Source organism: Pantoea sp. C1E2, assembly GCF_056491465.1.
Genome location: NZ_JBSZHT010000001.1, coordinates 1 through 57,671 on the forward strand (window position 1 = coordinate 1; position 57,671 = coordinate 57,671).

Here is a 57,671-nt window from a genome sequence, read left to right on the forward strand (position 1 = left end):
GCTTACCGTTCAGGATGAAAAGTTTTTTGTTACCGGAAAGCTACCACAGCTACAGACTTTGTGTGATTACAATTGTGTAATGTTGGAACGCACTGTTTATAAATTACATTTCTGTCATTTTTCGCCGTAACGTTTTTTCTTCTGTACGATGAACATCACTAAGGCCACAGGTAAACCCGGCCGGTAATTGTTTATTCTTATTTTACATTCAACGTTAAGGACTGCCACCATGAAAAAAGTAAAGCTTATCCCTCTTGTGATCCTGATTTCCGCTTCGTCCGCATGGGCACAGCAGCATCCTGAAACAGTACTAGATAACACTGATAACCGTGTTTCTGTCTCTGCGATGAATGAGCATGAACGTGCCATTCTTGCGCATGAGAGCATGGATAATGCAAACTCAGCTGCGCATCAGAGCATTATCGATATGCACCGTAAAATGATGCTGGAAGAGAAATAACGGATAGTATGTGGACAGAAAATTCGCCCGGAGTTTTCTGTTCTTCCTTGCCACTGCATCCGGGATGTGTTGTGTATTACCCTCATCATTAATGTATTTCCGGTAAATCTTCTTTCAGGCTGATTTCAGCCGGCCCGCTGACTGTGGCGGGCTACATTTTTATATTTTAAACATTCTTTTTACCGCAGCCCCCGGTTTACTCAACGTGCAGTAAGGTGTAACTGTATTTCCCTTTTCTCACCCGGTTCAGGTCTTGTCTGCCAGCTAATCGCCCTAACCTGCACTGCAATCTGCGATTTATCTTCAGGTTAAGCCTGAAAGGCCTCATGTTGAAACGGTAGAAAGCATCAAAATGAATATACAACCGCTTACAGGATATCATCAGAGCCTATAGATTTTGTAAGTCAGTTTTTTACATTTCATGTCGTATACGCCGCTATTATGCATAATGAAAAACTCTAAACCGTTCAGAAAGGTGTGCTCTTGCTTCAGCCGTGAATATTTAAAATAATTGCCAGAGGAATTGATTAATGTGATTTGGCATCACTCAAAAAACAAGCGACATTAAGCAAATTATTTATTGAGAAACATCACACTCAGCCATGTAAAAAAACTAAGCTGATTGAAACAGCTTCAACAGAACTCCTCGCCATTAGTTCAAAGCGATAACATCTTCAATTGCAGCAGGAAAATAAAAATTAAATCTTATAAAAAAGATGTTTATTTTTTGTAAGCGTTGCAAAAAAGCCCCATATAGGGGCTAATTTGAATAAAGGGATCGTATCTTTAAGGTAAGAATATCTACATCTGCAAAAACATTAAGGACTGATATAGCAACCCGCTTCCGTCAGTTTTACTTCATACCGCGATGTATTGCAGCCATTGACTGGTGTGCTTCTGACTGGCCGTTACTCATATTTTCGTGGGCAACGGCGGCCCTTTCATGTTCATCCATTTCTGCAAAAGATGGCGCGGTACTTGATTTCATGCCGGCCATATCATCTGACATTTTCTGATGGTTCTTCGCCATTTTCTGATGGGCATCAGAAGCACCATTTTTCATGGAATTATGAACATTAAGGGCCTGTTCATGCTGATCCATACTCTTCATTTGTAATACTTCCCCCCTGACAGATTCAGGAACGGATGAAAACTGTTGCTGATGCGCTGCCGCCTGGGCATTATTAACATGCTCATGAATGTTGATATTTCCATCCGCCCAGGCTGAAGGAATTAAGCTAAGTCCGACAGAGGAAGCGAAGATTAAACTTTTCATAATAAGTTTCCCGTTGATAATGGAATAAATAACGGACTGTCAAAGATGTCATCAACTAAAGAACTTACAAGCCAGACTGATTTCATCTTAAAAAAAGATAATATGCGTAACTCAGTGCCTGTATTCCGTTGATATTGATCCATAAAGACTGTTCCGCCTGCTTAGTGAGGACGATTCTACCTGCTTAATTCTGTTGAAGGCATGACAGCTTAATGACATCTCTGTAATATATTTATTATTCATCGAAAAAACTGGAGACATTCGGGACACTATGCAGCCATTCTGGGTAATAGCAATATGAATCGTGTCGAAACTGTATCTGATTCGACCCACAGTTTCCCGTGATGAGCGTTTACGATTGACTTTACAATCGCCAGACCAATCCCACTGCCTTCTCCCTTTCTTTGCCGCGATGGATCGACGCGATAAAACCGATCAAACAAACGTGGCAGGTGTTCTGCAGGTATCGGTTTCCCTGGATTTTCAACTATAAGCTGAACACTATTCTCATTCCCCGCAATGGTTACAGTCACTGTCTTCCCTGACTGCGTATAACGCAGAGCGTTAGACAGAAGATTATTTAATGCCCTTCGGTACATAAGTGGGTCTCCTTTAATAAGGCAGCACGACCCGTTTAACTGCAGAGAAACATTGAGTTCTTCTGCCCAGGCTTCGAAAAAATCAAACACCTTGACCACTTCTGTGCGGAGATCAAACATTATCCGTTCGGGGATCAATTGATTATTATCAGCCTGTGCCAGAAAAAGCATATCGCTGACCATTTTTGTCATTCTGTTATACTCTTCAAGGCTGGAATACAACACATCCTCCAGCTCTTTCTGCGTTCTGTGCTGACTTAGCGCGATTTCAGTCTGTGTAACCAGATTGGTTATGGGCGTTCTGATTTCATGGGCGATATCAGCAGAGAAATTTGCCTGTCGCGTAAATACATCCTCAATCTTTTCAATCATATGGTTAAACGATATCACCAGTTGCTCCAGCTCGATGGGAACTTTGGACGGTTCCAGTCTCACATCCAGGTTCTCCGAGGTAATATTTTTAATGGCCTTGCTGACGTTGCGGAGAGGAAGATGACCCTGGCGAACCGCTATGCGGATAATGAAAATTATCAACAGGCTGATTACGAAGGCAATGGCAATTAAATTCTTTTTTAGTGCTTCAAGGTAATGAAGATGAAAGTCAATCGAGAGCCCAATTATCATCTGATACGTCTGTGGTTTTCCGTTAAGCGTTGCTTTGCCTGAAGATGCAACGATTCTGTAAGTCTCCATTTTCATGTCAGAGCCGTTGCGCATAAGTAAAGTTGGCTCTTTTACTGTCCAGAGGAATATTTCCCTGGCCCGACTATGCGCTGTAAAGTTTGATGCATTGACCACAGAACGTAACGTCGCTCCTTGTGGTGAACTGAACAACACGTCACCCCCATCAGTCAAAATAAGAACAGCGACGTTGCGGTAATCTGATATGGATTCTTTGATTTTACTTATTTTTTTTTGGTCCGGAGCTACAGGTGTCTGCAGTATTCTGTTCATCGCGATACTGATTTGTTTCAGATCCCGCACATCCTGCTCTGCAAAGTGTTTTTCAACGGAATGCAGCATAAACCAGGTAAAAGCAAAAAACGCAATTATGGTGGACAGGCTGATAAAGAAGGTTAGTCTCAGTGCGAGAGAGTAAGGGCGCCCTGAGAAATTAAAACGCATCCGGAACCTCCAGGATATATCCCACGCCGCGGACCGTCTGGATCAGCTTAGGCTCATAATCGTTGTCTATCTTTGCCCTGAGGCGTTTTACTGCCACGTCTATAGCATTAGTATCGCTGTCAAAGTTCATATCCCAGACCTGCGATGCAATCAGCGAACGGGGCAGCACCTCTCCCTGATGACGAATGAAGAATTCCAGTAGAGAGAACTCCTTACTCGTCAGCAAGATACGTTTCCCTGCGCGGCTAACCTTTCTTGAAACAAGGTCTACCATCAGATCAGCCACCTTAAACTGGCTTTCCGTGATGACTGTGTTACCCCGTCGTAAAAGTGTCCTGACTCGGGCAAGAAGCTCAGCAAACGCAAATGGTTTAATCAGGTAATCGTCCGCGCCCAGCTCAAGTCCTTTAACCCGGTGCTCAATGGTGCCGAGAGCCGTAAGCAGCAAAACAGGCATACCTTTACCTGCGGCACGAAGCATACGAATAATATCCCAGCCGTTTACATCCGGGAGCATGATATCCAGAATCAGTAAATCATATTCGGCTGTTATGGCGAGATGATATCCGGTCAGACCATTATCGGCGTGATCAACTACAAATCCCGCTTCAGTAAGCCCTTTACTGAGGTACTCACCAGTTTTTACTTCATCTTCAACGATCAGTATTTTCATCTTGCTCCCCTGGCTGACTACCCGTGCCATTCATTCTATTTAGCCTAAGCATGTAATCAACGGCTTACGTTAAAAATGACAGCATTGTCATTATCCAGTCACCTGGCAAACAGAGAGCATTCTGTAACATCCCCCTATCAATACTCTGGACTTCATTTGAACCATTTACCAGGCCTGCCTGGAAGAGAAGCGTTATGTTCAAATTAAAACTATTAAGCATCAGCATGATTTTTATACTGGCTGGCTGCGTTTCGCTGGCACCTGACTATCAGCGGCCGGCAGCGCCAGTACCACAGCAGTTTTCTTTGTCACGCAACAGCCTGACGCCAGCGGTAAATGGCTATCAGGATACGGGCTGGCGTATTTTTTTTGTCGATCCCCAGGTTACCCGGCTGATCGATGAAGCCCTGACAAACAACCGTGATTTGAGAATGGCCGCCCTGAAGGTTGAAGAGGCCCGGGCCCAGTTCAACGTCACGGATGCAGACCGTTATCCCCAGTTGAATGCCTCATCCGGGATCACCTACCGCGTTGGTCTGAAAGATGACAAGCCGACCGCACAGGAGTACGACGCGGGTCTGGAGCTCAGCTATGAACTCGATTTTTTCGGCAAGCTTAAGAACATGAGTGAAGCTGACCGCCAGAACTATTTTGCCAGCGAAGAAGCCCGTCGGGCCGTACACATCCTGCTGGTATCCAACGTTTCACAGAGCTATTTCAGCCAGCAACTGGCGTACGAACAACTCCGTATTGCGCGGGAAACGCTGAAAAATTATCAACAGTCTTATGCTTTCGTTGAGCAACAGCTGGTGACCGGGAGTACGAACGTTCTGGCGCTTGAACAGGCCAGGGGACAAATCGAAAGTACCCGCGCTGAGATAGCCAAACGAGAAGGCGATCTGGCGCAGGCAAACAATGCTCTGCGACTGCTGGTGGGAACCTACCGCGCACTTCCGTCAGAAAAAACGATGAAAGGTGGTGAGATCGCACCAGTAAAACTGCCACCAAACCTGTCGTCACAAATTTTACTGCAGCGCCCGGATATCATGGAAGCGGAATACCAGCTCAAAGCAGCTGATGCCAATATTGGCGCAGCGCGAGCGGCGTTTTTCCCATCTATTACCCTGACCAGTAGTCTTTCCGCAAGCAGTACGGAGCTGTCCAGCCTCTTTACGCCAGGAAGCGGAATGTGGAATTTTATTCCCAAAATTGAAATTCCTGTTTTTAATGCCGGCAGGAACAAAGCCAATTTGAAATTGGCCGAAATTCGCCAGCAACAGTCGGTGGTTAACTACGAACAAAAAATTCAGTCCGCCTTTAAGGATGTATCCGATACGCTTGCGCTGCGGGACAGCCTTAACCAGCAACTTGAGGCACAGCAGCGTTATCTCGATTCACTTCAGATAACCCTCCAGCGTGCCAGAGGATTATATTCAAGTGGTGCTGTCAGCTACATTGAAGTGCTGGACGCAGAACGCTCCCTGTTCACGACACAGCAAACCATTCTCGATCTTACATATTCCCGGCAGGTTAACGAAATCAATCTATTCACCGCACTGGGTGGCGGTTGGGTACAGTAAATTTATTTAATTAATCAGGAAATAAAAAATGCGTAATTCACTTAAAGCCGTTTTATTGGGCGCCTTCTCTGTCATGTTTTCTGCCGGTCTTCATGCTGAAATACATCACCATGGCGATATGAATGCTGCCAGTGATGCTTCGTCACAGCAAATTATTAATAGCAACGGTGTCGTTAAAGACATTGATATGAACAGTAAAAAAATCACCATTTCGCACGAAGCTATCCCTGAGGTGGGCTGGCCTGCAATGACCATGCGCTTCACCTTTATGAATGCAGACGACACCATTAATGCGCTGAAAACCGGTAACCACGTTGATTTCTCGTTTATTCAGCAGGGAAATATCTCCTTACTCAAAAGCATTAACGTTACGCAATCCTGACTGTCAGCCCGGAGCGAATACATCCAGTGTGCCTGAACATTTAAAAAGAGATTTCTGTGAATTAATGATCAGGCGCATATGTCAGGTGTTTTGATTTTTCAGCGAGAAATTGTATGGCTTCTTTAAAGATAAAATATGCTGCAATAATTATCAGCAGCCTGATAGCAGGAGGGCTGATATCGGTTACTGCCTTGCAGTATGTAAACCCGGAACAAAAAACAGTACAAACGGAACTAAAGGCACCGGAGCGAAAGATACTTTTCTGGTATGACCCGATGAAACCGGATACGAAATTTGATAAACCCGGAAAATCACCCTTTATGGACATGGACCTGGTGCCAAAATATGCAGATGAAAGCGGCGAGAAAATCAGCGATGGGATCCGTATTGATCCAACGCTGGTTCAGAACCTGGGATTAAAAACGCAAAAAGTCACACGCGGAATGCTGAATTATTCTCAGACAATACCGGCCAATGTTAGTTACAACGAGTATCAGTTTGTCATTGTGCAGGCTCGCTCTGACGGTTTCGTCGAAAAAGTGTATCCCCTGACGATTGGCGATCATGTGAAGGAAGGTACACCGCTTATCGATATTACCATTCCGGAATGGGTGGAAGCACAAAGTGAGTTTCTACTGTTATCTGGCACCGGAGGGACACCAACGCAAATTAAAGGTGTGCTTGAACGACTTCGTCTGGCCGGAATGCCGGAAAAGGATATCCAGAAACTGCGGTCAACCCGGAGTATTCAGACCCGGTTTACCATTAAGGCACCGATAGATGGTGTCATTACGGCGTTTGACCTGCGCACTGGTATGAATATCTCAAAAGATAAAGTGGTGGCACAGATTCAGGGGATGGATCCGGTCTGGATCAGTGCGGCAGTACCCGAATCCATCGCCTATCTCCTGAAAGACACCTCTCAATTTGAAATTTCAGTACCGGCCTATCCGGATAAATCGTTCCATGTAGAAAAATGGAACATTCTTCCCAGCGTCGATCAAACCACCCGGACCCTGCAGGTACGTCTGCAGGTATCAAACAAGGACGAACGTCTTAAACCGGGCATGAATGCCTATCTGAAACTGAATACCCGGAGCCAGGAAATGTTGCTGATCCCGTCGCAGGCCGTTATTGACACCGGTAAAGAACAGCGCGTGATCACTGTCGATGCAGAAGGTCGGTTTGTGCCAAAAAAGGTCCACGTTCTCCACGAATCTCAGCAACAGTCCGGTATCGGCACCGGCCTCAATGAAGGCGATATGGTGGTAGTCAGCGGCATGTTCCTGATTGACTCCGAAGCCAACATTACGGGCGCACTGGAACGTATGCGTCATCCGGAAACAACGGACGGCACAATGCCGCCAATGTCCGCTCCGTCTGCAAATACACATTCCGGTCATTGAGGAGACGATGATGATTGAATGGATTATACGGCGATCGGTTGCCAACCGTTTCCTCGTTATGATGGCCGCTCTGTTTCTTAGTGTCTGGGGCACCTGGACTATCATCAACACCCCTGTGGATGCGCTACCCGATCTGTCCGATGTACAGGTAATTATCAAGACCAGCTATCCTGGTCAGGCTCCGCAGATTGTTGAAAACCAGGTTACATATCCGCTCACGACCACCATGCTGTCGGTACCCGGTGCCAAGACCGTGCGCGGTTTTTCCCAGTTCGGCGATTCCTATGTGTATGTCATTTTTGAGGACGGGACCGATCTGTACTGGGCCCGCTCACGTGTGCTGGAATACCTTAATCAGGTTCAGCGGAAACTGCCTGCCGGTGTAAGCTCGGAAATCGGGCCTGATGCCACAGGTGTGGGTTGGATATTTGAATATGCTCTGGTTGATCACAGCGGAAAACATGACCTTTCCGAACTGCGCTCCCTGCAGGACTGGTTCCTGAAATTTGAACTGAAAACTATCCCTAACGTCGCGGAAGTTGCATCAGTAGGCGGCGTGGTCAAGCAGTACCAAATTCAGGTTAACCCGGAGAAACAGACCCAGTACGGCATCAGCCTGCCTGAAGTAAAACAGGCCCTTGAGTCATCTAACCAGGAAGCCGGTGGCTCATCCGTTGAAATCGCCGAAGCGGAGTACATGGTCCGGGCCAGCGGTTACCTCCAGTCCATAGACGATTTCAATAACATCGTCCTGAAAACCGGAGAAAACGGTGTACCGATTTATCTGCGGGACGTGGCCCGCGTGCAGACCGGGCCTGAAATGCGGCGTGGTATAGCAGAGCTTAACGGTCAGGGAGAAGTCGCCGGCGGCGTCGTGATCCTGCGGTCGGGTAAAAATGCGCGCGACGTTATCACTGCAGTGAAAGATAAACTGGAGACCCTGAAGGCAAGTTTGCCTGAGGGCGTTGATATTGTGACTACCTACGATCGCAGCCAGTTAATTGACCGGGCCATTGACAACCTCAGCTACAAACTCCTGGAAGAGTTTATCGTGGTAGCCATCGTCTGCGCCCTGTTTCTGTGGCATGTTCGTTCTGCCCTGGTGGCGATTATTTCTCTGCCCCTTGGTCTGTGTATCGCCTTTATTGTCATGCATTTCCAGGGGCTGAACGCCAATATAATGTCGCTGGGAGGGATCGCCATTGCGGTAGGGGCGATGGTGGATGCCGCCATCGTGATGATTGAAAATGCGCATAAACGGCTGGAAGAGTGGGATCATCAGCATCCGGATGAGCAGATTGACAACGCAACCCGCTGGAAGGTTATCACCGATGCCTCCGTTGAAGTGGGGCCTGCGCTGTTTATCAGTCTGCTGATCATTACCCTGTCCTTTATTCCTATTTTTACCCTGGAAGGACAGGAAGGTCGTCTCTTTGGTCCACTGGCCTTTACGAAAACCTACTCCATGGCGGGCGCGGCCGCGCTGGCCATCATCGTCATCCCGATTCTGATGGGATTCTGGATCCGGGGGAAGATTCCTGCCGAGACCAGCAATCCTCTGAACCGGCTGCTGATTAAAGCGTATCATCCTTTGCTGCTGCGGGTACTTCACTGGCCAAAAACAACCCTGCTGGTTGCGACCTTATCCATCTTCACGGTTATCTGGCCCCTGAGTCAGGTGGGCGGCGAGTTTCTGCCGAAGATAAACGAGGGCGACCTGTTGTATATGCCCTCAACATTGCCGGGCGTATCGCCGGCAGAGGCCGCTGCGATCTTACAGACCACGGATAAGCTCATCAAAACCGTACCTGAAGTAGCTTCTGTTTTTGGCAAGACCGGGAAGGCCGAGACCGCGACGGATTCCGCGCCGCTCGAAATGATGGAAACCACGATCCAGCTCAAACCAGAGGATCAGTGGCGGCCCGGCATGACGATTGACAAGATTATTGACGAACTCGATAAAACGGTCCGTTTACCCGGACTGGCTAACCTCTGGGTGCCCCCCATCCGTAACCGTATTGATATGCTCTCAACCGGGATCAAAAGTCCGATAGGTATCAAGGTGTCAGGTACTGTTCTGTCCGATATCGATGCAACGGCGCAGAGCATTGAGGCGGTAGCCAAAACCGTGCCGGGCGTGGTATCTGCTCTGGCTGAGCGACTGGAGGGTGGGCGCTACATTGGCATCGATATTAACCGTGAAAAAGCCTCCCGCTACGGGATGACGGTGGGTGATGTCCAGCTGTTCGTCTCCTCAGCCATCGGCGGCGCGACGGTGGGGGAAACGGTTGAGGGCGTGGCCCGGTATCCGATTAATATCCGTTACCCGCAGGATTACCGGAACAGTCCGCAGGCGCTGAAACAGATGCCGATTCTGACACCGATGAAGCAGCAAATCACGCTGGGGGATGTAACTGACGTTAGGGTCGTTTCCGGACCAACCATGCTGAAAACAGAAAATGCCCGGCCTGCCAGCTGGATTTATATTGATGCGCGCGGCAGGGATATGGTTTCGGTGGTAAACGATATTAAGACGGCCATCAGCAAGAAAGTGAAACTTAGACCGGGTACCAGTGTGTCATTCTCCGGTCAATTTGAGTTACTTGAGCACGCCAACAAGAAACTGAAACTGATGGTACCGATGACGGTGATGATCATTTTCATTCTGTTATACCTCGCCTTCCGCCGGGCTGATGAAGCCCTGCTGATCCTGATGAGTCTTCCGTTTGCCCTGGTCGGGGGAATATGGTTCCTCTACTGGCAGGACTTCCACATGTCTGTGGCGACCGGAACCGGATTTATCGCCCTGGCTGGGGTGGCGGCAGAATTTGGAGTGGTCATGCTGATGTATCTGCGTCATGCCATTGAAGCACACCCGGAATTGTCCCACCGAGAGACATTCACATCTGAAAGTCTTGATGAAGCCCTCTACCATGGTGCAGTTCTGCGTGTCCGGCCAAAAGCCATGACCGTGGCAGTGATCATTGCGGGTCTGCTACCCATTCTCTGGGGAACGGGAGCAGGCTCAGAAGTCATGAGTCGGATTGCAGCACCCATGATTGGGGGGATGATCACAGCTCCGCTTCTATCACTGTTCATTATTCCTGCTGCCTACAAATTAATCTGGCTGCGTAGGCATAAAGCAAGGATATTATGATATCAAAAGGCCCTCTGTCAGAGAGGGCCTTTATATCAGGATAGGTATCAAAACTGCACTATAGCCATTATGAAAAGAGCGGTGTCAGTGATGCTGTCCCTCTCTTTTTCAGAGCCTACCTTGGTAGCATAACGCAGACAATATAAGCCAACTACATCTCCTGTAACTGCCCGCCCTAATCCGATAGGCAGCAGCCCTGCTAATTACGCAACAGGCGCAGACCGTTTGCCACGACAAGCAGGCTTGCCCCCACATCCGCGAATACGGCCATCCACATGGTCCCCATACCGGCAATGGTCAGGGCCAGGAATACTGCCTTGATCCCAATAGCCATAACGATATTCTGAACCAGAATGTTATACGTCTGCCGGGAGAGTCGGACAAAAGCCGGAACTTTACGCAAATCGTCATCCATGAGGGCCACATCGGCCGTCTCGATGGCGGTATCCGTGCCCATTGCACCCATGGCAAAGCCGATATCGGCGCGGGCCAGCGCCGGTGCATCATTGATGCCGTCGCCTACCATGCCGGTCGTGCCCTGCGCCGTAAATGTTTCTACAGCACGCAGTTTATCTTCCGGCAGTTGATCCCCCCGCGCCTCATCAATACCAACCTGACCGGCAATGGCCTGCGCCGTGTGCGCATTGTCTCCGGTCAACATGAGCGTTTTGACGCCCAGACTATGCAACTGACTTATCGCCTCGCGGCTGCTTTCCTTCACCGTATCAGCCACCGCAAACAGCCCAAGCACCTGATGAGTGTCACAGAGCATGATGACCGTTTTACCGACGTTCTCCAGTTCCATTAATGCAGCCCTGACCGCTTCCGGGCAGCGCACCGTTTCTTCAGCCAGCCTCAGATTGCCCAGACTGTAGGTTTCACCGTTGATGACGCCACGCACGCCGCGGCCTGGCAGCGCCTCAAAGTTTTCCACTTCATAACGCCGAATGCCATCTGATGCCGCCGATACAGCCTGCGAAACCGGATGATCGGAGTAACCTGCCAGGCTCACAGCCAGCTTGCGCCCCTCCTCTTCTGCCACCCCGGTATAGATAATCGCATCCGTCTGTACCGGCTTACCGTGCGTCAGGGTGCCGGTCTTGTCGAGCGCCAGCCACTTCAGCTTTCGGCCCTCTTCAAGATAAACGCCGCCCTTGATAAATATCCCCCGGCGAGCTGCTGCCGTCAGGCCGCTGACAATGGTCACTGGCGTGGAAATGACGAGCGCACAAGGGCAGGCAATAACCAGCATAACCAGCGCCTTGTAAATCCACTCCTGCCAGCTTTCACCTGCAATCAGTGGCGGGAGAACGGCAACTGCGACGGCAATAGCAAACACCAAAGGGGTATAAATTTGTGCAAAGCGGTCAACAAAGCGCTGCGTAGGGGCTTTTGCCCCCTGCGCTTCCTCCACGGCATGAATGATACGCGCCAGCGTGGTATTTCCGGCAGCGGCCGTTACCCGGTACTCAAAGCCACCGGAGCCGTTGACCGTCCCGGCGAAGACCGGGTCACCTTCCCCTTTATCCACCGGCAGACTTTCGCCGGTAATAGGTGCCTGATTAATGGCAGTCCTGCCCCGGACCACCGTGCCGTCGAGGGCGATACGCTCGCCCGGCTTTACCCTGACCACGCTGTTAAGGGATACAGACCTGGCCTCAGTTTCTTTCCAGGAGCCGTCTGGTTGCTGAACCGTGGCGGTTTCAGGCGTCAGCTTCATCAGAGAGCCAATGGCATTGCGGGCGCGATCAAGAGACTTCGCTTCAATCAGTTCCGCAACCGTGAACAGTACCATTACCATGGCGGCTTCAGGCCACTGTCCGAGCGCCAGCGCCCCGGTGACGGCAATACTCATCAGGGCGTTGATGTTCAGGTTGCCGTTGCGAAGAGCAATCCAGCCTTTTTTGTACGTGGACAGGCCACAGGCCGCAACGGCAGCAAGAGCAAGAGCCGCTTCCAGCCATTCCGGCATGCCCGCCCAATGCATGGCTTCGGCGGCGATTGCCGCCACACCGGCAAACGCGAGCGGCCACCAGGGTTTTTTCTTTTCCTCAGTAACCGCGTGACGGCCATTGCTGTCAGGAAGTTCAGGTTCAAAGCCCAGCGAACGAATGGCGGCCAGAACAGGCTCCAGCGCATTCGGTGCGTGAACTACCGTCAGTACGCGCTGCATAAGATTGAAATCCAGCTCCTTGACGACTGACATGCCGTCCAGCTTTTTGCGAATCATGCCCTCTTCAACCGGGCAGTCCATCTGCATGATCCTGATACTGGTACGCACCCCTTCAGCGGTCACCTGCTGGGTCTGCAGCTCACCGAATGTGACAGGGGCAGGCGCGCAGCAAGAACCGCCGGTACTTTCCGCCTCACGGGCTGAACAGCAGTTGCCTTCAGGCTGCATTGCTTTATCAATCGGTTCCGGGTCAAAACCCAGCGAGCGCACCGCCTGCAGAACCGGTTCCAGCGCCTGCGGCGTATGGGTCACGGTGAGCACCCTCTGAATCAGATTGAATTCAAGATTGCTGACGGCAGGTAGTTTTGCCAGTTTTTTTCGGAGGAGCGCCTCCTCCGTCGGACAGTCCATCTGCATGATGCGCAGACGCGTCTGAACGTCATCGTTGCGGGGATGCTCTGCAACCAGTTCGGACACCTGGCTCAGGCCGTCCGTTGAGCAGCAGCTCCCGGTGCTGCAACAAGCCGGTGTGGTCTCAGTCGTTTTTGGTGGCATCTTCCCGGAAGCCTCAGTCGGGGCAGTTGCGGTATTTTTAACAGACGCCTCCTCTACGGTTGCGGCTGATCCACATTTTTTATTACTGCAGCAGTCACTCATTTTTTTATCCCGTTCATAACGTATACTGGCATTAAAGACCCTGATGTAACTACAGGGTCAAGCTCAGAAGAGGTGTGATATGAAAATTGGTGAACTGGCCCGCCAGGCGGGATGTCCTGTAGAGACGGTACGTTATTATGAGCGAGAGGGGCTTTTGCAGGCCGCATTGCGGGACCAGACTAATAACTACCGCCATTACGACAGCGCACATCTCGAAAGGCTTATGTTTATCCGGCGCTGTCGGGCGCTGGATATGACCCATGAAGAAATCCGGGTGCTGCTGCAGGCGCGAAGCCAGCCTGACGCAGACTGCGGTAAGGTTAATGCCCTGATAAATGAACATCTGAACCACGTTCAGGCCCGTATTCGTGAACTGAATATGCTGGAAAAGCAACTGTTTGAGCTCCGGAGCCACTGCAATGCCAACCGGGCAACACGGGACTGCGGTATTCTGCGCGAACTGGAGCAGGCAGAAGAGCCTGAGGATATCGTGCCGGTTATCACTGCAGGTCATCTGGCCGGAAGCCACTCTTGCTGATGCTGCTTTCTGCTGTAAGTAGAACGGTTCACTAAAGCAACAGGCTTTTTTTGTGATGTTACTTCGTCATGCCCGGCCATTCAGGTTGCTGAAAGTATGCTGCCGTTAAAATCTGTGTGACATCGTTTAACCGCTATTCCCTCATTAAGCTGTACAGAAAAGCCTGTAAGCACGTCACAACATATATGAATTTATCAATATAAAATTGACCTTTCGTCTGCAGAAGACGAGACTTGTTGCTGTCCGCCACGAAGGAGAAATTATGCCGTCACTTCTGCCCCTGCAACTTTTTAAGAATCTTTCTGACGAAACCCGGCTCAGCCTGGTGCTGTTGTTGCGCGAAAAAGGGGAGCTCTGCGTCTGCGAGCTTGTATCTATCCTGAAAGAAACACAGCCAAAAATATCGCGGCACCTGGCCCTGCTCAGAGAGAGTGGACTGCTTATCGACAGGCGCGACGGCAAGTGGATCCATTACCGGTTATCGCCACACATGCCTGCGTGGGCAGCAGCGGTCATTGAGCAGGCATATCTGTGTCAGCGGGATGAAATTCTTCATCTCAGTCAGCAGGCTGAGCGTGATAACGCAACCACCAACGGCAAAGCTGTCTGCATGTAAAAATTTTATCTAAACACATTCGATTAAACGAATATATTTACAGGGTACACTTAGCAGCCCGCTTTAACGGGCAGGTATAATTAAGAAGGAGAGAGTATGTTTCTGGCGGGTGCGATTTTTATCCTGACCCTGATACTGGTGATCTGGCAGCCGAAAGGGCTCAGCATTGGCTGGAGTGCCGTTATCGGCGCCGCACTGGCGCTGCTGACCGGCGTGGTACACATCGGGGACATTCCTGTAGTCTGGCAGATTGTCTGGAACGCCACGGCCACGTTTATTGCGGTCATCATTATCAGCCTGCTGCTTGATGAGTCCGGCTTTTTTGAGTGGGCCGCGCTGCACGTTTCACGCTGGGGCGGCGGCAGGGGCCGGCTGCTGTTCACGTATATCGTTCTGCTGGGTGCGGCGGTAGCCGCCCTGTTCGCCAATGACGGGGCAGCGCTTATTCTGACGCCGATCGTTATCGCCATGCTGCTGGCGCTGGGCTTCAGCCCGGGCGCCACGCTGGCGTTTGTGATGGCGGCAGGCTTCATCGCTGATACCTCCAGCCTGCCGCTCATCGTGTCGAACCTGGTGAACATTGTCACGGCAGACTTCTTTAAACTGGGTTTCAGCGAGTATGCCTCGGTGATGGTGCCGGTGAATATCGCGTCCGTGGCCGCCACGCTGGTGATGCTGCACCTGTTTTTCCGCAGGGACATCCCGGCCACTTACGACCTGGCGAAGCTGAAGGCGCCGCGTGAGGCCATTCGCGATGCGCGTACCTTTAAAACCGGCTGGATTGTTCTCATCCTGCTGCTGATCGGCTTCTTTGCCCTCGAACCACTCGGCGTGCCGGTCAGCCTTGTGGCCGCGGTGGCGGCGTTTATTCTCTGGCTGGTAGCCCGGAAAGGCAATGTGATTGATACCGGAAAGGTACTGAAAGGTGCGCCCTGGCAGATCGTTATCTTCTCGCTGGGCATGTACCTGGTGGTATACGGACTACGCAATGCCGGGCTAACTGATTACCTTTCTGCCGCCCTGAACCGGTTTGCAGAGCATGGTGTCTGGGGCGCAACGCTCGGCACCGGCTTTCTGACGGCGGCGCTTTCATCAGTCATGAACAACATGCCTACCGTGCTGGTTGGTGCGCTTTCGATTGACGGCAGCACCGCACAGGGCGTGGTGAAGGAAGCGATGATTTACGCCAACATCATCGGCTGCGACCTCGGCCCGAAGATCACCCCCATCGGCAGCCTCGCTACCCTGCTGTGGCTGCACGTACTGGCGCAAAAAAACATTACTGTCAGCTGGAGCTACTACTTCCGCGTGGGCATCGTGATGACCCTGCCGGTACTTTTTGTGACGCTGACCGCGCTGGCCCTGCGCCTGTCTGTTTAACCTTAACCCCGGAGCTGTGCCTGTGCAGCGCCTTTACGGAGTACCGCTTATGACTGACATCACCATTTATCACAACCCGGCGTGCGGGACGTCCCGCAACACCCTGGCGCTTATCCGCAACAGCGGCACCGAACCCAAGGTTATTCTGTATCTGGAAACACCGCCGTCACGCGACGAGCTGAAGAAGCTGATTGCGGACATGGGCATCAGCTTACGCGCCCTGCTGCGCAAGAATACCGAACCGTACGAGCAGCTCGGCCTTGCAGAAGACCGCTTCAGCGATAACGAACTGCTCGATGCCATGCTGGCTCATCCGATCCTTATTAATCGCCCGGTGGTGGTGACGCCGCTCGGAACGAAGCTCTGCCGTCCGTCCGAAGCGGTTCTCGACATTCTGCCAGATCCGCAGCAGGGAGCGTTTACCAAAGAGGATGGCGAAGTGGTCATTGATGAGCACGGTCACCGCGTCAGCCACTGATTTTTCACCAGGCTGCAGACATAACGAGTGTGAAAAAAGCCGGCATCTGCCGGCTTTTTTATATGCTGCGCTGGTTGACCCGCTCTGAGAGCTGAGCGGCACTCTCTTTCCTTTCACTGTAGCGGTCGGTCAGGCAGTTGCTTCGCCCGCGCGTCAGCAGGGTGAACTTCATCAGTTCCTCCATGACGTCCACGATGCGGTCGTAATACGAAGAAGGCTTCATGCGGCCGTCCTCATCAAACTCGGCCCAGGCTTTCGCCACGGATGACTGGTTCGGGATAGTGATCATGCGCATCCAGCGCCCGAGAATGCGCATCTGATTTACGGCGTTGAAGGACTGTGAGCCGCCGCTGACCTGCATCACTGCAAGGGTTTTTCCCTGTGACGGCCGGACCGCACCGGACGTCAGCGGTATCCAGTCAATCTGCGTCTTCATGATGCCGGTCATGGCACCGTGACGCTCCGGCGAGCACCAGACCATGCCTTCTGACCAGAGTACCAGCTCGCGGAGCTCTGCAACCTTCGGGTGCGTCTCCGGGGCGTCATCCGGCAGCGGCAGGCCGGACGGATTGAATATTTTAACTTCCGCGCCCATGGCCATCAGCAGCCGGGCGGCCTCCTCCGTGGCGAGACGGCTGTAAGAGCGCTCACGCAGCGAGCCGTAGAGCATCAGGATGCGGGGCGGGTGTGCCACCTCTGCTGCCTTCAGCTTTTCTTCCGTCAGCGGTGCATCCAGGAGCGTCGGATCGATATTGTTCAGGGCATCATTCACGTTATTCACAATGGAGTCTCTTTAAGGGTAATAGCGGTGAACAGGCTGCAGTCGCTGCCGCCGGCGCAGCACTCTTCAGTCAGAAAAGCCATCAGCTGCTCAAGCTGCGAATAACAGGGCCTGCAGAACAGGGTTCGGCTCTGACGTTCCTGACTTATGAGGCCAGCGGACATCAGCGCAGAAAGATGATGGCTGAGCGTGGAGGCAGGAATAGCCAGTCTTTTCTGGATGTCACCCACGGGCAGTCCTTCAGGCCCGGCTTTCACCAGTTCACGGTAAACTCCCAGTCGCGTCACGTGTCCCAGTTCCCTGAGAGCATTAGCAGCATTTTGTATGTCCATGCCATCACCAAATCTATATTTCCAGAATAATGGAAATATAATTTAAAGCTTACTGAATGGTCAAGCCTCTTATTGCCATAAAAGGGCTGCACTCAAAAGGAAAGCCTTTTATACCCTGTTGACCCGGCTGCAGTGGCAGCGCATATAAAAAGGCCATAGCTCAGAATTTCGGTAAAATTTCAGCGATCTGACAACAGCTTTAGCCATAACCGTTTCGCTTCCTCTTGCCAGAAATTTCAGGCTCAATAATACTGTTCATATAAACAGTATAATTTAAAGGAGGATTTTTATGCGCTTTACATTTTTTTTCTTAATCCGTACTCGGCAGCACGTCCGGGACGCCGCGTTATGAAAGCGGTCAGTTGCGCTCAGGGCCTGACGCTGTTATGGCCGCCGATTTTTACCCCAACGGTAAAGGTGCCGCTGTACGCAGATCCCTGCTCAGCTGGTTTTCCCTCCCCTGCTCAGGATTATGTAGAGAAAGAGCTGGACCTGAATGAGCTCTGTATTCGCAGACGGGCGTCCACATTCTTCGTACGGGCCAGTGGCAACAGCATGCAGGAGCTGGGGCTTTATGACGGTGATGTTATGGTGGTCGATCGCGCAGAGCCACCCACGCACGGCGACATCGTCATCGCCGAGGTTGGAGGTGAGTTCACAGTTAAGCGCCTGCAGCTGATCCCACGGGTGGCACTGCTGCCCATGAACCCTGCTTACGCCGCCATCTATCCGGAAGAGCTCCAGCTGCTCGGCGTTGTCACCTGGTTCTTTAACAGTACACGTGCACGTCGGAGATAATTATGCCCATGTTCGGACTGGCTGACGTCAATTCTTTCTATGCCAGCTGTGAGACGCTTTTCCGCCCGGACCTGCGTGGCAGGCCAGTAGTCGTACTTAGTAATAACGATGGCTGCGTTATTGCGCGCTCTGATGGCGCAAAAGCACTGGGCATAAAAATGGGTGCACCGTGGTTCCAGATAAAAACACAGCACTATCCGGAAAAGGTACACGTGTTCAGCTCAAACTATGCGCTTTATCACAGTCTCAGCCAGAGAGTAATGACCGCGCTTGAGGACATAACACCACGCGTCGAACAGTACAGCATCGATGAGATGTTTCTGGATCTTACCGGTATTAACGGCTGTGAGGACTTCGAAGCTTTTGGTCGTCGCCTGCGCGCGCATGTATTTACCACAACGGGTCTTACCGTCGGTGTCGGCATGGGGCCCACTAAAACGCTGGCAAAATCGGCCCAGTGGGCGAGTAAGGAGTGGAAGCAGTTTCGCGGCGTGCTGGCGCTGACGCCGGGTAATCCGAAACGTACCGAAACTCTGCTAGCTAACCAGCCCGTTGAGGAAATATGGGGTGTGGGACGGCGAATCGGTAAGCGACTCAGCCTGATGGGCATCGAAACCGCCCTGCAGCTGTCACGCGCGCGTCCAAAGTTCATTCGCGATAACTTTTCCGTGGTACTGGAACGCACCGTACGCGAGCTGAACGGTGAGTCATGTATTCCGCTGGAAGAACTGCCGCCGGCAAAACAGCAGATAGTCTGCAGTCGCAGCTTCGGGGAGCGCATTACAACAAAAACAGCCATGCAGCAGGCGCTGTGTCAGTACGCTGCACGCGCAGCGGAAAAGCTGCGAGGGGAACGTCAGTACTGCCGCAACATCGGCGTGTTTATCCGGACGTCGCCACACGCCAGCGGTGAGGTGTTTTACGGAAACAGCGCCGGAGAGAAGCTGACACTACCAACACAGGATACGCGGGACATCATTGAGTCTGCGATGCGGTCGCTCGATTGTATCTGGCTTGAGGGTCGCAGATACATGAAAGCAGGCATCATGCTTGATAACTTTACGCCGAACGGCGTAAGCCAGCTAAATCTGTTTGACGATAATCGGCCACGGGCTAACAGCGCACAGCTGATGAAGGTATTGGACGGCATTAACCAGTCAGGACTGGGAAATGTGTGGTTTGCCGGACAGGGGATTAGCATGGAATGGAAAATGAAGCGTGAAATGCTTAGCCCTGCCTGGACCACGCGCTGGTCAGACATTCCTAAAGCACGTGTGCTCTGAGACGGTTATTAATTAAGCTGTTGAATCTGTATTCCACATAAACCATTCAATGAGCACCAGAGTGATGTCATGTATTGAAGAAGTGGTCCCTCGTCTGGAAGTGTATTCAGTGGATGAAGGGTTCTGTGACTGCACCGGTATGGAGATGACAATGCCCTATGAAGATTTTGGCCACATGGTCCGGATGCACGTAAAATCTTGCACCGGATTGACAGTTAGCGTTGGGCTCGGTCCAACCAAAACCCTGGCAAAATCGGCCCAGTGGGCAAGTAAGGAATGGCCACAGTTTCGCGGCGTGCTGGCTTTAACGCCCAATAACCCCGGGCGCATAGAGGCGATGCTTTTCAGACAGCCGGTTGAAGAAGTCTGGGGTGTTGGCTCCAGGATTAGCAAGCGACTTAATCTTCTGGGTATCAAAACCGCGCTCGACCTCTCTCGTGCCTCCCCCACTTTCATCCGTAAAAACTTCAGCGTCGTGCTGGAGCGTACCGTACGGGAGCTCAACGGCGAAGCCTGCATTGAGATGGAGGATGCTCCTCCGCCAAAGCAGCAAATCGTTGTCAGCTGAGTTTCGGAGAACGTATTACAACCTATGATGCGATGCGCCAGGCCATTTGTACCTACGCCGAACGCGTTGGCGAAAAGCTGCGTGCTGATCGGCAGTTCTGCCATCACGTGTCGGTTTTTATCCGCACGTCACCCTTTGATACCGGTCAGCCAGGTTACGGCAGCACTGCGTATGTCAGGCTGCAGGTCGGCACGCAGGACACCCGTGACATTATTGAAGCCGCCGTAAAGTCGCTCGATACTATCTGGCGGCCCGGCTTCCGTTACGCAAAAGCCGGCATCATGCTTGATGAGCTGAGACCAAACGGCATTGCACAACTCAATCTGTTTGATGATGAAACGCCCCGTCCCGGCAGTGAGGCGCTGATGAATCTGATGGATAAAATGAACAGGTCAGGACGATACAACATTGGGTTTGCCGGAAAGGGGATCCAGCCAGAGTGGAGGATGAAGCGGGAGATGCTCAGTCATGCATGGACAACAAACTGGAAGCAGATCCCGGTGGCAAAAGTCTGTTAGGTAGCAAGCCTCCTGACGAATCGAGTAACCAATGTCACCGTGCTCTGTTAACTGGGACTGCAGTCCCAGTTGCTTTTCAAATGAAGTACAGCCTGAAAATATTCGTCCAGCAAGTTCGCCTGGGACCAGGGCAAACCTTAGGTGCCGGGACGATTCAGCATACATTCCTCCAGAATTGATGAACTGGAGAACGGCATCCGGATATGAGACCGGTGTTTATCTATCTGGGACCGCGCTCCCGGTTACCATACGAGTAAGAAAGCGCAGCGAATGTCAGCCGGTTAAGGATGCGTGTGGATACAAGCACTGTATTCATGAATGCGGCCTGCCCACTTGCTGGGACCGCGGTCCCAGCAAGCGGACCGTTGCATACAGCAGCCGCGTTCAGCAACAGCGCAGGCTCTGTCACCGGCTGACTGACGGCGTAACTATCTGTCGTGCGTTGTGTCGTAGGCCAATGGCAAAAGGTGATGGCTGTTCCTTTTTTGTAAATCGTTCCCCGCCCATGACCGGCATTCAGGCTAAATGGTATATCCCGATAATCCGCGAGAGGAAACTCGGACACAGTTGCCGGAGCGGGGAACAGCTGTATCTCAAACCCTCTGCAAGAAAACCTCATTTAAATAGCCGGAAAGATTTACTGTGAAGCCTGACTGCGCACCGGGACCACGGTCCCAGGCAGAATCAAACATGACTGACATGCTGATGCCGCAGTGATGATTCGGGCATAATCCAGACGTTAAGATAATTACTCTTATTGATAATTACTCTTATCGGGGGTGAGCCGGGTATTCATCCACAGCAGAAAAATGCACGGTACCTGGCTGGGACCGCGGTCCCGGACAGGCACCGATCACGACCCGGTGTTAACAAAGAAGGTCAGATAACCTGGTCCAGAGTCACGGTGACCTGAACAATAACGTGTTGTGCTCAGCGGCAGGAACATAAAAATGAAAGTCTGAAGCGGGTGCAGGGGGATGAGAAGGGCGGCCGGAATGCAAATCGGGACCGTGGTCCCAGGAAAGGGAGAGGTATGCCGGCACTGACTGAACGGATCCGAATGTTACCCGGTACAGTGGATCGATTGCTTAAAGGAAGCTGGGACCACGGTCCCAGGTGTAAACGACGTCCCTTTGCTGGGACCGTGGTCCCAGCTAAATCATCAGTGCTGCAGTTGCGTCAACAGTTCTTCGAACCGGGCAATAAGTGACTCAGGGACCCTGGTTTTATCAAGACTGAATACCACCTTATTGCCCTTATACTGGGCCGAGGCACCAGGCGCAAAATCTTTCTTAATGGCAGGCTCCCGGACTGAAAATGCGCTTTTCGTCAGCGCCTTATTCAGTTCCTGCAGGATCTCATCTGCATCATACAGCAGGCCGTTTTTGCGGCCAGCCATCAGGGTCTGCGCCTGTTCATCCAGCAAAGATTCTTTGCCCTCAAATGCCTTAAATAATTGATCACCCGCTCTGGCCGAAAGCTCACCCGGATGTGAGAAGAGCGAGAGCACGTCATGCGGCAGCTTTGATGTGTTGACGCAGCGCGTAATGACTTTACGGGAAATGCCTTCCGCATCGGCGAGTGCCGAGATGTTATTCGCAAACTCTTTTTCCAGCCGCATCGCGTAGCGCCTGCCGCGTTCGTATGCGCTGGTCGGACGGTAATCATTGCCGAGCTTGCACAGTGCGTCCATCTGCTCATCGTCCAGATCGCCCGTCAGCACGCGATATTCAGACGACGTCAGGATGGCCGTCATGCGGCGGCGGCTGCCGTCTGCCACTTCTATCCCGTCCTTCACCTGACGACCAAACGCCGGGTTCTGCTGGCCGTTCAGCAGGAAAGAGGGGATGAGGTCGTCAAGGGCGTCTTCCGTCAGAAACGCCTGCACGCGCTCGTTGCCGCCCCAGACGCGGGTGGACTTTTCGACCTGACCGGCTGGCACGGTTTCCAGCATGAACTTAACATCCCGTCCGCACACGGGCAGGACAATCGAATTCCCTTTGGTCATGCTGCCGACGCGGGCTATTAACGAATCTACCACCGGGGCAGCGTGCGCGGTGGACGGAGCTGCCGCAGAGGAAGAGGGGGATGCTTTAGGAATAATAGGTGCACGTTTCATCAGCGGATCTCCCAGCGTGGCTTGATCAGGCGGTCAAAGATTTCGTTGCAGACGGGCTCCCAGATGGCCAGCGCGTTTCGCCACGCGCCGGTGGAGGAGCGCTGGTCGATGGCCTGCTCAAACACGGTGCGCATCCTTATCTGTCCTTTGCCGACCTCATCGGTTTCGCGAACGACGTTCTTGAGCACCATGCCGCCCCAGGCGTCACGGATCTGCTCTTCCATCCACGGCGACTGCGAGCCGTTGTTGTTACTGTACTTGGTGAGCAGGATCCTGACGTCGGGCTCAAACCCCTGCAGGTCGACGTTTTTCAGCAGGTCGCGGAGCATGTCAAAGAACTGCAGGGCAGAGGTGTAGTCAAAAAGCTCGGCAGGCGTCGGCACGATCAGCACGTCCGCCGCGCACACCACGTTGATGGTCCCGATCCCGAGGTTTGGCGCGCTGTCGATAACGACCACGTCATAGTCCTGCGCCACCGACTCGATGGCGAGCCGGAGCATCATGTGGGGCTCGGTGGGCAGCTTGCCCTCGTCATAGCGCCCCATGAGTTCGGTTTCAATACGGTGCAGCGCCAGGCAGGACGGAATAATATCCAGCCCCGGCCAGCAGGTCGGCCGGACGGCATAGAAGGCGTCATCGCGCTCGCCGAGGTAGAAGGGCAGCAGCGTATCTTCAGCGTGAATGTGCAGGTCGGGCACCCAGCCGTGATACATGGAGGCCGTACCCTGCGGGTCGTTCCCTTCAACCAGCAGCACCCGCAGGCCCTTGAGCGCCAGATCCTGCGCCAGATGAACCGACACGGAGGTTTTGTAGACGCCGCCTTTGTGCGCGGCCACGCCAATCACGGGAGGTATACTTTCATCGGGCCGGCGCAGGCGGGTCCCGAAAACATCCCTCATGTGATTGATCTGTTCGATGGTATAGCCCACGCGCTGCTCCACCCGTCCGCGCATCTCCAGATCGGGGTAGGGCAGCCTTCCGGCCTTTTCGGCGTCGCGGATAGCCTGAGGCGACACGCCAATCAGATCGGCCGCTTCGCCAACGCGCCAGCGGCGCGTGATCTTCCGTGCCTCCGGGCTGTCGTCGTTAAACTGCGCTACGGCAATCGCCCGGGTCATTTCATGTCCGGCGGCGATGCACTGGTCGAGCGTATTCATCAGTCCCACACTAATCTCCTTATTAACTTTGCATCAACACATTAAATCTTGATATTTAATGCAAAGCAACACCAAACTTGCAAATAACGTCATTCAGTGCAAAGTTTCTGAATTCTGCCCCGCAGAGCGGTGCCGTATGTTCGCCTTACCAAGGCGCCGGCGTTGCGCGCAGCAGCTGCAGCGCCGCGCCGGTATCCAGGCTGAACCGCACCTGCTGCCCGGCGGCCACGTCCAGCGCAAACACCTTCGTATACACCTCTGTTGACTCGGACTTCTCGTGGCCAAGCAGCGCCTGGAGCACCTTGGGGTGAACGTGGTTGTAGAGCATGTGCATGGCAAAGCTGTGGCGGAAAGTGTGCGGCGACACCTCGGTGCTGAGCCGGATCCCGCCGCGCGCCGCATCGTCCACCGCCCGGGTCAGCCAGTTACGCACGGTGCGGTCGGACACGGTCCAGACGGGCAGGGCGCGGCGCTCGCCGGTCTCCGCGTCCGCCTCAAACTCCTCCCGGGTACTCGCAAACAGCCGTCTCATCTCGTCAACGTAGGCCGGATCGGAGAGCGGCACCACGCGGTTGGCGCTCTTCCCCCGGCGCGGACGACCGCCGCCGCTGCGCCGCTGCTTGGCGGTGCGGATCACCACGTGAGGTATGGATTCGTTCAGACGGAAGTCGCGGCGGCGCAGCGCCAGCACCTCGTTGATGCGCCCGCCGGTGTTCCACAACGTGTTGATCAGCGCGTGCTGCGTCCAGTCGGGGACGTGGTGAAGCAGGGCGGCGATTTCGGGGGCCAGCAGGTAGCGGGGCAGATCGGCGTAGGCCGACGCCATGGCGCGCAGCGCCAGCGCCCGCCCGAAGTCCGGCAGCGCGGCCACCGGGGACGGGGGAGCGAGATTGCTCTGCAAAGGAAGCGTCATATGACTCCGTGTTTGTCTGGCGACGCTGCGTGAATTCTGCAGGGGAATGGCCCCGAAACTTCTCCAGAATTCACGCAGCGACGTTTCGTCTTATATGGGGCTATTTTCGCCGGTTCCGGCGCCTGAGGCCACGTAAAAAACCCGCGGCGGCCGGGATCGCTTTTTCCGATTTCGGTCAATATACCAGAAAACGGAAACAGATAGTTGGCGGGCGGGCGGGTAAAAGGATCCGCGCGGGATCCTGTTCAGCCTGGATACGGTAGGTCGGGAGTGTGCCGCCTGGCATATGTTGTGGTTTGAGCGCCGGCGGCGGGGCGGGGCGCGCCTTTCCTGAAATAACAGAAAGCGGAAAGGCCGGAAGAACAGAGTGAGCCCTACGCTGGCATTAATCTATTCCTGTTGGCAGGACAGAGCGGCGCGGAATTTTGACATGAAACTTCCCGTTATCCCGAGGTTCGGGTTCCTGAATAAGGCCAGCATCGGACAGTAATGTCAGGAATGCCGCCATACGCACGGGATCAACAGCATCAAACGTCGCCTCGGTTAACTGATTGAAGATTTTTTCCATCCCGGGCTCCGATGTCAGTCGGCTGCACTTGCGCAGCTCTTCTTTACCCTTTAATCCGCCGAGTATGAGAGACCGGAATAAATTATCCTTAAGCTCAGGATTATCAGTGACTTTCAGGAGTTCTATTTTAACATCTTCAGGCATGTCTAAATCACTCAGGGGCAGGGCGGCATAATAAGTCTCACATTCGGAGGCCAGGGCTTGTTTCGTAAATAAACTGAATAGTTCAGAGTTCATAATTTCCGACAGCAGTAGACCGGTAACCCGATCGTCTACGCCGCGCAAAATATAACGAGCAGAGTTAATCAGGAACTCATCGGAAAAGAGGCTGAACCAGGAAATAAACAGCGAAATATCTTTATCAAAATTAATTACGGGCAGTTCAGAAACATGCTTGAAATTATCCGTACTGAGCGCGATCTTTTTGTTGTCAATAAGCCGCTTCAGGTTGGTTGCACTAATCCGCGCGTCCAGATGGTGCTCATTGATCTCGATATTTGAGATGAGTTTAAGATAGGTATGTTCATCAAGGCCATCATTGCACACCACTTTCATATGTAGCAGGTCGTATTTGTCTCCGTCAACCACGCCTGGCCCCCCTGATGACAGGGCGTCAGCGTGACGGGAGAGGTATCCCGTCAGAATATCCATATCGCAGAGCTCGCAGATGTAGTCCATCAGCGAAGCCCAGTCAGGCTCAATCCGGTCGCAGAGATAAAACAGATCGTGTAATGAAATCTCTCGCCCCTCATGCGTGGTCTGCGGCTCATCAGGTATTCCGGCAAGCGAACTTAAAGTGAAGGGCATCTCACGAATGATATTCACCTTTACATCGTCACTGAGCCCGCAGAGCAACAGAACTTCGCGCACGGCGTCTCCTTTCTCATCCGACTGGCTGAACACGTGAAGCACAAAGGCATCCGGATGCTGCCTGAAATAGTTCATCATTTCAGGTACAGATTCTCTGGCCAGAGTCCATGGATACGACTGCCCATCCTTGATGGAAACGTTATCCTTATTCAGCAATGCAAAGAGTGCCACACTGACGTTATGCGAGTTCAGCGCATACAGACTTTCCCGACCAATGTATGAGATGCACTCCGACTCAATGCTGGTGAGCGGTATAAAAAGTTCACTGAACTTAACGTCCAGCTCCGCCAGGGTTTTGAGAAAGCCCGGAACCTGTCTTTCCTGGAGTGAAGAAATGATCCTGCTCCCTTCGGCCTCAATAAACTGGCGGAGACGGTCCTCATCTTCAGTTTCGACAGGTGAGACAGATGCCAGGATTTCAGTGAGGATCCCGGTACGGCTGTCGTTGTCGTCAGCCTCATCGAGAATATCGAGCATGTGGCCCAGATAGCCGTTTATTTCCATCGATATACGCAGGAAATTTTTAAATGTTTCAGGCGAGGTGACATGTTTTCTGATTTCGTCAAATACGCTTAGGATTTGCTTCCCGCTCAGGCCAAATAATATGGAAATCATCTCCTGTAAAACAGGTGATTTTTTTTCAAGAAGATGAGAGATTACCTGATAGTGGAACGCGCCAGGTCGGAAAATAAGGTTTAAATCCCTGAGTTCCTCAATAACCAGTTCAACACTATCCAGATTACCGAGTTCGTTGGCTTCAGCAGCACTGATATCCTGAGCAACGTTCCTGATATAACGGTTATCATGAGATGAAATTCCGCCTTCCTGGAAAATAGATCGATAACGCATAAAATCCTGATCGATGTAGCTTTCAGACACCAGAAAATAAAGTGCATCAATGCCACCGTATAGCATTTCATTTTCTAACGCCTGGCGCTGTTCTTTCCCCGTCTGAACATGCTCGCAGGCTTCTTTAATGTATTTCTCAGCAATAACCCCAAACTGTTCGCGTCCGATAGAACGAACTAGCTCGGAGAGGGGAATGGCATTCTTTCTTCTTATTTTTTCTCTTGCATTTCTCAATGATGCCTGAAGAGCGATATACTTTTTATTTTTTTCTTCGCCGATTGTTTTTTTACGTTTCGTGTATTCATTCAGTAACTCTTTTCTCTCTGTCGCTGTGATCTCATTATTATAGTTAGTAATGTTAGCTTTTTGACCAATGACAATTGTGTTAGAGAAATTAAGCAACTCAAGAAATGACTTCTCATCGGCCCTGAGTGATTCAGTGGAATACTGAGTTATATTTTGTCCATATCCGGAGTTAGACATTTTTGCGAAACTGAGATGTACAGAAACGGTTTCCGGAATAAAACGATCAATGATTTCATTGCGAATATCTTCCGGAAAAGCTGCTTTTTCCGCATTGATCGACTTAATTTCTTCCAGAAGTTCCTGTTCTTCCACCTCAAGATAATTGAAGTGATCATAATGCAGGGTTTTATTGATATAGTTTTCAATCAGAGAATACAGAACACCCAGATTTCTGTCTACGAGACTGTAATCGTGAGAGAACGTATTCTTGTAAAATATCATTGCGTATTGCTTGATTGGGACGTTCTGATGCCCTGCATTATTAATGAAAACCTGATATTCATTTGCAATATTTTGGAGACACCGCATATCTCTGATAAAAAGGGCTGTGTATTTAAGGCACTGTCTTCCGTCTGCAATAAGACTTCCCATCTTATCATTGAGCAAAGAGTATGCATTTTTATTATCCATGTAAGGGATGACGGGAAGTATGAAGTCAAAAAACTTTGTCCTGGATTCTGGTTCTGAAAAGACATCGTCCCTGACAGAGTAGACAAACCTTAGCGTGTCGTGCTCATCAAGATTATTGTTAACTATCTTATTAATTTCACGTAGCTTAATGAAAATTTCTGGATTTTTCAAGCGGTCAAGATCTTCAAACACAACGACTCTGTATTCACTCAGTCTGGAGAAGAAATAAACAATTTCATCAAGACAGTTATTCAATAGTGACGATTTTTCAACCTGTGTCCCTTCGACTTCACCACTCAAAAATGCAATTTTGCTTAACTTAATTTTCTTGTCAAAGAACCCGGCTCGCGATGCGGCGTCTGCAATATAGTAAAGACATATCAGGCTCAGTATAAAAACAGCACCTATATTTAAATAATAGAATTTCGCAAGCAGAGCCCCAAAATCAGGGGGTATACTGAATAATTCAGATATTTTTTTATAAAGTATTAATGATACCGCCATGCCTGCAGGTAACAGAAATTTAATGACAGAAATAAATATTCTTTTTATGTGTCTAGAGTTTCTGTTGAGTATCCTGTCAATCCGTGAATCTGGCAGCACATCGCTGTTTTCTTTATAAAGAATCTGTTGAAGTATACTTAGCTCAACCTGCTGATAATTTGCTTCTTTCGTTTTACTCTCCGGCATTTCAAAGCTGGCAAGTGAAACGTTTATAAACTTCCCTTTATACTGTTTTTGCAGATATGAATAAATAACTGTGCTTTTCCCGGCGCCATAGGGGCCAGTAATAGCGATATTTTTTACATCCTTTCTCGAAATCGCATATCTTAGAGCAGTGAAGTATTCCTGCATAGACGCATTGTCAATAATCTTAGCAGTCAGGGTATTATAATTATCTAAATTTATATCACTCTCATCACCCTGTATATTTTGGTTATTTTTATGAAATGCATCTTTAAAAGCAATATTGATATCATTTAGTAATTTTTTTATTCTTTTCATCCAAAGAATGTCCTTTTCTGAAGCAATATGATGATTTTCTGGAATGAGAGCTGTTTGTCAGTTTGATTTTTATACACTGCTGTATTGCGATGGCCTGGGGATAGATAGACTTTAATACTGACAATAGGTCACCGATTAATACGTTGTCCACACCTGTCTGGGAAAATGATCTTCTCCCGAACGGTTATGCTTAGCTCATGTGCCAGCTGGCAACTTATCCACCGAATAGATCAAATAATAAGATCATATTAGGATCAAGTTGAGATCAATAAAGAATAGGATCCGCGCTAAGTCACTGTTTTCGGGGCTCTTAGAGGATCTAGATACACTGTACAGGGGAGCGGATACACTGTACCGGGCAAATGATCCACTGTACAGGGGAAATAGTACACTGTGCCGGGTGGAATTGATCCACTATGACGGGTACTATAAAGATCTTATCCCCACTGGTCACAAATGAAGAATATCTATGGATAACAGTAATTTAGGACTAGTAATCAATGAGGAAGTAAAAGATTCAGGTGAAGTTATACATCTGATCCCTAACCTTCGTCAGACGATCCAGCCAAAAGTCCTGCTTCGCCTTGGTGTCTTTGTACCCACTCTTAAATCCACTGGGAAGGGTGGTCGTAAGAATCACAGCGTAGATGCGACTGACTCGCTGTCCAGATTATCCATTGTAGAGGGTGAGGGATACAATCAGATTCAGATTTATGGTCCGCGACTCGACATGGATACAGATTTCAAGGTCTGGGTTGGCATCGTCTACGCCTTGTCCACGAAGAAGATGGATAAGGATCATCATCTGGAGCTCAATTTCGCGGACTTTGCCAAATACTGTGGGTTTGATACCAAACGCATTGATAAACAGCTTAAAGAGCGTTTTGACGCCTCCCTGACGCGTATCGCGCGTACGAATATAAGCTTTGTTAAGGCGGTCCCCGGTACAGACGATCGTATCACCATAAACATGCACCTTGTTGAGTCGACTTACTACGACAGCAGTACGGGCAAAATCTTCATCAAACCCAACCAGAAGCTCAATACACTGTACCGGGTAGATGGGAAAACCCGACTCTATCTGAAGGCTCTTCAGGTGCTTTCCCGTAAGGAATCGGCACAGGCGTTGTACCTGTATCTGGCCGAATTGCCACCGAACTTTTACCGAATCGGTTTTGACCGATTACGCGAACGCCTGCAGCTGACATCGCATCTGGGCAACCAGAACGCCACGATTAAAAAAGCTCTGCAGCAGCTCAATGACATTGGCTTCCTCGAATACTCCGTTGAAAAAGAGGGCGGCGACTACGTCCTCAACATTCTCAAACGCAACCCCAAACTTTGATTTGCCCGGTATAGTGGATATCCACTGTACCGGGTGCAGTACCCGCTACAGTGGAGCTTTCTTTCCCGGTGCAGTGGATATCCTCCGATACCTTTAACGCAATTCATCCTGCACTTGATTCGTCTGGCATAACTGATAGCGAAGGTGATTTAGTCACAGTGTCACTTATATCCGTGATGGTTACCCTCTACCGTGGATAAGGATCGTTCACTACCCGCTGCAGTGTATGGGTAAACTGAGGCCTTAAACCGATTTAAAAGACGGTAGATGTCCGTCGATTTGCTGGAGGAGGATCTTAAAAAGATCTGAAGTGAAATTTATAATTCTTGAATAATGATAACAAGTTTGTGAGTACTTACATACTCACATTGTAACTATTTCACGGGGTAGACCTTCTATTAAAGATTGCCTTCAATAACAGTTGATCCACTGGACAGGGTAAAGCAAGTACTTCCCAATCCACTATGTAGGGTGATTCTCATCGCAACATATCCACTGTACCGGGTAAGCACTGAACTGTTCTCCGGAAAGACTTCATTGCGTTGATAACCCGGTACAGTGGATACCCTTATCTGGTGGGCTGCATTGAACTAGTGGTGACAACGTCATGAAATCACGCCGGGCCACCATGAAATCTTGCTTAGTGATCCACTGTACCGGGTAACTTCTCTCTGATGATCCACTCTGCCGGGTAGACCCGTAAGGTTGATCCACTGCACAGGGTGGTTGAATGTAATTCTGTGTTCTGCTCATCCACTATATAGGGGGGGGCGTGGCCACTCTGAGCAGGACACCATCTATATTAATGCCTGTAAGAACCTTCGTTGATTAATGACGTCATTAAACTTGTTGCTGTTCTTGGACATCAGTGAGGATCGGTTTCTTCTTCCACTCTGCGCGAGATAATTTTTCCAAGAGATACGGGCTTTAGCGGGGGACGTATAAGGTAAAAGCCCTGCAGGGTGATCTGGCGCTTGTGTTCTGTCGCGATAATGCAGGCAATGGTGTGTTCGCACTGCCTGCCTTTGCTGGGGCCCATACCCGCCCGCGTGAATGCTTTAAGCATGGGACATGCATGGAGAAGCCAGTGTGGCTGCGAACCGAATGTCACTTGCGAAGTTGTTGCATACAATTGTTTCGTCTGATGGCGTTGCCAGGCGGATGTGATACTACCGACCCAGCGCGCGGAATGACCCAACACCACGGACGCGTTAAGTACCGGAAAGTTTTAACTGATTCAGCAACAGCAGTCCTCGGAGAGCGTCCCTCCTTCCCCTGGAACGCCGAACGCAGCCAGAGAAAGGAACGTCACCATTAACCTTGTGCGCAGGTATCGAGCCAACCTTCGAGGGTGTCGGCCCGAATAAGCTCAGCCACGTGGGTTGCTTGCGACTACATCGTTGGGTTTCCGGTATCAGGCAGAAATTAATAAGCAGGATCTGTGCTTTACCTACCGGCATCACGCCAATTAGCGGCCATCCTGAAAAGAGGGGCGGTCTTTCCTTCACGACGGAGAAATACGCGCCGAGCAAGATCAATCTGCCACGACAGAGTATTGAGGCTGATTACCCGGAATTCGGCAGCAGCAGCCCCTGCCTGAGATACGTCTTATTTTCGGATGAAGGGTGAAGATATTCTGGTTAAAATTATCTTAACAGCTTCAGTCTAACTCTTTTGAAAAGCTTAATTTTATATTATTAAACGACTGGAAGTACCAGTGTAGCGGTCAACAAAAACTGGCCACAGCTTTAGAATTTTTCCAGAACAATCGTTCTGATTCATTCGGCGTCAAACCACCATTATATTGATGAGGTCTGAGCTGGCTGTAATATCCTGTGATGTAATTCGTTATTGCCGTGCTGGCTTCGTTAAAATTCGCGTAGCCATTATCCGGTACCCACTCTGTTTTCAGGCTTCTGAAGAATCGTTCCATTGGGCTGTTATCCCAGCAATTTCCCCGGCGACTCAGGCTTTGCTTTATCTGATATCTCCACAGTAACTGCCTGAAATTCCTGCTGGTATAGTGGCTGCTTTGGTCCGAGTGATACAGTAAATTAGCCGGCTTTCCTTGCGCTTCCCAGGCCATGGACAGCGCTTTAGCTGTCAGTGCAGAATCCGGGAAAAATGACATCGCCCAGCCAACCGGTTTACGGGAAAACAAATCGAGTACAACAGCCAGATAAGCCCAGCGTTTTCCCGTCCAGATATAAGTCACATCACCGCACCAGGCCTGATTAGGCTCGGTAACAGCAAACTGGCGATCCAGATAATTAGGGATCTCAATGTGCTCCTTAGACGCCTTCTTATAACGATGGCCAGGTTGCTGACAGCTGATAATATTGAGCGCTTTCATTAGCTTTGTTGCCCGCCAGCGGCTCAGTTTTATACCTTTGGTGGTGACCATCGCGGCAATGCTTCGCGCTCCTGCTGAGCCGTTACTTTCGCGATAAACTTCACGCACAAGGCTCAGTAATGCCACTCTCGTGGCGTCAGGCTTCCTGGGCTGCCGCCAGTATTTATAACTGCTGCGATGAACCCCAAACACGTTGCACACAACGGCAACAGGAAACCGCGCCCTGAGTTTCTCAACTAATGAGAATTGTTCAGGGAGTCTGACATCAAGAGCGCGGTAGCCTTTTTTAATATATCCCTTTCCATTTCAACGCGTTGAAGTCTTTTCTTTAGCTCGCGTATTTCAATCTGCTCAGGTGTCATGGGTGAAGCAGTGGGTGATTTTCCCGCTCGCTCTTCTTTCAGTTGTCGAACCCATTTGTCCATTGTGGATTTGCCGACGTTCATTGCCGTAGCAGCGGCGGCAACGGTGTAATGCTGATCGAGTACAAGCTGGGCAGCTTCGAGGCGAAACTCGGGGCTAAAATTGCGTCTGTTACGTCCGGTCATAATGTCACCTGTTTTGACTATGAGGTGATGATATCACCTCTATTCAGGTGGCCAAATTCACTATGCCACTACAATGTGGAATATCTGTTGGTAGTCAATTTTCCCTCCATCCCTTTCCTTTAGACTTTGCCAATGCTGATATCTCTAAGACTTTCCGACGCTTGGAGCATAAAGGGGAATGCACCACCATTAATCACTACGCTGTTAGTCATTGCCCAGTTAAAGATGAATATCTCTATGCTTACGGGTTCCCGGGAGAGGACGCTTTAGCAGGTTTTGGCCAGCATGAAGTAAAAGGGATGGGTGTGTTTTTGCGTGAAGTTGAATTTGATCCCGCTAATTTCCCCCAAATACCGGTACCAGTTAAAGGTACTCATATTTGTTGTGCATGGAATACAGAGCTGGCCACTCCGTTAGTGGGTACGACCGGAAGCTTATCCCTCCCGAATGGGATGAGTGGTTCTCCATTGTGGAATACGAGGTATATCGAAGTTACCCAAGCGGGAGGGGTATGGACCCCGTCGGAAGCTCGGATCACTGGCATAGTGTGGGGGCATTCAGCAAAAACGAGCCATCTCTTTGCTACGCCGATAAATTCATTTCTACATCTATTTTTTTAAGTAAATTAGCCGGACTTACCATGTAGTGCGAAGGTGAGGCCGGCTGTATCAGATCTATAGAATCAGTAAGATCTAGCTGGGAAAATGCATCATAGCGTCGCAGGCGTTTTCAGGAACAACCAGAGTGACGTTAAGGCGTTATGTGTGATCAGGTCAGTATCATCTAAGCCCAGTTAAAAGTGAAAATCGCGGTGCTTTTGTGTTAATTATGTTATTAATCATAACAATACAAAAGTGCACAAAACATTTATTATGTTAAATGTCGTGTCCCGGGCTCGCTAAAACTCAGCTATACCCTTCTTTCTACCCAAAATCATTTGTAGCTAGACAGGATTTCGAGAGACTACTCCACAATCCAGCGGTTGGATACTTCCAGTTAGCCATTAGCCAGTCATGTTGTAGGCTGCCATCCTTTTCAAAGATCGACTTGCCCTGTGAAAGGGGAAATTTGTAATGGTGTGGTTCATCCTCAGGCCCGACGTATACCGTTGCTTCGATTGCCGCACCGGGACCGTAAACATCGGAGAATCGACTGTTTAACTCAGCAATAAGATATTGCTCTGCAACGGTATAAGGCTCTTCGGGAGTAGCCACAAACACTTCACTGAAAGGAGGCTGATCAAGCAAATCGGCCATACCCGGCAGCTCAATGGCTCTGCTTAACATCACCCATTTTGTCTCACCTGGCGCGATACTGAGGGGTTTATTCGCATTTTTGTCTGAGGAAAGCGAACAGCGCCCATACCAGCCTGCTTTTCCTTCACGCGCAACATGACTGTCAGTGATTTTAATACGCGCAGCCGTCAACATGACTGAAGTGCTGCCGTAATTACGAAGTTCCATTATCAGGAAAGCATCGTCGCGCGCTTCGCGGATATCCGGTCTGAACCGGTATGGTTTCAGTCGTGCTTTGATGACAACGAGACTCTCTTTTTTACTGCTTAGCAGTTGTTTCAGGCTGCTAAACGTGTCGCCAATGTCATTGATATAGCCGCACAACACTGCTAACAAAACCAGCGCGCCGGTGGCTTTAGCTCTATGCGTCAAAAGGATGCGCCATAATTTAGATCTAAAATTCAAAGAATTGCGAAACATATCGACTTTTCAGTGGGATGAGAGTTAATGCATCAATTTACAATATGCACTGCAACCAGCGAAACAGCTATGCCTTGCTTTCTTCATGGCTAATCGTGGACAGATAGTGCAGGAAAGGCGTGTTTGGATCAGGTTTCTGCTTCCAACCGGCGCGTGATAGTAATGTATCAACAGCAGAATTTTCGGCGGTAATGCGAACGGCCACTGCTCGAATCAGACTCCCATCCTCATCGAACCCGGTTTCAAGATCGGCTTTTCTGATGAACACTCCCGGAACCTTTGGGCTGACTCTAACAGCGTGGCGCCCTTCCCATTCTGATTCAGCGAGAACACCATAGTTGATCCCTGTCAGCTTGATAGCGTGCATCACGTGCTGTAGGCGGAAGAGGTCATTCTGAGCGAGCAAATCACCGCTGCTGGCCCGCCAGAGATATTCAAGCTTACCGGGCAGATCAGCCTGAAAACCTTTTTCCCGGCCCTCTTTTAGCAGCCATCGAATGTCATTCGCCAGTTCACGCCGAAACAGACGTTTCTTCTCCGCAGTCGCTAGCCATCTGCACAAAAAAAGATTTTCCTGAGCGGGAGAGTTTACTGCCCCTGTCTGTCGAGCCAGGGCAAGAGCAATCAGGCCGCACCAGGCGAGGTGATCCACGTAGAGATTAGAAGTATCCATATTCGAAATTCATACTTTTTATTGCTTTTAACCTTGTGCCGGACCGCCACTCTTCAGGTGAATCACGCAAGAGACTTATGTTGGCGTTGCTAATACCATGAATAAAAAGACCTTATCATACTTACCTGAAGCATTTTACCAGCATTTTCACACTCTTTTTATGCCAGCCATATTGTACGCTATCGTTTTCGAGCAAGCGTGAAAAGTGTAAGTTGCACCCTGAGGAGGATAAATGTGTACTCTATTTATCCTCGATGATAGAGTGAGATCTCAATCATGCTGAGGGCCGCGCGTGATTTTTAACAGAAGCTGCCATACATAAAGGCCTAATCAATCTAGGAAACAGATAAAACCAGCCAGGAAACGCAGCCAGTCTGTTTAGCCGGTGCGTTCTCCACTAACCGGAGTTCACAATGTCGCAAACCATGTCCCAGAAACTCGCTAGAGACAGTCTCGGAAATGCTGAAACCTTTGCAGGAGGTGTTTACGTAACCAAAAACGGTGTAGCTGAATTATTCATTCAGACGGCCGCAGAACGTGATGCGGAGCTGCGTGAAATGAAAGAGGAACGCAATATAAACGCCCTTTTCAAGCTGGCCACGCTGGCTAAAAAGGAAATCGAAGAAGGCAAGGGCATGACCCCGGAAGAAGCCCGGAGAAAACTGCGTGAGGCCAGAAAATAACATCGAGGTATTGAGTGTCGCAGCAATTCAACGTGATTATCGCACCTATGGCGGTGCAAAGTTTATCGGATATCGAATCGTATAAGAGCGGATTTATCGGCACTCAGAGAGCAATGGAACTGGTTGATTTTTTGCTCGATGATGCGATCGAAGCCATTGAACAGGATCCGACAAGATATCGTTTCAACTTTCTTCTTCAGAACAGAGGCATGTTGCTTCGTGAGCGACTGGATGTTGAAAACGAGTATCGCGTGCTGTATGACTTTGACGGAAAAAACATCGAGATATTGATGTTTGTCAGCATGAAACAGGATTTTGAAAAGCAGTTGTACCGATATAACCTTCTACACTGACACTCAATGCCCGGCGCGCCGGGCTTTCTTTTATATTTCTGACGATTCAATCTTAACCTTAGGGCTGATGGGCAGCCGTAAAATGATAAAAACCGTTCACATCTATTCAATGGGGAGTTGCAATGCGCAGAGTCGCGAGGGATTTGCGAGAGTGCTGATAGAGCGAAATAATCAGAAAACCTCGCTGACGTTTCACTATCAGGACACTACTTCAAAACGGAGTATAATTCAGGGACTGATTGATGGTGCCCTGCAGCTGGACGAAGCATGCCACGTAGTGCTTGTCACCTCAACACGACTCGCCCTGGAAAAGGCTGAGATAGGCGAAGGTCCAAATCGTGATCTCATTTACGAGCTTTACCGCGTTTTGCTAGCGCGCGGTTGCACGTATGATTTTGAGTTTCGGGAAGGACAAGGCGCGGCGCTCAATAAGTACATACTGTCTGACGCTTCCTGATTTAGAAATATCCCTTAATGAAAGATATCATGCGTCTGTAACCCAGCATCCCCGCTAAAAGTCCTGAACTCGATGTCATTTTTCAAATGAACGGCCCTTAGAACGCTACACAGCAAGCCTCAGATATAATTAACTCACCTATTCGATCATCGCCCTGCTCGACCGCCGTTTAAGCAGCAGCCTTTCATGCGCACTGAAGTCAGACGGTCGCAGACGAAAGAAAGAACCCGCAGCTAAAACCCACATCAACGACGAACTCATTAGTTACAGCATCCATTATTACAGCGACTGCAGTTCCGGCCCTTCGGGCCGGGCGGCGGCGGCTGGTCAGTGGGGGCAACCGGGGTGCAGGCACGGCGCGGGTCCTGGTGGAGAGGGGCGCGGGGTTTCAGATTCGGCTCGGTGCTGATGTTAACAAGAATATTACTGTATGTTGTAACTAGTGCCTTATTGCCCACCGCTTGTCGGTGGGAGCTACCTCCGGATTTTGGATTGGCATGTCGCTGCGATTAATGGCTGCACACTTATCCACGCCAGTGGCCTGCATGAAAACCTTCTTTATTACTTTGATTATTTCTTTCTGACGTAAGTCAGGACTGTCTTGCGCGTAACGGTGACTCTGTTTGCCTGTAATCGCAGGATACTGATTGCGGATAACTGTGGTAAAAAAAAGTGGCGCACGGCCTGTGGCCACTTTTCATGTTTCAGGGGAAGCTAATGCCGGCGTTGCTGTCTGCATTTTTGCATCCGCTACGATCGCCACCACCGCCAGTTAAGGCGGTTAAAACTGCAGGATGAAATCAGTGAACGATGTCTGGTTTGTCGGGCAGAACGGGCTCGTAATTGAGGCCCAGCTCCAGCTGGCGCAGACATTTCCACACCAGGCGGTCAAAGTCATGAGGTGAAAGGTCGCGCCATGCATGAGCCGGGCGTGCGCGCAGCAGCTTGGCCATCGCGTTGCGCCGGTCATCGAGAGATAGCTTGCTCAGCCGCTTACGGCGCTTCTGCTTTGACGCTTTTTCCCTTCGGCTGATAAGTGTGGCCATACGCATGTGTTCATACCAGCGCCGGCGCGCGGCTCGCACGGATGTGTGCGTGCCCGGCTCAATGATGCCGTCGGCTTCGGCAGCCAGCCGCTCGTTGCGCTCGGCCAGAAATTTATCCATGTCGATGCCGCAAAGGGCCCAGAAACGATCGGTCAGGACGACATGACGCGGCATGCAGTAGCCTGTAGCCGGGTCCATTTCCAGATCCGGCCGTTCAATCAGGCCGTAACGCTCCCACTCTTCGAACAGGCGGGAAAGCCGGCAGGGCTCAACGCGGGTTTCGGGAATAACACTGCCCTTCTCATCTTTCGGGCTAAGTTCGTCAGCCAGTTTGCTGCCGTTGAAGGTCACCACGGACGTGGCCATATCCGCGCGCTGAATGCAAAGCGGCCACAAGGCGTCATACAGCGCCTGCTTTTCCGGGCGAAAATCACGTTTACGCCCTGCTGCATCGCGCAACTGGACAAAATACGGATGGCGGGACATCCGCTGTCGTAGCGTCATTTTGCCTGTGCGCCTGTCTTTTACGACAAGCCGGCTCATGGCATGGCCCATCTGACCGGGGAGGCGTTTATAGCCTTTTGGCGCAAACCACTCAGGATTAGAGCATTTGCAGGTGGTGGAGTGATCGCCGCGATGACGATTATCGGGTCGTGGAGATGTGTTAAGAACTGTATGCTTATGCATGTCCCCCGGCGCTTATATTGCTCGGGAGGAGTAAGCACAGAACGAATTGTCTTTTTCCGGGCATAAAACTATACTCCCCGCACAGGGCAATAGTCCTGTGCAGTTGTATGGAAGCCCCGGTAATCTTCTCTCGTCGCCAAACTCGAAAGATTATCGGGGTTTTTCTTTTCTGATTTGGACCTGCCGCCTCAGATTCCCTGCCACCTTCCGGCGTGGCCAACCATCAATTCTTAACTGTCCGTAATCTATCACTCAGAAACGCTTTCGGCAATAACGTGACCAGTCACAGCACTCCATTGTTACGCGCTTCAGCTTCGATCAGCTTTTCAAGCAGTTCAGCCTGCGTTAATCCCTTCAACTCACAGAGCTTAACCAGTGCGTCTTTCATCTCAGTCTGAATGAAGATGCTGACAGGTCTGTGTGTTTCACGCTTCCTCGCCTTATAAGCGCGAGCGCGATCCTTATCAGGAGTTGGCTGCTCTCTGTTACGAGTGCGTTTCTTTTCGGGAGGTGATGTTACTGAATCACGGGAGCTCATGCTCGTACCCTGCTGCAAAATAAGACTTTCCGCAGAATAGCATAAGCCAAATCAGTAATATGCCTTATTTGTGATAGGTGATAAGCCGCTGGCGAAGGCGTTATCAGGTAGTACGGACGGTCAACAGCGTGGTTACTTGGACGGGTTCCAGGCAACACCTTCATCCCAGCGGGACTGCCAGTGCCTGAGATAGCGGTCAGCAAGCACCGGCATGTGCTCGATAAGCAGTGCATTTTCGCTGTTATGTCTTGCGCCAGCACACGTGTAGTTAATGCTGCCGGTTTCAACCGTCCGCCCGTCTGCAACGATAAACTTGTCATGCATTGCGGCGTACCGGTCGTTCACACGAACGGGGATACTGCGTGCAGTAAGCAAATTTATCGCCACACGACTCTTGCGGTTCTGGTTCGCTTTCTCATCGAGCACCATACGCACGTCAACACCGCGCATTTTAGCCCTTATCAGCGCAGCGGCGACCTCAGGGGAGGTGAAGCTGTAGCCGGCGAGCCGGATGTCAGACTGCGCGCGTTCAATGATCCCGAGCACCAGCGCTTCAGCGCCGCCCTCGGGGGAAAAGCCAGCGCTGAAAGTGGGCTCGGCATAAGCCTGACCCGCTGGCACAAACGTTATCAGGCCACTCATAAACAGCGGCAGAACGAAAATTCTCATGGGTTTCTCCGGGGGTCGTGAGCGTGCCGGATTAATAATCCTGGACGCGAGGGACCGGTCAACCGCAGGGCGGCAGGCCGTTAATTCAGTCAGGTTTTCCTGTCACCAGCACGTTTAAAAGGCTCAGATCCGAGTAGGTCTGCCTGACCAGCTGCACGCCGGTAAAAAACACGGCGACGTTCAGAAGCGGCAGCAGGCTCAGGCTAACGTCATGCAGGGCCATACCCGCTAACGGCGGCAGGATCAGCGTGCTCACGCCAGTGGCCGCCATGACGGCCGTCAGGTTTCGCCCGCGCACGAATCGCCCGTTTTCCTGTTTCACCAGTTGTGGATGCAGTAGCAGCGTGACCGGCATCATGCCAGGGCGCGACTTCATCTCCCGCAGGCGCGACGCATCCACTTCTGGCAAGTTGTGTTCCGCTACAAACCCAGTGATGACGTCATCCACGGCCTGACGAATTCCCGTGGAACAGTCCCCGTTGCTGCCGCGGCTCCACCGGCGCAGCAGCAGACCTGGCTCGCGAATTTCCGGCAGCCAGGCGAACAGCATCATCAGGACCACGATCGCCGTAGCGGCGCCAAGCATTACAGTCATAGCGTTTACTCCATCGTTTTCTGGGATTTCTGGCCAAACTCCGGCTCAGGCTCGCTGCGCTCATGGCGCATCACGTTGACTTCGTCGTTCATCATTGCGCGGTCGTCCCGCTCCGGCGACAGGTCGTAGTCGCGGTAGTCGAATGCTTCCTCTTCCTGCAGTTCCGCCAGCGCCGCAGCCAGCGCGGCTTCGCGTTCGCTGTCTTTGTCCTCTAATGCCTCACGGGCTTCATCCTGCACAGCCGGCTCCGGCTCTTTCTCCTCCTGGTCCAGGGCGGCCTTAACTGCTTTCTCCAGCGCCTCGACTTCTCGACGATCCAGCTCTTCGCCCCCGGATGCCGCTGATGTTGCCGCTGCAGCGGCGCGGCTGCTGTCCGGGCGTTCACTGTAGTCAGCAGAGAGCACAACCGGGCTTCCCGGGTTGTCCTTCATCAGCTGCAGCGCTGCCGCTAAATCTGTCGCTTCAAGCACCTTTCCGTGCTTTTCGCCGCGCTGCAGCACGATGCGGTGACCGTCCGCTGCCCCTTCATAGTGGGCGCCTGAAAAATCCACCTCCCCGCCTGAGGGCGATACCGGAACGTGGAGGTTCCCGCGCTGGCGGCCGTGCTCATTGATCACCGGCCAGAGCATCTCCGGGGTCTTACCGGCCATAAAGCGTGCGTCGGCCGTCAGGTCCCGGTCGACACGATCCGCCAGGCGCGTGCCGGACACCGGCAGGCTTTTGTCCCACACCTGCATCTCGCGGTCCGCGCGCACGTCCTCTGCGCGCATCATCACGTCGTGCACCGTCTGGCGCCGCCCGCTTTTACTCTCCACCTTCGTTGCCCAACCGGACAGATTGTCAAAATAGGTCTGCACGTGCTCCTTTGCCCTGGAAAGCTGTACGTAGGTGCTGTCCAGCGCCGCCATCCGCCCTCTGGCACCCTCTTCGCCAAACAGGCCAATGAGGTACTTAACCGACGCGCCCTGCGAGCTGTATGTGGTGACGGCATAGCCGTAGTCCATGTGTCGGTCGGCATAGTGCGCGGTGGGATTGAATGACAGCTGCCGGTCACCGGTGTTGAGCAGAATGGTTCCCTCCTCCGTAATGCCTGACACCACTGCCATGTCGCTGGCACGTACGTTGCGGTCACGATCCGTTGCCGTCAGGCGGATCCTCTCGCCCGGGCTGATGTCCCGCGTGACTTCCTTAAAGACCGCCACGTCTTCCTTGCGCAGCTCCGCGGGTCGGATCCAGCGGTCTGGCGCGCCATCAAGCCCGGCCATGCGCACCACGCCGCTATCCTTATCCTGTGAAAGCGGCGACGGACAGCGCTCCCCCCGGGAAGCAATCAGCGTATCGAGCGCTGTCATGTACTCTACGGCAGCAGGCGCAAAGCGGTCACGCGGGGAATATTCTGGCATTACCCGGCGCAGATGGTCTGCTTTGATCGTACGAGTATCGCAGTAATAGCGCACAAAGGCGCTGGCGTAAGGGTGCGTACCGCGTGCCGCCCTGCCCTTCTGGCGCTTTTCAACGTCGGCAATGGCGAGGCTGACGGCGAGCGTGAACGGACAGGCAGGAACGAGTGAGAGGTGACGGGGGATCGTGTTCATGGCTTTTCTCCTAATATAATGACCGCCCATTCGGGCGGTCTGCCGCTGTCAGTCTTCGCTGTCCTGAGTATTTTCACTGTCGCTTTCTGCCGCATCGTCTTTAAGCGGTCGCATCCACGCAGGAACCCAGCGAGCGTCTTTGAGTGCCTCCTCTGCAAACCCGGCGGCGTCACCTTTTTTCATTTTCCCCGCATCGCTGGCGTTGCCTGTCTTACCCGCCTCCGTAAGTGCGCCCACAATCTGATCTTTGCTCATACGCTTGAAGAACCCGTCAGCGGTCGGCTGCCACCAGTCAGCGAGCTCAAAGCCCATCGCCGTCTCCAGCATATCGAGGTTGCTGGTCTGGCTTTTGCCATAGATCCTGTCCTGGAAAGAGCAGATCGTTGCGGCGCTGCAGAATCCCAGCAGCCCAAGCGCATCATCGGAGCTCCAGTCCAGCAGCCAGCGGAAGTCCTGCGCCCAGCGCTCGGGCAATCTCGCCTGCCACTCCGCTTTCTGCTGCTGCATAAACTGCCAAGCTTTGCCCTCCTTCTTAGAAGCGGAGTCAGAAACCAGCGAAGAGCTGTTGTCGGTCAGGCTGACTTTCATTGGGGTGTTGTCATAACTGCTATGGCTGAACGTTGAACGGCACAGCGTCCAGGTCAGCATCGCGACCGATATATCCGGTTTTGAACAGAGTGCGGCCTGCACCGCAAGCGATCGCTCGCAGGACATCGAGCGCACCAGCGCGGCGGAATAGCCTTCAGACATCGCCTGCACGTCATCTTTGTTTTCAGGTTTGTTTTTCTTCGGCAGGTCCGCCACTCGTTGTACGCCGCGCTGAATGAAGCACACGCCGGACTCATAGCAGACCACCGCGCCCGTTTTGCCTTTATCGAGCGCCGACCAGTGACGTTTGTCCGCAGCGTTTTCCAGCGCGGCAATCTGCTTTTTCAGCTGAGGCTTTAAGGATTCATCGTCGGTTAGACGCCACTGCGCGCGCAGTTCGCTCACTTGCGCGTCTTCTTCCGGGGTGTAGTCCGGGCAGCGCTCCTGCGGCACCACATACGAACGCTTCACCTTGCTGTCCCAGGAGTGCAGCCGCCTGTCAGCACTGACCTCCGTCCAGGCAAAGCCCTCCTCCTTCTTCACGGCTTCCGCTATCTGCTGCAGCTTTTCAAGCGTCAGGCTTTCAACCAGCGCGGTATCGATGTAGCCATCGTCTTCACCGCTGAACAGGTCGGCACGAATAGTGCCGCCTGCCGCCAGGTAGGCATCTTTGCCCACGAAGGCAAATTTATGGGAACGGCTGATTTCAGTCTCTGAAGAGGTGATCAGGTTACGAATGGTGTCGGCTGACGGGTTGTAATAGCTGGAAGCCTGATCCCACACCTCCACCTGGCGTTCATGCGAGTCGGCGAGCGTCAGCGCCTGGCATTGCTCAATCGTAATCTTGTCGGCAGCAAGCTCGTCAAGAATGGCAGGTGCCAGGCCTGAGAGTTTCAGGCAGCGCTGCACATGACGCCAGCCGTAGCCCATCAGGTCGCCAATCTGTGCAGGGGTTTTGCCTTCATCAGCCAGCGCCTGGAATCCGGCAATCTGCTCGGCAGGGTGCATGTCCTCGCGCTCGCCGTTTTCCACCATCGAGGCGGCACGGGCCAGTTCCTCAGACACACGCTTAACAGGAATAAGCTGATCGGGCTGATAAACACCCTGTGCCAGCAGTAACTGCAACGCTGTCAGGCGACGACCGCCGCAGGCCACGCCAAGAAGGCCGTCAGGCATATCATGCGCGATCAGGTTATGCAGCAGCCCAACGTTTTTGATGGTGGCCGCCAGCGACTCAATACGCGACTGCACGTAAACCTTGCTGCGCACGTTCAGCGGCGACACCGCCAGACGCGACAGCGGGATCATCTCGATTTCCACTTTCTCCAGCGCCTGTTCCACTGCCGCCACTGCTGCCTTATCAACCTTCGTTTTCGCGGGACGACGAACGGGTATCAGACCCCAGCCGCCAGGCCCGAAACGTCGCCTGTGGCGGTTCGGCGGAGCTTAGCGGCCTGCCGGTTAGCGAAGTCGGGCTGACGACCCGTCATACCGGGGAGCCGAAGGTGTCCAGTCAAGCGGTTAAAAAATTCAAATAAGAGTCAGAAACTGTGCGGTCAACTCATGCCTGTACCAAACAAAATTACTGCAAAAAAGAGGGACAGAATTGATATCAATTCTGTCCCTCATTCTGAAATGAATAATTTTGTGCAAGCCAGCAAATTAATTTTGCTTATTGCTACCGGACAAATGGGACCACGTAGCCAAAATACTCGGATTGAGGCGTTCTGATAGTCCTCCAGCGCTTGGCGTTAGCTGGCTGATCTCGCTTATCGGCATGAGTTAAAACCAGACGTCTCTTTGCTCGAGAAACACCGACGAAAAATGCGCAACGATTCTCAGCTTCGTCACCAAAAAAAATCTCATTTTCAATTGCCATCATTACAACCGAATCAAACTCCAGGCCTTTACTTTTATGGATAGTCAGAATGCGAACAGACTGATCATTCGCAAACCGTTTCAATGCGCCCGATAAATCTGAATCTGCCCCCATCAAGTTCTCGATTCTTGCCCTGGTATCCCGAACAACCTGCTTCAGCCGTTCATGAGATTCATACTCAGGCGATAAAGCTACAAGCGTTTGCATGCCAACGTGCTTCAGGAAAGCCCCAACAAAACTCCACATCCCGGAAAATGGAGAATCCGTTTTCCGGGCATCAGAGACTTTTTTACGATGCGTTCTTATCAACTGGTCAAGGTCTTTACGAGTGCTGGCCTGGACTTCTTCGTCTGCAAAAGGGACTAACTGATTCATCAGCCGTATCCATGCCTTGGGTTCCCGGTGACCATAAAGACAAGACAGATAATCAACGACTAAGCACGCGACGGGTTCAACCGTGATATCTTGTAACTGCTGTTCATTCCGGTATGGGATCCCGCGCTCATGTAACTCCGACATGAGGTGGTCTGCATACAAATCCAACTGCTTAGAAACCAGAATTGCAATTTCCGCTGGTGGTACGCCCTCATTATTTATCCAGCCACCTATCAAATCAGCCAGATAACGGGCTTCAATCAGGCTGTCGTCGAACCTCCAGGCATATACTTCACCCTCATCACCTTTCAATTGTTCGTCAGGCATGACTGATGCAGGATCTAACTTACGGATAATTTCATTTTGAACCCGCAGCAACTGGGGCTTAGACCGAAAATTACGATACATATTGAGGGGTACCGCATTGAAGTCTTTAACAAAGCTCTGAAAAATACCGTCCAGCGCACCTGCCCACGCCATAATTTTCTGCTTTGTATCACCCACAGCAGTCAGGCGAATTTTCGTCCCCTGAAACGCCAGTTTAACCAAGTCATACTGTAAGTTCGTACAGTCCTGAAATTCATCGAGAAAAATATCACTGTATGTTTGTCGAATCGCATTGCGGGCAATTTTTGAGTTTTTCAATATCTGAATAGCGAGTGGAACGAGATCGCCGAATTCTATTTCAGTGCGAGATGGGCCATTTTTTTTCTCGACAATGGTGTACCCGGCATCGAGCGCATATTCTCCCGAAAGAATCGGTCTGAACCGATCAATGATCCTTTTGGCAAACGCATGAAATGTATAGCTGTCGAAGCGTGAGGCCAATTCCAATCCACATCTGCGCTCAACGCGTTCCTTCAGATTTCTGCTGGCATCGACCTTAAATGAGATGGCCAGAATTCTCTTGGGGTACCGGCATGTTCCTGTGCGCAAAAGGAAGTCTGCTCGTTGCGCGAGCATTTCCGTCTTACCCGCGCCAGGTCCGGCAGTCAGCGCCAGGCAACGCTTACGCGCTTTTGCTGCACGTTCAGCATTGGGTTCCAGCGTCAATCCATCGGCGGGTTGCCAATCTTCAACAGTAATCATTCTGGCAGCTCCGCGAGTCTGGCAATAACGGCTTCTGCCAGATTGTCCAGAGATACTGGCATGCCTTTAAGCAGTTCTGCATCTGTTAGCTGTGTCAACGCCTCGATGTGTGCTGCGGGTTTGCTGCCAAGCTTGAAACGTTGGTGATAGGTATTGAACAGCGCTAATTCGTCATCCCTGTATTGCGTTGGATCGTAGTGACTTTTTCCGAGCACAGCTTTAATCGTTGCCTCGTCGGGCTCTTCTTTATCAACGCCATACGCATCTGGATAAGCGAGTAGCATTGAAAAGTCTAAATCCATCGGGTAGGAGAAAAACACGCCACGCTCTTCAAGCAGGTCGAGATAATTTTCGAAGTTACGAAATTTCTGTTTACCATCATTCCAATGTGGAATTCCATAATTTTCAGGCAGTTTCTTACCCGGATGATGTAATGAAAACTGGTCGTTGACGTACTTGATTCGTCCCCAGCCTGCCGCATAGCGGGCTAAATCAAAATCAAGCAGTGTAAGATAAGGGATCTTTAAGGCCGCAAGTAGTCGCCAGAAATGATTAACATGTCGTCCCCCCAACGGCGCTATCGTGATGGCCGACTCATCAACGGGCGCACCTTTGGCCTGCAGCAAACGCGGCAACACAATTTCTTCACTGTCACCTTCGCCAAGCACTACCAGCCGCGAAAAATAGATTTCAGGAAATGCCTGCACGGCTTCCCGCACAAATTTATGTGCCTCATCTGTTGTCTCGGGCAACTTAATACAAGTGACCCGCGTCTCTCGTGACTCATCCAGTCGAAGATAACGAATTCGCTCAGGATCAACTCGGCGCAGCATAGTGGGTGCATGCGTGGCAATCAGTGCTTGCGCATCCGGATGTTTTGTCATGGCATTAAGGGAACTCACTATGCGTCCCAGATAATGTGGAGAAAGACTGTTTTCCGGCTCTTCCAGGGCTACCAGTGTAAAGACCGGCGGGCGTAATTTGTCGGGGTCAAAGGATACATCTTTCTCAGCAAGAACAGCTCTGCCTATCGCCTGAGATGATAAAACAAGAGAAAGGTAAAGCATCGACTTTTGGCCATCACTCAAGCGGGAGAAATCGACAAATGATCCATCGTGACCCGGAGTAAAGGAAACCGATAAATGCCGTAACAGCGACTCAATTTCTGATGCAACAAAAGTAATTTTAGGATCAGCAAAAAACTTACCTTTATGCAGTGTTGCCCAGGTTGTTTTTAAACTTTCACTAAAAGCATTGACTGAGGGGTTTGCTGCAAGGCTTTCGCTTATCTGGTCAGTCAGCCCTTTAATCGTATCGCGCTCGGCATCCCAGCGGACAGCGCGAAGTAAACGCCCAAGTAACGCGTTCGCACCATAAGTTATATGGTCCGCGGGATCGCGTCTGGCTGGCAGATAATGCACCTGTATATGATTACGTTCAGCTCTGGGCACCTGAGCCACATTCAGAGGGGAGCCATCGGCATCAATATCCAGGACATAGACCAAAGCTTCTTCAATGTCGCCATCCAGCCCCATGGTCGCAGTAAGGCGAAAACGAATGCGCGCTACACCTTCTGGCTCGTCCAGACGCATATGACTAAAATGAGGTGCAACAGTGCTGTTGTCCTGGTCCTTTTCAAGTTCAGGAAATAGAAAATCTGCCTCTATCCACAACTGGCGCTCAGCGGGTGCCTCCTCTTCGTCAAAAGGGATGTGGAAATCTGAACGCTGAACCCGCCGTAGCGAAGGGTCAAACGCAAAAAGTCGACACAAAGCCTGAAGTGCGGCGGTCTTTCCGGAACCATTTGGCCCGATGATATATGTGATATCTTCAAGGCTCAGTTCGGTGGCCTCCTGACCAAAAGACTGAAAACCACTTAGACGAATTGTTGCAAGCTTCATGTCTCTCCCTAACTCAGTTTTTTCTCATTTAATTCAATCAGCTGATTAATAATCAACATAAGGATTAAGCCTGGTATCAGCCACTCTCACAGAAAATAAATTACAGAAACATCCTATTCCATCCGTGTAACAAAGTTTAATACCACAATTTTGCTTAAGATTTGAAAGCCATTTTTGTGATTTGTTCTAATGGTTCACCCCGCCTCCTCACTTCTGACTCCTTTATTCATAACAGTTGGCCTACCTTTAACTTACCGCATGAGGTTGTTGTGCCTGATTAAACAGCCAGTTTCCTGGATGCAATTGCAGTTTTTATCAGACCCCAGCCGCCAGACCCTAAACGCGTCAAGGTGCGATCCGGTAGAACCTACCGGTTAGTGAGACCGGTCACAAACCGATGACAGCCTGTTTGCATGACAAGAACCAACACCAGGTGAATTCTCCTGCCGTGTTGCGGGCTGTTCATCTTAGTCCAGTGTGATGTTGTAGTGATTAGTCCAAACCATCGCGAGCTTGCGAGGCCGGCGCCAGCCGGCTTTTTTTCTTCCCCTGAATATTGTGCCCTCATGCATAACAACGATAATGATAAAAACTTGGTCACCCGTTTTAACAGGAGGTTGAATGAGGCTATCGAGATCTTTATGCAGTGTTGTTGGAGAGATAATCTCAACCACGGGATCACATCCGGCTCTGGAATTGCTCTTCTATTCGGCTGGCGCGCCCGGGGACGCACCGCAGGGTTCCCACAGTATTAAATGGAAAACCTGGCTTTATAATGCTGGGCAGGATCCCGAAACGGACAGCCTCGCTGTTTTAGGAGGGGTTATTGAAGAATTCATGGATCTCCCTCCCCAGAAAGACACGCCTGAATTTCAGGATTGGTTCCTGAAAAGGAAACGCATTGAAACTGTACTTCACGAGAATGGCCTTCGCTATTATCGTTTTGGTCAGGTATTGCCTCTGGGCCATATTCCCGTCACCGAGCTTTCACATGAAGAAACGGTCAGCAACTTCCAGCAGCCCGTCATCCCTGAGAAAGTAGAGGCCCTGTTAGAACGACTCGTAAAAGGCCTGCAACGTGCAATGCATCCCCTCACAAACCGCAGGAAAGGCAGTCAACGCCTGTCGTTCGAGAGTGAATACGATGTTCAGGATCTCCTTCACTCACTGCTCAGACCATGGGTTCAGGATATACGCCCGGAGGAGTTCACACCTAGCTACGCTGGTGTAAGCACCCGAATGGACTTTCTGTTACCAGCGCACAACCTGGTGCTTGAAACAAAAATTGTACGTGACCGCCACCACTCCAAAAAGATTGGAGATGAACTTACGATCGATATAGCGCATTACCGTAAACACGGGGACTGTAAAAAACTGTGGTGTGTTATCTATGATCCAAACAAATTCATCACCAATCCGTCCGGATTGATCGCTGATCTGCAGGGAGAGCATACTTCTAAAGAGGGAGAAGTCAGCGTGAGGGTATACGTGCTGTGAGCCGGGTGTTCTGGAAGCTAAATGTTTGAAGCCGTAACGTCTAAAGCACAGGGTACACCAATGAAGGTACCCTGCGTCAGCATCTCCGATACATTTCTTCCGGTATTGACTCTAAATCAGCTCCGGGCCCAGAATTCCCGAACATAGACCTGCCGGGCTGAACCATCAAAAACGTTCACTGAAACTGTATTAGCAGTATCAGTACGATGCACGCACACGCCAGATCCATGTCATATTCAGCAGATCGTTTACCCGCACTCCCCTTCCCCGCCAGCAGGAGAACCATCGTCTGTACGAAGACGGTGTCTGCCAGGCTAGTGAGACTCCCGCTTCGCAGATGAGCGCCTCCATATGTGTGGCGGCTTTGCACCAGGCAACCTCCGGCGGAGTCAGTTTTAACGCCAATGGCGTCTTTACTTCGCACACACGGGTTACTTCATTATCTGTCACTGATTTAACACTTAACTGCGCGGTACGAGGGCTTTTATCTCCGGGTGCATATGAAGCTCCCTGCGCTTCTGACGTCACCGGATGCCAGTGAGAGCACTTAAGGTCGGCCACCTGAGCCATCATACTTAGCCCCACAGGCAGTTTCGTTGCGCTGGAAATACTGGGAATAAACCGGGTATGCATCAGTTGATCCCCCCGCGGCGCAAAACAACGGCAATCTGCCCTGGCGTATATCCCGCTCTCACCATCTCATCGATACGCTGCAGCAGTTCCCGGATGATGTCGGTTGCCAACTGCTCGCTGTTCCAGAAGTACAAACCCGTGTGATCGGGGTTCAGCCACATTAATCCGTGCCAGAAAGGCGACTCTCCGCCTGGGCTCAGTATATCAAGGGTGACGTGCCGGCATTTGCGGTGCGTCAGCCGCAGGTGGACCGGAAACACGCCGCCCCACTCTCCCCGGATTTCACAGTCTGTACGCCAGGCATCACCGGGCTTAAGCGCGTGCAGGACAGCACCAGTCATACGCTGACGAAACTCTTCGCCTCGCGCGCAATAGGATTCGTACTCACAGGGAGATAACGCCCGTAGCCGGGCAAGCGTTAACGGCTCATCTCGGGTCATCTCACCGCTGTGGCTGCTCATGCCACCGCCAGCCAGCCGACCGTAATAGCAGGATAGCTTGCCGCCACGAATATTTTCTTTAGACTGAATAACTGACATATCGGGTTCCTTATAATTTGATTGTCACGCCCTGTGCGGAGTTGCAGCTCCGCCAGGGCACTCTCTTCGGGTAGTCGCGGTTCTTGACGGTCCCGCTTCCGCGGACCCTGCCATGTTTAAAATGGGATCGGATCGTCAAAGTCCTGCGGCGGCGGCGGATAGTTTCCGGGCTCCGGCCATTTCGGCTGCGGTGCTGACTGCGGCTGTGCCGGGCGGGTCGAGCCCTTTCCTCCTTTCCCACCTTTACCTCTGGCTCCACCCCGGGATTCTGTACGCTTCTGAACCGCGTCCGATGGCGGAATCTGATTTCTCTGCGTTTCCGTTGAATCAGTGTGACTGGCGCGTCCACCCAGCATCTGCATCGTACCGCCGGCATTGACGACCACTTCCGTGGTGTATTTATCCTGTCCGTCAGTGCCCTGCCATTTACGGGTGCGCAGCTGCCCCTCGATGTAGACCTGCGCGCCTTTGCGCAGATATTCCCCAGCCACTTCGGCGAGCTTTCCGAACAGCACCACGCGATGCCACTCCGTGATCTCCTTATTTTCACCGGTATGCTTATCCCGCCAGTTTTCTGACGTTGCCAGCGTGATGTTTGCCACCGCACCGCCGTCTGGCATGTAGCGCACCTCAGGATCCTGCCCCAGATTGCCGACCAGAATGACTTTATTGATGCCTCGTGCTGCCATACTTCTTCTCCTCTTTCACTGAGTTGTTCACCCCATCACCCGTTGAGTTTCGGGAGCCGCGGTGTTGACGTTTTTGTGGAACTCGGCTGGTTCAATCCTCCGGTATTCACTTCACCCGTTTGAGATCCTTCGCCGCGAGGGCGTCAACCAGCGCGGGGGATGGCAGGCGTCCGGGGCGCCGGGGACATTTTTTTCTGGTCTAACGCAGTGGCCGGACAAAATTTTCCCGGCGTTCATCCCATCCTGGACGACCAGGTCGCCTGTGCTTGTCTCAGCCCCGGAGAAAGGACTTATACGGTGATGACTGAAGGAATGGACAGCATGATGCAGCGGCAACGGTGGCTGAGCGGCAGCGAAACGGCGTTGCACCTCAGAGCGGCGGGCAGTCTAGCCGCCGCGATTATCTGATTGCCGGGGTGACGCGGTAGAGAACCGGAAAGGCGTGCGCGCCTCCGGTCAACTGTGAGTAAAGTCAGCCTTCAGGATTAAGGTTAATATGCGCCCGACAGTGCCGTGCAGGGATACGTGAAGTGAGATAACCGTGAGAGGCGGGCTGCACAACCTGCCCCTTATATAAAACCTTTAAGAATGCGCTGCCGAAGCTCAGCGAATATGCAGCGGGTAAAAGGAGTCAACCAACCCGAAGTCGAATTAATGAGGAGGATTATCCACATCTGCGCTGCACATCCGGCAAAGAAAGCTGTGGATAATCTGATGCACCGCCCGCCAGCGGAAGGCCGGTGCATCATGGTGATTTTTTGAACACTCAGTGCACAATAACATGAGACATTTCATGGCTCGTGAAAATTATCCCCCCCCTCCCCTGCCCTCAGCATCTTGCGCCGTGGTGAAAGTCAGTTAATACTACTGTAATTATATACAGCACACTGGCAGGAAATTTGATTATGTTTCACACCCTCAGGCTCATCAATCCGGCACAAAATCCGCTACTCAGTTTCCGTCCTCTTTTTCTTGAGCGCGTACCTTGCGGGTTCCCGTCCCCCTGCCAGGACTATGCTGAACAGGAGCTGGACCTCAATGAACATCTGATAGCCCATCGCTCAAGTACTTTCTTTCTGCGGGCTGAGGGTAACAGCATGCAGGATATCGGACTATACGATGGTGACCTGCTTATCGTTGATCGGTCACTTAAACCAGAACACGGCGACGTTGTTATTGCAGAGGTCTTTGGTGAGTTTACCGTCAAGCGTTTGCTCATAAAGCCGCACGGTCCGGTTCTTCAGCCCATGAATCCTGCCTACCCGGTCATTACTCCTGACCCTGAGACCCTGCAGATCTTTGGCGTCGTGATCCATTTTGTTCACACGACGCGTCGGAGAAACTGACGTGTTTGGCCTGATCGATGTGAACTCCTTTTACGCGAGCGTAGAGAAAGCATTCCAGCCATCACTGAGGAATGCACCTGTCTGCATTCTTTCAAATAACGACGGCTGCGTGATCGCTCGCAGTAAAGAGGCTAAGAAATACATTAAGATGGGTGAACCCTGGTTCAAAATTAAGAATCAGCAGTACCCCGAGAAGATCCACTTTTTCTCCAGTAATTACGCCCTTTAGTAAGTTAAGTGGAATGCAACATTGACTGGGTAAACTTTGAGTAGCAATGCTGCTGTCAGAGGTAAACACAATGATGATTCCACCAAATGAGGACGTTCTGGTACTGGCGGAGCGCTGGCTGAAACTGCTGTCCGACCTGGGCAGGGCTCAGGCCACACTCTCCGCCTACCGCAGTGCCCTCAGCCATTATTTTGCGTTCTGCAGCCAGAACAGCATTGAACCTGAAAAGGCCCGGTTTGAAGACCTGGCCGCCTACATCAGCCCTCAGCTACCCGGCATGCCTTTTCCCGCGGCCAGCGCCACGCTCCAGCTGCGCCTTTCTGCGATCCGTCTCTGGTATGACATTCTGGTTTATCAGGATATCTGCAGTCTCAACCCGTTACCCCGTTCGGGTTTGCCGGGGAGCGCTTATACGGGACGCGGTCTGGTTCCCCGTATCACACGTCTGCCCGTTATTCCTGATGATGAGCAATGGCTCAGATTCCTGATGCATGTCTCTGCCGCCTCCCTGCGTGACAGATTGATGCTAGCCCTGGCGTATTACGGTGCGCTTCGTCGCGCAGAAGTAGCCTCCCTCATGCTTGAAGATATTGATCCTGCTCATCGTCTGATTCGTGTTCGCGCCGAAACGACGAAAAACAGGCGGGAAAGGATAGTCTGCTACAGTTCCGCCGTAACACCGGTGCTGGCAAATCATTTCCGGCAGTTACGGCTCGCGGGTTACCGAGAAGGTGCATTGTTTCGCTCGGCTTCTGATCGTAACCACGGTGCCCCCCTGTCTTTCTGGAACTGGAGTAAAACCGTCCGGAAATGGGCACTTGATGCCGGCCTTCCACAAATCACCACACATACCTTCCGCCATCTTCGTCTGACGCACCTGGCACGCTTTGGATGGAAACTCCATGAACTAGCCGCATACGCAGGACACCGCGATCCGCGTACTACCCAGATTTACATCCATCTTTCAGGTTCTGATTTGGCTGGTCGGATGGCCGCTGCAGTAGCTGAAATTGATCGAAAAGTTGCCGGCCTTATTTTTCAGACGGAGACTCGCTGATGAAAGAAGAAATAATCATGTGTACTTATAGCCCCTTTGAACGTACAGATTATCAGCTGAATGATGTGCTCACTGCTGAAGAACGGGCAGCGCTAAGTACAGGCCATCGCAGAACAGCCGCTCTCGAACAGCCGGATTCTTTGTCATTGTTACTGATGCCTTTGCAGGATATTGCCACTCGCAGTGGAACAAGTGACAGGCTGATCAGAATCATAATTCTTTCCGTTCTGGCAGAAACACACCGGACAGGGAAACCCTGCTGGCAGTGGCCGCAGGAAAAATGGATTTATCTGTTACAGCAGCATGAATCAGGCAGGCCGCTGCTTGCCGCTTTTGCCTTTCATCTTGGCCCATTTTCTTCTCCGTTCAGTTTGCCGCATCAGGGCGCGCCGTCGCTGTATGCCCGAGCCATTTTTGGACAGAACATTTTCAGTCAGGAGCTCAGCCGTCTGACTGAAGCTCTGGTTTCGCTTGGGTATAAAAGTCAGAACCAGAAAAATGCTCTGTCAGCCATACTCGGCGTACTGATGCTGATGAATAAAAATCCTCAACTTGAAAGCTTTACGATCGATCTGCTGTGGCGGGCACAGAATTATCACGACCGGGGAATAGCAAAAACAGCTGGCAGGGTTTCACACGCACTTGCCGCAATGGGCATCATAAAAAATTCTGTGCGTATGCGGAATTATAAAGAATGGCATGAAAAACCCACGCAAGGTATCGCGGCAGACTGGGTCAGGTGGTGCCGGAAATGGAGGCATACGTCAGTGCTTCGCCCCCGATCGCGGGAGAACCAGTACAGTTTTATTCTCCGCTGTGGGCTGTGGCTTGCCCGTGAATATCCGGATATTCACGAACCGGCCGACTGGACAATGGAAACCTGTGCCAGCTTTATTGCGGCAGTTGGACGAATGAAGGTGGGCGAGCTGTCACTGGGCACTGAAGGAGGTGCCCGGCAATCTGCCCGGATAGGTGAGCCCTTGCTGCCGAATTCCCGTAGTGGATTTGTTTATGCGGTTCGCCGTTTCATGATCGATTATGAAAACTGGGGCTGGGGGCGACTGAAATTCAGTCCGGCACGACATCTCTCTACGCCTGGCACTCCACTGTTCCGTCAGAGTGTAAATCCCCGCGTCATTGATGATCCTGTCTGGCTGAAGCTGATCTGGGCAAGCCTCAATCTGCGCCATGAAGATCTCCTGAGTGACATTCACTATCCTCTGTCCATGTTGCAGGCGATGGCCGTTATCTGGACACATGCCGGGCTGCGCCAGAACGAGTTAATGCGTCTTACTGCTGGCTGCATCACTCTGCAGGTGGATGATATCAGGCGGGAGGATGGCAACATCATTCCGGCAGGAACGCTTTGCTACCTCAGCGTACCGGCAGGAAAAACGTCTAAAGCCTTTGTAAAACCTATCTCTGCCGTCGTGAAAAAGTACGTTGATATCTGGCTCAGCGAACGTCCACAGGAACAGGCAGCTCTTACGGATGAGCGTACCGGTGAAAAAGTCCGCTTCCTGTTTCAGTTTCGGGGCAAACCTGTCGGCAGGGATGTCATAAACCGGACTGTCATCCCGGTTCTCTGTGCCAGAGCGGGTGTGCCTGCGCAAGACAGCCGGGGGCCAATTACCAGCCATCGGGGGCGCGCTTCAGCAGTTACAGCCCTGGCCAGTGTTCCACAGGGCATGACTTTGTATGAGCTGATGCAGTGGTCAGGTCATTCTACGCCTCAGTCCACCATGCATTATATTCGTATACGTCCTACCCAGCTGGCTGCGTCTTTTGTGAAGGCGGACCGGGTGGCGCATATGATGAGCGTGCTAATCGATCATGATCCGGAGGCTGTCAGCCTGACCGGACCGGCAACCTATTACGATTTAGGGGATTCTTTCTGTACGAACCCATTCTGGAGCAGCTGCCCTCACCGTATGGCCTGTATCGGGTGCGATTTTAACCTACCTAAAGAAAGCGCCAGAGGCCTGCTGCTGGAAAGTAAGGCTTCAGTGAAGCGTTATCTGGAGGAAGTTCCTCTGACTGCTGACGAGCAAGAAATTGTCGTTAACGATATGGAAAAACTGGATTATGCATTGAAAAAACAGTAAGGCACCCTGTTTCGCCCCGGAGAAGCATTTTGCCTGAATGGACCCGGGGCGAAGGTTCAGACAGGTTATATTACTTTCTCATTAAAGATTCCCAGAGGTCCTCCGCCAGAAACCTGCTTTACGTTAACAGACCCCAAAGCGGAAGATGATTATTTTTTCAGCCACGTTTCCATATGCTCAATTTCACCTTTTTGCGCTTTGATAATGTCCTCTGCCATCTTCTTCATTTCCGGATCTTTCCCGTATTTCAGTTCCGTTTCGGCCATGGCAATAGCCCCTTTGTGGTGCTCAATCATGCCCCTGGCAAACGCTCTGTCAGCATCCTGCTCCTTCATGGCATTCATCATGCCGCTGTGCATCTTTTGCATACCAGACATGTACTCTTTTGAAGCCGGGGACATATTCATATCCTGGGACATCTTTGAGTCCGGCTGCTGTGCTATAACGGCAGCCGGCAGGGCAAAAATCAGTGAAGCAAAAACAAATTGCGTTTTTTTCATAACGTCACTCCTTCATGTATTGGATTCAGACTTCAGATTTTCCCGATATCCTTTAATGTGCCGGGAAACCTATTACTGATACTAAGGCAGTACAAGACCATGAAAATTGCCGACCTGCCGGTAAAACGTTAAAACACCTCCCGGGGAGCCGGCATCATTGCCGTGAACGTAATTACATTATCGTTCATGGAAACCTGCAGATCGCCCTCATGAGCCAGTAAAACAGAACGGGTGATGGACAGCCCCAGTCCGGCACCGTCCGTATTATGCTGACGGGAAGCGTCGCCCCGGTAAAAGCGGTCAAAAAGCCGGTTCAGACTATCCCGGTTGATATTTTCTGTGGGGTTAGAGATATGTATAAAAACCCTGCCGGCGTGGTGTTCAGCCAGCACATTAATAGCTGATCCCGGTAATGAATATTTTATGGCGTTAGTTATCAGATTACTCATTGCACGACGCAGCATCAGGCGATCGCCTCTGACAACTGCCTCCCCCTGCAGAGAAAGCGTTTTACCGCTGTCACCGGCAAGCGGTTCAAAAAAATCGAGGAGCTCTTCCAGCTCTGCGTTTAACGAAACGTCCTGTTTCTCCAGAGGCATCAGCCCGTTTTCAGATTTAGCCAGGAAAAGCATATCACTGCTCATTCTGGCGAGCCGGCTCAGCTCTTCCAGATTTGAAAAAAGTACCTCACGGTAACTTTCGGCATCACGTTCACGGGACAGCGCAACCTGAGTCTGCATCATCAGATTACTGACAGGGGTACGCAGTTCATGCGCGATATCCGAAGAGA

The 57,671-nt window shown here is 51.4% G+C and carries 46 protein-coding genes and 2 pseudogenes (1 of these 48 running past the window's edge); 22 read left to right on the plus strand and 26 right to left on the minus strand.

Going from position 1 to position 57,671, the window contains the following annotated elements; translation table 11 throughout:
• The first annotated feature begins 229 nt into the window (after positions 1–229).
• Entirely contained in the window at positions 230–460 is a 231-nt protein-coding gene (locus ACXI0A_RS00005) for a hypothetical protein (protein WP_050680615.1), read from the plus strand.
• Positions 461–1,313: 853 nt separating this feature from the next.
• Here the strand turns inward: ACXI0A_RS00005 and ACXI0A_RS00010 are convergent.
• The 3 genes from ACXI0A_RS00010 to ACXI0A_RS00020 form a co-directional block, all read right to left on the minus strand.
• Positions 1,314–1,736 carry a hypothetical protein gene (locus ACXI0A_RS00010; RefSeq protein WP_039389853.1) on the minus strand — a complete coding sequence of 141 codons (423 nt, stop codon included), beginning with the start codon at positions 1,734–1,736 and terminating at the stop codon, positions 1,314–1,316.
• 269 nt (positions 1,737–2,005) lie between these two features.
• Positions 2,006–3,460, minus strand: a complete 1,455-nt coding sequence (locus tag ACXI0A_RS00015) for a Cu(+)/Ag(+) sensor histidine kinase (RefSeq protein ID WP_050680614.1) — start codon at positions 3,458–3,460, stop codon at positions 2,006–2,008.
• Positions 3,450–4,133 carry a copper/silver response regulator transcription factor gene (locus ACXI0A_RS00020; RefSeq protein WP_039389857.1) on the minus strand — a complete coding sequence of 228 codons (684 nt, stop codon included), beginning with the start codon at positions 4,131–4,133 and terminating at the stop codon, positions 3,450–3,452. Before ACXI0A_RS00020 ends, ACXI0A_RS00015 begins: the two co-directional genes overlap by 11 nt.
• A gap of 194 nt (positions 4,134–4,327) precedes the next feature.
• Here ACXI0A_RS00020 and silC point away from each other — a divergent pair, with 194 nt between their 5' ends.
• The 4 genes from silC (at position 4,328) to silA (ending at position 10,658) form a co-directional block, all read left to right on the plus strand.
• Positions 4,328–5,713 (plus strand): Cu(+)/Ag(+) efflux RND transporter outer membrane channel SilC, encoded by a 1,386-nt coding sequence (gene silC / locus ACXI0A_RS00025; RefSeq protein ID WP_039389859.1) that lies wholly within the window; start codon positions 4,328–4,330, stop codon positions 5,711–5,713.
• A gap of 28 nt (positions 5,714–5,741) precedes the next feature.
• Complete coding sequence (cusF, locus tag ACXI0A_RS00030) at positions 5,742–6,095, plus strand: cation efflux system protein CusF (RefSeq protein WP_039389861.1); 354 nt, start codon at positions 5,742–5,744, stop codon at positions 6,093–6,095.
• 113 nt (positions 6,096–6,208) lie between these two features.
• Positions 6,209–7,501: an efflux RND transporter periplasmic adaptor subunit gene (locus ACXI0A_RS00035; RefSeq protein ID WP_050680612.1), complete on the plus strand. Its 1,293-nt coding sequence runs from the start codon at positions 6,209–6,211 to the stop codon at positions 7,499–7,501.
• 10 nt (positions 7,502–7,511) lie between these two features.
• On the plus strand, positions 7,512–10,658 hold the full coding sequence (gene silA / locus ACXI0A_RS00040) for a Cu(+)/Ag(+) efflux RND transporter permease subunit SilA (RefSeq protein WP_050680611.1): 3,147 nt from the start codon (positions 7,512–7,514) through the stop codon (positions 10,656–10,658).
• 199 nt (positions 10,659–10,857) lie between these two features.
• Here the strand turns inward: silA and ACXI0A_RS00045 are convergent, their stop codons facing one another.
• On the minus strand, positions 10,858–13,308 hold the full coding sequence (locus ACXI0A_RS00045; RefSeq protein ID WP_479485180.1) for a heavy metal translocating P-type ATPase: 2,451 nt from the start codon (positions 13,306–13,308) through the stop codon (positions 10,858–10,860).
• A gap of 259 nt (positions 13,309–13,567) precedes the next feature.
• Here ACXI0A_RS00045 and cadR point away from each other — a divergent pair, with 259 nt between their 5' ends.
• From cadR to arsC, 4 genes are all read left to right on the plus strand, one after another.
• Positions 13,568–14,026, plus strand: coding sequence for a Cd(II)/Pb(II)-responsive transcriptional regulator (cadR, locus tag ACXI0A_RS00050; protein WP_050680609.1), 459 nt, complete (start codon positions 13,568–13,570; stop codon positions 14,024–14,026).
• A 262-nt stretch (positions 14,027–14,288) separates the two neighbouring features.
• Entirely contained in the window at positions 14,289–14,642 is a 354-nt protein-coding gene (locus tag ACXI0A_RS00055; protein ID WP_006785991.1) for a metalloregulator ArsR/SmtB family transcription factor, read from the plus strand.
• A gap of 96 nt (positions 14,643–14,738) precedes the next feature.
• The gene (locus ACXI0A_RS00060) at positions 14,739–16,022 is read left to right on the plus strand and encodes an arsenic transporter (RefSeq protein ID WP_050680608.1); all 1,284 of its coding nucleotides are present in this window, start codon (positions 14,739–14,741) and stop codon (positions 16,020–16,022) included.
• Positions 16,023–16,071: 49 nt separating this feature from the next.
• Positions 16,072–16,500 carry a glutaredoxin-dependent arsenate reductase gene (arsC, locus tag ACXI0A_RS00065; RefSeq protein ID WP_050680607.1) on the plus strand — a complete coding sequence of 143 codons (429 nt, stop codon included), beginning with the start codon at positions 16,072–16,074 and terminating at the stop codon, positions 16,498–16,500.
• Between the two features lie 58 nt (positions 16,501–16,558).
• Here the strand turns inward: arsC and arsH are convergent, their stop codons facing one another.
• Together arsH and ACXI0A_RS00075 are read right to left on the minus strand one after the other, a co-directional pair.
• Positions 16,559–17,281 (minus strand): arsenical resistance protein ArsH, encoded by a 723-nt coding sequence (arsH, locus tag ACXI0A_RS00070; protein ID WP_050680606.1) that lies wholly within the window; start codon positions 17,279–17,281, stop codon positions 16,559–16,561.
• A complete protein-coding gene (locus ACXI0A_RS00075) occupies positions 17,278–17,613 on the minus strand; it encodes an ArsR/SmtB family transcription factor (protein ID WP_050680605.1) in 336 nt (111 codons plus the stop codon). Before ACXI0A_RS00075 ends, arsH begins: the two co-directional genes overlap by 4 nt.
• Positions 17,614–17,961: 348 nt before the next feature.
• Between ACXI0A_RS00075 and umuD (ACXI0A_RS00080) the strand changes: the two genes are divergently transcribed.
• From umuD (ACXI0A_RS00080) to umuC (ACXI0A_RS00090), 3 genes and pseudogenes are all read left to right on the plus strand, one after another.
• On the plus strand, positions 17,962–18,411 hold the full coding sequence (gene umuD / locus ACXI0A_RS00080) for a translesion error-prone DNA polymerase V autoproteolytic subunit (RefSeq protein ID WP_073991704.1): 450 nt from the start codon (positions 17,962–17,964) through the stop codon (positions 18,409–18,411).
• An 8-nt stretch (positions 18,412–18,419) separates the two neighbouring features.
• Entirely contained in the window at positions 18,420–19,694 is a 1,275-nt protein-coding gene (gene umuC, locus ACXI0A_RS00085) for a translesion error-prone DNA polymerase V subunit UmuC (RefSeq protein ID WP_476151284.1), read from the plus strand.
• Positions 19,695–19,710: 16 nt separating this feature from the next.
• A pseudogene (gene umuC, locus ACXI0A_RS00090) lies at positions 19,711–20,780 on the plus strand (translesion error-prone DNA polymerase V subunit UmuC); the annotation flags it as partial.
• A 1,162-nt stretch (positions 20,781–21,942) separates the two neighbouring features.
• Here umuC (ACXI0A_RS00090) and ACXI0A_RS00095 read toward each other — a convergent pair.
• The 4 genes from ACXI0A_RS00095 to ACXI0A_RS00110 form a co-directional block, all read right to left on the minus strand.
• Complete coding sequence (locus ACXI0A_RS00095) at positions 21,943–22,899, minus strand: ParB/RepB/Spo0J family plasmid partition protein (RefSeq protein ID WP_476151275.1); 957 nt, start codon at positions 22,897–22,899, stop codon at positions 21,943–21,945.
• On the minus strand, positions 22,899–24,065 hold the full coding sequence (sopA, locus tag ACXI0A_RS00100; protein ID WP_031377974.1) for a plasmid-partitioning protein SopA: 1,167 nt from the start codon (positions 24,063–24,065) through the stop codon (positions 22,899–22,901). Before sopA ends, ACXI0A_RS00095 begins: the two co-directional genes overlap by 1 nt.
• A gap of 136 nt (positions 24,066–24,201) precedes the next feature.
• Positions 24,202–24,969 (minus strand): tyrosine-type recombinase/integrase, encoded by a 768-nt coding sequence (locus tag ACXI0A_RS00105; protein ID WP_046289569.1) that lies wholly within the window; start codon positions 24,967–24,969, stop codon positions 24,202–24,204.
• A 385-nt stretch (positions 24,970–25,354) separates the two neighbouring features.
• Positions 25,355–29,197 (minus strand): YobI family P-loop NTPase, encoded by a 3,843-nt coding sequence (locus tag ACXI0A_RS00110; RefSeq protein ID WP_476151273.1) that lies wholly within the window; start codon positions 29,195–29,197, stop codon positions 25,355–25,357.
• A 469-nt stretch (positions 29,198–29,666) separates the two neighbouring features.
• Here ACXI0A_RS00110 and ACXI0A_RS00115 point away from each other — a divergent pair, with 469 nt between their 5' ends.
• The gene (locus tag ACXI0A_RS00115) at positions 29,667–30,542 is read left to right on the plus strand and encodes a RepB family plasmid replication initiator protein (RefSeq protein ID WP_235321467.1); all 876 of its coding nucleotides are present in this window, start codon (positions 29,667–29,669) and stop codon (positions 30,540–30,542) included.
• A gap of 865 nt (positions 30,543–31,407) precedes the next feature.
• Here the strand turns inward: ACXI0A_RS00115 and ACXI0A_RS00120 are convergent.
• The gene (locus ACXI0A_RS00120) at positions 31,408–31,608 is read right to left on the minus strand and encodes a hypothetical protein (protein ID WP_031378075.1); all 201 of its coding nucleotides are present in this window, start codon (positions 31,606–31,608) and stop codon (positions 31,408–31,410) included.
• Between the two features lie 660 nt (positions 31,609–32,268).
• A protein-coding gene (locus ACXI0A_RS00125) for an IS3 family transposase (protein ID WP_476151272.1) occupies positions 32,269–33,443 on the minus strand; the annotation gives its coding sequence in 2 pieces (ribosomal slippage) (positions 32,269–33,185 and positions 33,185–33,443; 1,176 coding nt in all).
• 62 nt (positions 33,444–33,505) lie between these two features.
• On the opposite strand from ACXI0A_RS00125, the gene ACXI0A_RS00130 reads away from it, so the two are divergent.
• Positions 33,506–34,063, plus strand: coding sequence for a hypothetical protein (locus ACXI0A_RS00130; RefSeq protein ID WP_476151270.1), 558 nt, complete (start codon positions 33,506–33,508; stop codon positions 34,061–34,063).
• Between the two features lie 303 nt (positions 34,064–34,366).
• Here ACXI0A_RS00130 and ACXI0A_RS00135 read toward each other — a convergent pair whose 3' ends face one another.
• Positions 34,367–35,158 carry a hypothetical protein gene (locus tag ACXI0A_RS00135; RefSeq protein ID WP_031378079.1) on the minus strand — a complete coding sequence of 264 codons (792 nt, stop codon included), beginning with the start codon at positions 35,156–35,158 and terminating at the stop codon, positions 34,367–34,369.
• Positions 35,159–35,225: 67 nt separating this feature from the next.
• Positions 35,226–35,831: a DUF2913 family protein gene (locus ACXI0A_RS00140; protein ID WP_031378080.1), complete on the minus strand. Its 606-nt coding sequence runs from the start codon at positions 35,829–35,831 to the stop codon at positions 35,226–35,228.
• Between the two features lie 413 nt (positions 35,832–36,244).
• On the opposite strand from ACXI0A_RS00140, the gene ACXI0A_RS00145 reads away from it, so the two are divergent.
• Genes ACXI0A_RS00145 through ACXI0A_RS00155 form a run of 3 tightly spaced genes read left to right on the plus strand, consistent with a single transcriptional unit; the run spans position 36,245 to position 37,324 of the window.
• Positions 36,245–36,514: a hypothetical protein gene (locus ACXI0A_RS00145; protein ID WP_031378081.1), complete on the plus strand. Its 270-nt coding sequence runs from the start codon at positions 36,245–36,247 to the stop codon at positions 36,512–36,514.
• A gap of 14 nt (positions 36,515–36,528) precedes the next feature.
• On the plus strand, positions 36,529–36,867 hold the full coding sequence (locus ACXI0A_RS00150) for a type II toxin-antitoxin system RelE/ParE family toxin (RefSeq protein WP_031378082.1): 339 nt from the start codon (positions 36,529–36,531) through the stop codon (positions 36,865–36,867).
• Complete coding sequence (locus ACXI0A_RS00155; RefSeq protein ID WP_476151269.1) at positions 36,830–37,324, plus strand: hypothetical protein; 495 nt, start codon at positions 36,830–36,832, stop codon at positions 37,322–37,324. The genes ACXI0A_RS00150 and ACXI0A_RS00155 overlap by 38 nt, the downstream gene beginning before the upstream one ends.
• 800 nt (positions 37,325–38,124) lie before the next feature.
• Here the strand turns inward: ACXI0A_RS00155 and repA are convergent.
• The 8 genes from repA to ACXI0A_RS00195 all read right to left on the minus strand — a co-directional run bounded on the left by repA (position 38,125) and on the right by ACXI0A_RS00195 (position 48,286).
• Positions 38,125–39,057, minus strand: coding sequence for a plasmid replication initiator RepA (gene repA, locus ACXI0A_RS00160; RefSeq protein ID WP_176973030.1), 933 nt, complete (start codon positions 39,055–39,057; stop codon positions 38,125–38,127).
• 283 nt (positions 39,058–39,340) lie between these two features.
• Entirely contained in the window at positions 39,341–39,595 is a 255-nt protein-coding gene (locus ACXI0A_RS00165; protein WP_476151268.1) for a RepB family protein, read from the minus strand.
• A gap of 132 nt (positions 39,596–39,727) precedes the next feature.
• Complete coding sequence (locus ACXI0A_RS00170; RefSeq protein ID WP_176973028.1) at positions 39,728–40,264, minus strand: phospholipase D family nuclease; 537 nt, start codon at positions 40,262–40,264, stop codon at positions 39,728–39,730.
• Positions 40,265–40,349: 85 nt separating this feature from the next.
• The gene (locus ACXI0A_RS00175) at positions 40,350–40,859 is read right to left on the minus strand and encodes a hypothetical protein (protein ID WP_476151267.1); all 510 of its coding nucleotides are present in this window, start codon (positions 40,857–40,859) and stop codon (positions 40,350–40,352) included.
• A gap of 5 nt (positions 40,860–40,864) precedes the next feature.
• A complete protein-coding gene (locus tag ACXI0A_RS00180; RefSeq protein WP_476151266.1) occupies positions 40,865–42,454 on the minus strand; it encodes a conjugative transfer relaxase/helicase TraI domain-containing protein in 1,590 nt (529 codons plus the stop codon).
• Between the two features lie 48 nt (positions 42,455–42,502).
• A complete protein-coding gene (locus tag ACXI0A_RS00185) occupies positions 42,503–44,392 on the minus strand; it encodes a ParB/RepB/Spo0J family partition protein (protein WP_479485181.1) in 1,890 nt (629 codons plus the stop codon).
• 328 nt (positions 44,393–44,720) lie between these two features.
• Complete coding sequence (locus tag ACXI0A_RS00190) at positions 44,721–46,385, minus strand: UvrD-helicase domain-containing protein (RefSeq protein WP_476151264.1); 1,665 nt, start codon at positions 46,383–46,385, stop codon at positions 44,721–44,723.
• A complete protein-coding gene (locus ACXI0A_RS00195; protein ID WP_039390137.1) occupies positions 46,382–48,286 on the minus strand; it encodes an ATP-dependent nuclease in 1,905 nt (634 codons plus the stop codon). Before ACXI0A_RS00195 ends, ACXI0A_RS00190 begins: the two co-directional genes overlap by 4 nt.
• Before the next feature lie 621 nt (positions 48,287–48,907).
• On the opposite strand from ACXI0A_RS00195, the gene ACXI0A_RS00200 reads away from it, so the two are divergent.
• Positions 48,908–49,783 carry a PD-(D/E)XK nuclease domain-containing protein gene (locus ACXI0A_RS00200; protein WP_476151263.1) on the plus strand — a complete coding sequence of 292 codons (876 nt, stop codon included), beginning with the start codon at positions 48,908–48,910 and terminating at the stop codon, positions 49,781–49,783.
• A gap of 632 nt (positions 49,784–50,415) precedes the next feature.
• Here the strand turns inward: ACXI0A_RS00200 and ACXI0A_RS00205 are convergent.
• Both ACXI0A_RS00205 and ssb read right to left on the minus strand, forming a co-directional pair.
• Positions 50,416–50,955, minus strand: coding sequence for a conjugation system SOS inhibitor PsiB family protein (locus tag ACXI0A_RS00205; protein ID WP_476151262.1), 540 nt, complete (start codon positions 50,953–50,955; stop codon positions 50,416–50,418).
• 116 nt (positions 50,956–51,071) lie between these two features.
• Positions 51,072–51,644, minus strand: a complete 573-nt coding sequence (gene ssb, locus ACXI0A_RS00210; RefSeq protein ID WP_476151261.1) for a single-stranded DNA-binding protein — start codon at positions 51,642–51,644, stop codon at positions 51,072–51,074.
• Between the two features lie 905 nt (positions 51,645–52,549).
• Between ssb and umuD (ACXI0A_RS00215) the strand changes: the two genes are divergently transcribed.
• The 4 genes and pseudogenes from umuD (ACXI0A_RS00215) (at position 52,550) to ACXI0A_RS00230 (ending at position 56,381) form a co-directional block, all read left to right on the plus strand.
• Positions 52,550–52,990, plus strand: a complete 441-nt coding sequence (umuD, locus tag ACXI0A_RS00215) for a translesion error-prone DNA polymerase V autoproteolytic subunit (protein WP_476151259.1) — start codon at positions 52,550–52,552, stop codon at positions 52,988–52,990.
• 1 nt (position 52,991) lies between these two features.
• Positions 52,992–53,216, plus strand: a pseudogene (locus ACXI0A_RS00220) (Y-family DNA polymerase); the annotation flags it as partial.
• 73 nt (positions 53,217–53,289) lie between these two features.
• Positions 53,290–54,276: a tyrosine-type recombinase/integrase gene (locus ACXI0A_RS00225; RefSeq protein WP_476151257.1), complete on the plus strand. Its 987-nt coding sequence runs from the start codon at positions 53,290–53,292 to the stop codon at positions 54,274–54,276.
• Positions 54,276–56,381 carry a tyrosine-type recombinase/integrase gene (locus tag ACXI0A_RS00230; RefSeq protein ID WP_476151255.1) on the plus strand — a complete coding sequence of 702 codons (2,106 nt, stop codon included), beginning with the start codon at positions 54,276–54,278 and terminating at the stop codon, positions 56,379–56,381. The genes ACXI0A_RS00225 and ACXI0A_RS00230 overlap by 1 nt, the downstream gene beginning before the upstream one ends.
• 149 nt (positions 56,382–56,530) lie before the next feature.
• Here ACXI0A_RS00230 and copM read toward each other — a convergent pair whose 3' ends face one another.
• On the minus strand, positions 56,531–56,881 hold the full coding sequence (gene copM / locus ACXI0A_RS00235) for a CopM family metallochaperone (RefSeq protein WP_039389835.1): 351 nt from the start codon (positions 56,879–56,881) through the stop codon (positions 56,531–56,533).
• 128 nt (positions 56,882–57,009) lie between these two features.
• Positions 57,010–57,671, minus strand: partial view of a heavy metal sensor histidine kinase gene (locus ACXI0A_RS00240; protein WP_089562071.1) — the end only. The gene runs 748 nt beyond the window's last position; the window shows 662 of its 1,410 coding nt (coding positions 749–1,410); the start codon falls outside the window, past its right edge; it ends in the stop codon at positions 57,010–57,012.

Bases quoted from the DNA above. Each gene is read 5' to 3' on its own strand.
- silC (WP_039389859.1), top strand. From the start codon at position 4,328: ATGTTCAAATTAAAACTATTAAGCATCAGCATGATTTTTATACTGGCT.
- silA (WP_050680611.1), top strand. From the start codon at position 7,512: ATGATTGAATGGATTATACGGCGATCGGTTGCCAACCGTTTCCTCGTT.
- cadR (WP_050680609.1), top strand. From the start codon at position 13,568: ATGAAAATTGGTGAACTGGCCCGCCAGGCGGGATGTCCTGTAGAGACG.
- umuC (WP_476151284.1), top strand. From the start codon at position 18,420: ATGTTCGGACTGGCTGACGTCAATTCTTTCTATGCCAGCTGTGAGACG.
- ACXI0A_RS00180 (WP_476151266.1), bottom strand. From the start codon at position 42,454: ATGAACACGATCCCCCGTCACCTCTCACTCGTTCCTGCCTGTCCGTTC.
- ACXI0A_RS00075 (WP_050680605.1), bottom strand. From the start codon at position 17,613: ATGGACATACAAAATGCTGCTAATGCTCTCAGGGAACTGGGACACGTG.
- ACXI0A_RS00095 (WP_476151275.1), bottom strand. From the start codon at position 22,899: ATGAAACGTGCACCTATTATTCCTAAAGCATCCCCCTCTTCCTCTGCG.
- ACXI0A_RS00010 (WP_039389853.1), bottom strand. From the start codon at position 1,736: ATGAAAAGTTTAATCTTCGCTTCCTCTGTCGGACTTAGCTTAATTCCT.
- copM (WP_039389835.1), bottom strand. From the start codon at position 56,881: ATGAAAAAAACGCAATTTGTTTTTGCTTCACTGATTTTTGCCCTGCCG.
- ACXI0A_RS00140 (WP_031378080.1), bottom strand. From the start codon at position 35,831: ATGGATACTTCTAATCTCTACGTGGATCACCTCGCCTGGTGCGGCCTG.
- cusF (WP_039389861.1), top strand. From the start codon at position 5,742: ATGCGTAATTCACTTAAAGCCGTTTTATTGGGCGCCTTCTCTGTCATG.
- ACXI0A_RS00225 (WP_476151257.1), top strand. From the start codon at position 53,290: ATGATGATTCCACCAAATGAGGACGTTCTGGTACTGGCGGAGCGCTGG.
- ACXI0A_RS00190 (WP_476151264.1), bottom strand. From the start codon at position 46,385: ATGATTACTGTTGAAGATTGGCAACCCGCCGATGGATTGACGCTGGAA.
- ACXI0A_RS00165 (WP_476151268.1), bottom strand. From the start codon at position 39,595: ATGAGCTCCCGTGATTCAGTAACATCACCTCCCGAAAAGAAACGCACT.
- ACXI0A_RS00105 (WP_046289569.1), bottom strand. From the start codon at position 24,969: ATGACGCTTCCTTTGCAGAGCAATCTCGCTCCCCCGTCCCCGGTGGCC.
- ACXI0A_RS00145 (WP_031378081.1), top strand. From the start codon at position 36,245: ATGTCGCAAACCATGTCCCAGAAACTCGCTAGAGACAGTCTCGGAAAT.
- ACXI0A_RS00130 (WP_476151270.1), top strand. From the start codon at position 33,506: ATGCCACTACAATGTGGAATATCTGTTGGTAGTCAATTTTCCCTCCAT.
- ACXI0A_RS00055 (WP_006785991.1), top strand. From the start codon at position 14,289: ATGCCGTCACTTCTGCCCCTGCAACTTTTTAAGAATCTTTCTGACGAA.
- ACXI0A_RS00135 (WP_031378079.1), bottom strand. From the start codon at position 35,158: ATGTTTCGCAATTCTTTGAATTTTAGATCTAAATTATGGCGCATCCTT.
- ACXI0A_RS00230 (WP_476151255.1), top strand. From the start codon at position 54,276: ATGAAAGAAGAAATAATCATGTGTACTTATAGCCCCTTTGAACGTACA.
- ACXI0A_RS00170 (WP_176973028.1), bottom strand. From the start codon at position 40,264: ATGAGAATTTTCGTTCTGCCGCTGTTTATGAGTGGCCTGATAACGTTT.
- repA (WP_176973030.1), bottom strand. From the start codon at position 39,057: ATGCATAAGCATACAGTTCTTAACACATCTCCACGACCCGATAATCGT.
- ACXI0A_RS00205 (WP_476151262.1), bottom strand. From the start codon at position 50,955: ATGTCAGTTATTCAGTCTAAAGAAAATATTCGTGGCGGCAAGCTATCC.
- ACXI0A_RS00110 (WP_476151273.1), bottom strand. From the start codon at position 29,197: ATGAAAAGAATAAAAAAATTACTAAATGATATCAATATTGCTTTTAAA.
- ACXI0A_RS00020 (WP_039389857.1), bottom strand. From the start codon at position 4,133: ATGAAAATACTGATCGTTGAAGATGAAGTAAAAACTGGTGAGTACCTC.
- ACXI0A_RS00200 (WP_476151263.1), top strand. From the start codon at position 48,908: ATGAGGCTATCGAGATCTTTATGCAGTGTTGTTGGAGAGATAATCTCA.
- ssb (WP_476151261.1), bottom strand. From the start codon at position 51,644: ATGGCAGCACGAGGCATCAATAAAGTCATTCTGGTCGGCAATCTGGGG.
- arsC (WP_050680607.1), top strand. From the start codon at position 16,072: ATGACTGACATCACCATTTATCACAACCCGGCGTGCGGGACGTCCCGC.
- ACXI0A_RS00035 (WP_050680612.1), top strand. From the start codon at position 6,209: ATGGCTTCTTTAAAGATAAAATATGCTGCAATAATTATCAGCAGCCTG.
- umuD (WP_073991704.1), top strand. From the start codon at position 17,962: ATGAAAGCGGTCAGTTGCGCTCAGGGCCTGACGCTGTTATGGCCGCCG.
- ACXI0A_RS00175 (WP_476151267.1), bottom strand. From the start codon at position 40,859: ATGACTGTAATGCTTGGCGCCGCTACGGCGATCGTGGTCCTGATGATG.
- ACXI0A_RS00005 (WP_050680615.1), top strand. From the start codon at position 230: ATGAAAAAAGTAAAGCTTATCCCTCTTGTGATCCTGATTTCCGCTTCG.
- ACXI0A_RS00195 (WP_039390137.1), bottom strand. From the start codon at position 48,286: ATGAAGCTTGCAACAATTCGTCTAAGTGGTTTTCAGTCTTTTGGTCAG.
- ACXI0A_RS00060 (WP_050680608.1), top strand. From the start codon at position 14,739: ATGTTTCTGGCGGGTGCGATTTTTATCCTGACCCTGATACTGGTGATC.
- ACXI0A_RS00015 (WP_050680614.1), bottom strand. From the start codon at position 3,460: ATGCGTTTTAATTTCTCAGGGCGCCCTTACTCTCTCGCACTGAGACTA.
- umuD (WP_476151259.1), top strand. From the start codon at position 52,550: ATGTTTCACACCCTCAGGCTCATCAATCCGGCACAAAATCCGCTACTC.
- ACXI0A_RS00115 (WP_235321467.1), top strand. From the start codon at position 29,667: ATGGATAACAGTAATTTAGGACTAGTAATCAATGAGGAAGTAAAAGAT.
- ACXI0A_RS00120 (WP_031378075.1), bottom strand. From the start codon at position 31,608: ATGCTTAAAGCATTCACGCGGGCGGGTATGGGCCCCAGCAAAGGCAGG.